The 54,709-nt window shown below is 69.3% G+C and carries 52 protein-coding genes and 1 pseudogene (2 of these 53 running past the window's edge); 21 read left to right on the forward strand and 32 right to left on the reverse strand.

Features of this window, described 5'->3' with window-relative positions; all coding sequences use genetic code 11:
- Positions 1-482, reverse strand: the 5' portion of a protein-coding gene (locus Q0V34_RS02585; RefSeq protein WP_297507244.1) for a polysaccharide biosynthesis/export family protein. It extends 118 nt beyond the left edge of the window; 482 of the gene's 600 nt are visible here — the first part of the coding sequence; the start codon lies at positions 480-482; its stop codon lies off the left edge, out of view.
- 85 nt (positions 483-567) lie between these two features.
- Positions 568-1,356 carry a metallophosphoesterase family protein gene (locus Q0V34_RS02590; protein WP_297507247.1) on the reverse strand — a complete coding sequence of 263 codons (789 nt, stop codon included), beginning with the start codon at positions 1,354-1,356 and terminating at the stop codon, positions 568-570.
- A 312-nt stretch (positions 1,357-1,668) separates the two neighbouring features.
- Here Q0V34_RS02590 and Q0V34_RS02595 point away from each other — a divergent pair, with 312 nt between their 5' ends.
- Positions 1,669-2,442: a transglutaminase-like cysteine peptidase gene (locus Q0V34_RS02595; RefSeq protein WP_297507250.1), complete on the forward strand. Its 774-nt coding sequence runs from the start codon at positions 1,669-1,671 to the stop codon at positions 2,440-2,442.
- Between the two features lie 238 nt (positions 2,443-2,680).
- Here Q0V34_RS02595 and Q0V34_RS02600 read toward each other — a convergent pair whose 3' ends face one another.
- From Q0V34_RS02600 to acs, 4 genes are all read right to left on the reverse strand, one after another.
- Positions 2,681-2,833 (reverse strand): hypothetical protein, encoded by a 153-nt coding sequence (locus Q0V34_RS02600; protein ID WP_297507252.1) that lies wholly within the window; start codon positions 2,831-2,833, stop codon positions 2,681-2,683.
- A gap of 105 nt (positions 2,834-2,938) precedes the next feature.
- Positions 2,939-3,361, reverse strand: a complete 423-nt coding sequence (locus Q0V34_RS02605) for a thiol-disulfide oxidoreductase DCC family protein (RefSeq protein ID WP_297507255.1) — start codon at positions 3,359-3,361, stop codon at positions 2,939-2,941.
- The gene (locus Q0V34_RS02610) at positions 3,358-3,915 is read right to left on the reverse strand and encodes an SRPBCC family protein (RefSeq protein WP_297507258.1); all 558 of its coding nucleotides are present in this window, start codon (positions 3,913-3,915) and stop codon (positions 3,358-3,360) included. Before Q0V34_RS02610 ends, Q0V34_RS02605 begins: the two co-directional genes overlap by 4 nt.
- 34 nt (positions 3,916-3,949) lie before the next feature.
- Positions 3,950-5,890 carry an acetate--CoA ligase gene (acs, locus tag Q0V34_RS02615; protein WP_297507261.1) on the reverse strand — a complete coding sequence of 647 codons (1,941 nt, stop codon included), beginning with the start codon at positions 5,888-5,890 and terminating at the stop codon, positions 3,950-3,952.
- A gap of 130 nt (positions 5,891-6,020) precedes the next feature.
- Here acs and Q0V34_RS02620 point away from each other — a divergent pair, with 130 nt between their 5' ends.
- The gene (locus tag Q0V34_RS02620) at positions 6,021-6,776 is read left to right on the forward strand and encodes a creatininase family protein (protein ID WP_297507263.1); all 756 of its coding nucleotides are present in this window, start codon (positions 6,021-6,023) and stop codon (positions 6,774-6,776) included.
- 113 nt (positions 6,777-6,889) lie between these two features.
- Here the strand turns inward: Q0V34_RS02620 and Q0V34_RS02625 are convergent.
- A pseudogene (locus Q0V34_RS02625) lies at positions 6,890-7,976 on the reverse strand (XdhC family protein).
- Between Q0V34_RS02625 and Q0V34_RS02630 the strand changes: the two are divergent.
- Together Q0V34_RS02630 and Q0V34_RS02635 are read left to right on the forward strand one after the other, a co-directional pair.
- Positions 7,969-8,847, forward strand: coding sequence for a bifunctional regulator KidO (locus Q0V34_RS02630; protein ID WP_297507266.1), 879 nt, complete (start codon positions 7,969-7,971; stop codon positions 8,845-8,847). The pseudogene Q0V34_RS02625 and the gene Q0V34_RS02630 overlap by 8 nt on opposite strands.
- 165 nt (positions 8,848-9,012) lie before the next feature.
- Positions 9,013-9,717 carry an NTP transferase domain-containing protein gene (locus tag Q0V34_RS02635; protein ID WP_297507268.1) on the forward strand — a complete coding sequence of 235 codons (705 nt, stop codon included), beginning with the start codon at positions 9,013-9,015 and terminating at the stop codon, positions 9,715-9,717.
- A gap of 158 nt (positions 9,718-9,875) precedes the next feature.
- Here the strand turns inward: Q0V34_RS02635 and ald are convergent, their stop codons facing one another.
- The gene (gene ald, locus Q0V34_RS02640) at positions 9,876-10,988 is read right to left on the reverse strand and encodes an alanine dehydrogenase (protein WP_297507271.1); all 1,113 of its coding nucleotides are present in this window, start codon (positions 10,986-10,988) and stop codon (positions 9,876-9,878) included.
- Between the two features lie 119 nt (positions 10,989-11,107).
- Here ald and Q0V34_RS02645 point away from each other — a divergent pair, with 119 nt between their 5' ends.
- From Q0V34_RS02645 to pbpC, 4 genes are all read left to right on the forward strand, one after another.
- Positions 11,108-11,581 carry an Lrp/AsnC family transcriptional regulator gene (locus Q0V34_RS02645; protein ID WP_297507273.1) on the forward strand — a complete coding sequence of 158 codons (474 nt, stop codon included), beginning with the start codon at positions 11,108-11,110 and terminating at the stop codon, positions 11,579-11,581.
- Positions 11,582-11,651: 70 nt separating this feature from the next.
- Positions 11,652-12,479, forward strand: a complete 828-nt coding sequence (locus Q0V34_RS02650) for a carbonic anhydrase (protein WP_297507275.1) — start codon at positions 11,652-11,654, stop codon at positions 12,477-12,479.
- A 124-nt stretch (positions 12,480-12,603) separates the two neighbouring features.
- A complete protein-coding gene (locus Q0V34_RS02655; RefSeq protein WP_297507278.1) occupies positions 12,604-17,658 on the forward strand; it encodes an alpha-2-macroglobulin in 5,055 nt (1,684 codons plus the stop codon).
- Positions 17,659-17,833: 175 nt separating this feature from the next.
- Positions 17,834-19,858, forward strand: a complete 2,025-nt coding sequence (gene pbpC, locus Q0V34_RS02660; RefSeq protein WP_297507281.1) for a penicillin-binding protein 1C — start codon at positions 17,834-17,836, stop codon at positions 19,856-19,858.
- A 4-nt stretch (positions 19,859-19,862) separates the two neighbouring features.
- Here the strand turns inward: pbpC and glmM are convergent, their stop codons facing one another.
- Positions 19,863-21,209 carry a phosphoglucosamine mutase gene (gene glmM, locus Q0V34_RS02665; protein WP_297507284.1) on the reverse strand — a complete coding sequence of 449 codons (1,347 nt, stop codon included), beginning with the start codon at positions 21,207-21,209 and terminating at the stop codon, positions 19,863-19,865.
- A gap of 161 nt (positions 21,210-21,370) precedes the next feature.
- On the opposite strand from glmM, the gene glmS reads away from it, so the two are divergent.
- Positions 21,371-23,191: a glutamine--fructose-6-phosphate transaminase (isomerizing) gene (gene glmS, locus Q0V34_RS02670; protein WP_297507287.1), complete on the forward strand. Its 1,821-nt coding sequence runs from the start codon at positions 21,371-21,373 to the stop codon at positions 23,189-23,191.
- 35 nt (positions 23,192-23,226) lie between these two features.
- Here the strand turns inward: glmS and Q0V34_RS02675 are convergent, their stop codons facing one another.
- Together Q0V34_RS02675 and Q0V34_RS02680 are read right to left on the reverse strand one after the other, a co-directional pair.
- Positions 23,227-24,627 (reverse strand): amino acid permease, encoded by a 1,401-nt coding sequence (locus tag Q0V34_RS02675; RefSeq protein ID WP_297507290.1) that lies wholly within the window; start codon positions 24,625-24,627, stop codon positions 23,227-23,229.
- Between the two features lie 94 nt (positions 24,628-24,721).
- Positions 24,722-25,903 carry a cyclopropane-fatty-acyl-phospholipid synthase family protein gene (locus Q0V34_RS02680; protein WP_297507293.1) on the reverse strand — a complete coding sequence of 394 codons (1,182 nt, stop codon included), beginning with the start codon at positions 25,901-25,903 and terminating at the stop codon, positions 24,722-24,724.
- An 81-nt stretch (positions 25,904-25,984) separates the two neighbouring features.
- On the opposite strand from Q0V34_RS02680, the gene Q0V34_RS02685 reads away from it, so the two are divergent.
- Positions 25,985-26,503: a GNAT family N-acetyltransferase gene (locus Q0V34_RS02685; RefSeq protein ID WP_297507296.1), complete on the forward strand. Its 519-nt coding sequence runs from the start codon at positions 25,985-25,987 to the stop codon at positions 26,501-26,503.
- A 65-nt stretch (positions 26,504-26,568) separates the two neighbouring features.
- On the opposite strand, the gene Q0V34_RS02690 is transcribed toward Q0V34_RS02685, so the two are convergent.
- From Q0V34_RS02690 to Q0V34_RS02700, 3 genes are read right to left on the reverse strand one after another with little or no spacing between them, the layout of a single operon-like run.
- Positions 26,569-27,027: a hypothetical protein gene (locus tag Q0V34_RS02690; protein ID WP_297507299.1), complete on the reverse strand. Its 459-nt coding sequence runs from the start codon at positions 27,025-27,027 to the stop codon at positions 26,569-26,571.
- 21 nt (positions 27,028-27,048) lie between these two features.
- The gene (locus Q0V34_RS02695; protein ID WP_297507302.1) at positions 27,049-27,687 is read right to left on the reverse strand and encodes a lysoplasmalogenase; all 639 of its coding nucleotides are present in this window, start codon (positions 27,685-27,687) and stop codon (positions 27,049-27,051) included.
- On the reverse strand, positions 27,677-28,087 hold the full coding sequence (locus Q0V34_RS02700) for a YkvA family protein (protein WP_297507305.1): 411 nt from the start codon (positions 28,085-28,087) through the stop codon (positions 27,677-27,679). The genes Q0V34_RS02695 and Q0V34_RS02700 overlap by 11 nt, the downstream gene beginning before the upstream one ends.
- Positions 28,088-28,157: 70 nt before the next feature.
- Here Q0V34_RS02700 and Q0V34_RS02705 point away from each other — a divergent pair, with 70 nt between their 5' ends.
- Complete coding sequence (locus Q0V34_RS02705; RefSeq protein WP_297507308.1) at positions 28,158-28,940, forward strand: SDR family NAD(P)-dependent oxidoreductase; 783 nt, start codon at positions 28,158-28,160, stop codon at positions 28,938-28,940.
- 127 nt (positions 28,941-29,067) lie between these two features.
- Here Q0V34_RS02705 and Q0V34_RS02710 read toward each other — a convergent pair whose 3' ends face one another.
- From Q0V34_RS02710 to Q0V34_RS02720, 3 genes are all read right to left on the reverse strand, one after another.
- Complete coding sequence (locus Q0V34_RS02710) at positions 29,068-29,658, reverse strand: hypothetical protein (protein WP_297507312.1); 591 nt, start codon at positions 29,656-29,658, stop codon at positions 29,068-29,070.
- Between the two features lie 96 nt (positions 29,659-29,754).
- Entirely contained in the window at positions 29,755-30,387 is a 633-nt protein-coding gene (locus Q0V34_RS02715; protein WP_297507315.1) for a LysE family translocator, read from the reverse strand.
- Positions 30,388-30,423: 36 nt separating this feature from the next.
- Positions 30,424-30,831, reverse strand: coding sequence for an MAPEG family protein (locus Q0V34_RS02720; RefSeq protein WP_297507318.1), 408 nt, complete (start codon positions 30,829-30,831; stop codon positions 30,424-30,426).
- A gap of 172 nt (positions 30,832-31,003) precedes the next feature.
- Here Q0V34_RS02720 and Q0V34_RS02725 point away from each other — a divergent pair, with 172 nt between their 5' ends.
- Entirely contained in the window at positions 31,004-31,204 is a 201-nt protein-coding gene (locus Q0V34_RS02725) for a KTSC domain-containing protein (RefSeq protein ID WP_297507321.1), read from the forward strand.
- A gap of 454 nt (positions 31,205-31,658) precedes the next feature.
- Positions 31,659-32,159, forward strand: a complete 501-nt coding sequence (locus Q0V34_RS02730; protein WP_297507324.1) for a hypothetical protein — start codon at positions 31,659-31,661, stop codon at positions 32,157-32,159.
- A 43-nt stretch (positions 32,160-32,202) separates the two neighbouring features.
- Here the strand turns inward: Q0V34_RS02730 and Q0V34_RS02735 are convergent, their stop codons facing one another.
- The 3 genes from Q0V34_RS02735 to Q0V34_RS02745 all read right to left on the reverse strand — a co-directional run bounded on the left by Q0V34_RS02735 (position 32,203) and on the right by Q0V34_RS02745 (position 35,995).
- Complete coding sequence (locus Q0V34_RS02735; protein ID WP_297507327.1) at positions 32,203-33,429, reverse strand: argininosuccinate synthase; 1,227 nt, start codon at positions 33,427-33,429, stop codon at positions 32,203-32,205.
- 196 nt (positions 33,430-33,625) lie between these two features.
- On the reverse strand, positions 33,626-33,988 hold the full coding sequence (locus Q0V34_RS02740) for a hypothetical protein (protein ID WP_297507330.1): 363 nt from the start codon (positions 33,986-33,988) through the stop codon (positions 33,626-33,628).
- Between the two features lie 3 nt (positions 33,989-33,991).
- Positions 33,992-35,995 (reverse strand): potassium transporter Kup, encoded by a 2,004-nt coding sequence (locus Q0V34_RS02745; RefSeq protein ID WP_297507332.1) that lies wholly within the window; start codon positions 35,993-35,995, stop codon positions 33,992-33,994.
- Between the two features lie 197 nt (positions 35,996-36,192).
- Here Q0V34_RS02745 and Q0V34_RS02750 point away from each other — a divergent pair, with 197 nt between their 5' ends.
- The 4 genes from Q0V34_RS02750 (at position 36,193) to rlmN (ending at position 39,722) form a co-directional block, all read left to right on the forward strand.
- On the forward strand, positions 36,193-36,627 hold the full coding sequence (locus Q0V34_RS02750; protein ID WP_297507335.1) for an Rrf2 family transcriptional regulator: 435 nt from the start codon (positions 36,193-36,195) through the stop codon (positions 36,625-36,627).
- Positions 36,628-36,756: 129 nt separating this feature from the next.
- On the forward strand, positions 36,757-37,365 hold the full coding sequence (locus tag Q0V34_RS02755) for a flavodoxin family protein (protein ID WP_297507338.1): 609 nt from the start codon (positions 36,757-36,759) through the stop codon (positions 37,363-37,365).
- Positions 37,366-37,546: 181 nt separating this feature from the next.
- The gene (locus tag Q0V34_RS02760) at positions 37,547-38,347 is read left to right on the forward strand and encodes an SDR family oxidoreductase (protein ID WP_297507341.1); all 801 of its coding nucleotides are present in this window, start codon (positions 37,547-37,549) and stop codon (positions 38,345-38,347) included.
- A 160-nt stretch (positions 38,348-38,507) separates the two neighbouring features.
- Entirely contained in the window at positions 38,508-39,722 is a 1,215-nt protein-coding gene (rlmN, locus tag Q0V34_RS02765; protein WP_297507344.1) for a 23S rRNA (adenine(2503)-C(2))-methyltransferase RlmN, read from the forward strand.
- 75 nt (positions 39,723-39,797) lie between these two features.
- Here the strand turns inward: rlmN and Q0V34_RS02770 are convergent, their stop codons facing one another.
- A complete protein-coding gene (locus Q0V34_RS02770; RefSeq protein WP_297507348.1) occupies positions 39,798-40,175 on the reverse strand; it encodes a helix-turn-helix transcriptional regulator in 378 nt (125 codons plus the stop codon).
- Between the two features lie 50 nt (positions 40,176-40,225).
- Between Q0V34_RS02770 and Q0V34_RS02775 the strand changes: the two genes are divergently transcribed.
- From Q0V34_RS02775 to Q0V34_RS02785, 3 genes are all read left to right on the forward strand, one after another.
- Positions 40,226-40,675, forward strand: a complete 450-nt coding sequence (locus Q0V34_RS02775) for an SRPBCC domain-containing protein (protein ID WP_297507350.1) — start codon at positions 40,226-40,228, stop codon at positions 40,673-40,675.
- A gap of 94 nt (positions 40,676-40,769) precedes the next feature.
- Complete coding sequence (locus tag Q0V34_RS02780; protein WP_297507352.1) at positions 40,770-41,198, forward strand: DUF350 domain-containing protein; 429 nt, start codon at positions 40,770-40,772, stop codon at positions 41,196-41,198.
- Between the two features lie 24 nt (positions 41,199-41,222).
- Positions 41,223-42,056: a serine protease gene (locus Q0V34_RS02785; RefSeq protein WP_297507355.1), complete on the forward strand. Its 834-nt coding sequence runs from the start codon at positions 41,223-41,225 to the stop codon at positions 42,054-42,056.
- A gap of 145 nt (positions 42,057-42,201) precedes the next feature.
- On the opposite strand, the gene Q0V34_RS02790 is transcribed toward Q0V34_RS02785, so the two are convergent.
- The 11 genes from Q0V34_RS02790 to rdgB form a co-directional block, all read right to left on the reverse strand.
- Positions 42,202-43,512: an MFS transporter gene (locus tag Q0V34_RS02790; RefSeq protein WP_297507358.1), complete on the reverse strand. Its 1,311-nt coding sequence runs from the start codon at positions 43,510-43,512 to the stop codon at positions 42,202-42,204.
- A gap of 86 nt (positions 43,513-43,598) precedes the next feature.
- A complete protein-coding gene (locus tag Q0V34_RS02795) occupies positions 43,599-45,119 on the reverse strand; it encodes a response regulator (protein WP_297507361.1) in 1,521 nt (506 codons plus the stop codon).
- A gap of 36 nt (positions 45,120-45,155) precedes the next feature.
- Positions 45,156-46,688 (reverse strand): YifB family Mg chelatase-like AAA ATPase, encoded by a 1,533-nt coding sequence (locus tag Q0V34_RS02800; protein ID WP_297507364.1) that lies wholly within the window; start codon positions 46,686-46,688, stop codon positions 45,156-45,158.
- Between the two features lie 108 nt (positions 46,689-46,796).
- Positions 46,797-47,750 (reverse strand): glutathione synthase, encoded by a 954-nt coding sequence (gene gshB, locus Q0V34_RS02805; RefSeq protein ID WP_297507367.1) that lies wholly within the window; start codon positions 47,748-47,750, stop codon positions 46,797-46,799.
- Between the two features lie 93 nt (positions 47,751-47,843).
- Positions 47,844-48,299: a chemotaxis protein CheW gene (locus tag Q0V34_RS02810; RefSeq protein ID WP_297507370.1), complete on the reverse strand. Its 456-nt coding sequence runs from the start codon at positions 48,297-48,299 to the stop codon at positions 47,844-47,846.
- Positions 48,299-50,089, reverse strand: a complete 1,791-nt coding sequence (locus Q0V34_RS02815) for a methyl-accepting chemotaxis protein (RefSeq protein ID WP_297507373.1) — start codon at positions 50,087-50,089, stop codon at positions 48,299-48,301. Before Q0V34_RS02815 ends, Q0V34_RS02810 begins: the two co-directional genes overlap by 1 nt.
- Before the next feature lie 156 nt (positions 50,090-50,245).
- Entirely contained in the window at positions 50,246-51,061 is an 816-nt protein-coding gene (locus tag Q0V34_RS02820) for a transglutaminase family protein (protein WP_297507376.1), read from the reverse strand.
- Entirely contained in the window at positions 51,058-51,450 is a 393-nt protein-coding gene (locus Q0V34_RS02825; RefSeq protein ID WP_297507379.1) for a YraN family protein, read from the reverse strand. Before Q0V34_RS02825 ends, Q0V34_RS02820 begins: the two co-directional genes overlap by 4 nt.
- On the reverse strand, positions 51,450-52,322 hold the full coding sequence (gene rsmI, locus Q0V34_RS02830) for a 16S rRNA (cytidine(1402)-2'-O)-methyltransferase (RefSeq protein ID WP_297507382.1): 873 nt from the start codon (positions 52,320-52,322) through the stop codon (positions 51,450-51,452). The genes Q0V34_RS02825 and rsmI overlap by 1 nt, the downstream gene beginning before the upstream one ends.
- A 46-nt stretch (positions 52,323-52,368) precedes the next feature.
- Positions 52,369-53,523 (reverse strand): radical SAM family heme chaperone HemW, encoded by a 1,155-nt coding sequence (gene hemW / locus Q0V34_RS02835; RefSeq protein ID WP_297507385.1) that lies wholly within the window; start codon positions 53,521-53,523, stop codon positions 52,369-52,371.
- A complete protein-coding gene (rdgB, locus tag Q0V34_RS02840; protein ID WP_297507389.1) occupies positions 53,516-54,118 on the reverse strand; it encodes an RdgB/HAM1 family non-canonical purine NTP pyrophosphatase in 603 nt (200 codons plus the stop codon). The genes hemW and rdgB overlap by 8 nt, the downstream gene beginning before the upstream one ends.
- A gap of 42 nt (positions 54,119-54,160) precedes the next feature.
- Here rdgB and Q0V34_RS02845 point away from each other — a divergent pair, with 42 nt between their 5' ends.
- On the forward strand, positions 54,161-54,709 hold the 5' portion of the coding sequence (locus tag Q0V34_RS02845; protein ID WP_297507392.1) for a glutathione S-transferase N-terminal domain-containing protein. It continues 57 nt past the right edge of the window; the window shows 549 of its 606 coding nt (coding positions 1-549); the start codon lies at positions 54,161-54,163; its stop codon lies beyond the right edge, outside the window.

Below are 54,709 nucleotides of genomic sequence, written 5' to 3' on the forward strand. Positions count from 1 at the left end.
TCGGCCCGATAGGTGAAGCCGCCGGCGGTGGCCACCGCGTTCAGCACCGTCAGGCCGGAGGTGTAGGGATAGGTCCCCGGCTTCTCGACCTCGCCCAGAATGTAGAAGGGCCGGAAGGTCAGGACCTCGGCGCTGACGCGCGGGTCCTTCAGGTAACCGTCCTTGAGGGCCTTCTGCACCGCGACCTGGAACTGGCCGACGGTCATGCCGCCAGCCTTGATCTCGCCGATCAGCGGCAGCGACATCAGTCCGCTGCCGGTGACGTAGAACTCACCCGACAGCGACTGTTCGCCGAAGACGGTGACCCGGACCTTGTCGCCCGGTCCGAGCAGATAATCCATCGACTGAGCGGCCGCGGAGACCGGCGTATCGCCGATGGCCGCTTGCCGCGCGTGCGCCACGCCGCCCAGGGCGCCGATCATGACGCCGGCGACGAGAGCCAGCATCGCCAGAGCGCGCGAGAGTTTCGAGACACCGATCATGACGGAGCTTCTCACCTTGAACTTTTCAGAGCTGGAGATTGCAATGCCACATGGCACGTGACCGCGAGATGAACAAGGCGAACTCTCAGGCCGCCCGCGCTTTACTGAACTGAATGATCTTCGGCTCGCCGCCATCAAGTCTTACGGCGGTGAGGACGCCGGTCGCATAGGCTCCGGTGTCGACATTAATCCGTTGGCGACCGACGAACACGGTCTCGACCGGCGTATGGCCATGCACCACCGTGGCCTGAAGGCCGTGCGGATTGTCGAGAAAGTCGTTGCGGATCCAAAGGAGATCCTTGGCGGTCTGCTGCTCGAGCGGCAGCCCGGGGCGGACCCCGGCGTGGACAAAGACATAATCGCCATAGGCGACCGCCAGCTCGAGCTTGCGGAGAAAGGCTTCGTGCGCCGGCGGAAACGCCGCCCGGAACGCCAGGCGCGCCTCTTCCCAGGCCTCGGGCTCGGCCCGCCCGACGGGCCGTTGCACGCCATAGGAGGCCAAGGTCTCGCCGCCCCCATACTCCACCCAGGACGGACCCGCCATCGGGTCGTCGAGGAAGTGCAGCAGCGTCTCCTCGTGATTGCCCATCAGGGCGCGAAACTCGAACCGGCCCTCGTCGGCCTGGCCTTTCAAGGCGATCAGCCGGTCGATCACCGCCGCCGACTGCGCGCCGCGATCGACATAGTCGCCCAGCATGACGAGGACAGGAGGGTCCTGCCGGCCCAGGGACTGGAAGTCTTCGGTCATGCGCGCGATCAGACCGTCCAGCAGGTCGAGCCTGCCATGAACATCCCCCACGGCGTAGACCACGCGGCCGTCCGTGGAGAGCGGACGACGCGCCTTCGGCTTGGGACGGAAAAGGGACTTGAACATCGCGCTCGCCTGAACGGCGCTCGCGGCGCCGGGACTACGGTTGTGGATTTTGCCTCAGCGCGCGCCTCGGTTCAACGGCGGTCGCGCGCGTTAACCTTCAATTTAGCAGAATTCTTCGCTCGCAATTTACTAAGTATTTTCGCGGTCTGTTGTAGTTAATCCATGAATTACCATGGACGAACACTTTGATTATACCATCTAAATTCAGCTCAAATTTGCCGCCATCATGAATATTGGCCCCGAGAACAGATCGGGGTCGGCATGTTCAAAGCACGTAACATTGTTGTCGGATTGATCAGCCTCGGCGCGCTGATGACGGCCGCGAGCGCCCAGGCGGGCGCGACGCCGTTCATGCCCCGAGGCGAGGGCGTGGGCGCGCCGATCGGTTTCGTCGATCTTTGCCGGCGCGACCTCGCCACCTGCGGCGTGCCCGCCAGCCAATTGGCCTTGCTGGGCGTGGAAGCGCCGACCGGCCTGGCGCCGACGGCGTCGCTGGGCGGCGTCGCCGGGCAGCGTCACTTCCTCGGCGCGGCGCCGTCGGCTTCGGTCGAGGACGAGGCGGAAGCCAAGCTGATCTCGGTCGAAACCGTGGAAGCCTTCGTGATGGCGCCGGTCGAGGACTTCGTTCCGGCGGGTCAAGCCCGCCCCGAGGCCCCGCGGGCGGCGACGCCGGACGCGCGGTTCGCCTGGGCCAACCGGGCCGAGCGCGACCAGCTGAAGCTGCTCAACCAGGTCAATCAATCCGTCAATCGCGAGGTCCGGAAGGCCTCCGACCTCGAGCTCTATGGCGTGGACGAATACTGGTCGCTGCCGCGCGTCATCAACGGCAAGAAGTACGGCGATTGCGAGGACTACGCGCTGGAGAAGCGTCGCCAGCTGATCGAAGCGGGCGTTCCCGAAAGCGCCCTGTCGTTGGCGGTGGCGGTCACCGCCCGGGGCGAAAGCCACGCCGTTCTGATGATCTCGCTGAAAAGCGGCGACTGGGTGTTGGACAACCTGACGCCCTGGGCCACGCCCTGGCAGGACCTGAACTATCACTGGGTGGAGCGCCAGGTGCCCGGCACGGCGCTGTGGACGACCGCCTAAGGTCTCGCGGCGCGCGACGACCTCGGCCCCGAGCCCCCTGGGTTCGGGGCCTTTTCGTTTTCGGCGAAGACAGGAGACGCCCGCGGGCGACCCCTCCGCGTCATCGGCGCGGGTCGCGTCCGAACGCGCGAAAGCCCTTTAGCCGTGGATCGCGCATCCAGGGCGAAAGGGCTCTAAAGGTCTTTGAAGCCGTGGAGCGCCACGCGGTCCGGATGGATCCATCCGAACCGGAGAGAGGCTAGAGAAGGTGGGAGATCGTCAGGCCCAGGGCGCACCACAGGCCCAGGGAGATCACCGCGCCCAGCCCCAAGCCCAGAAGCGGCGGCAGACGCCGGGCGCGGGCGGTGTCGAGGGCTTCGACACGAGCGAACGAGATTTCGGCGTCGAACATCGATCACCCTCCTGATGGGACCACCCTAGCGGCCGGCGGCTGAAGGTCCGATGAATCAACAGAGTCTACGGGCGTTAATCTCCGCGAGGGCGGCGACGGGCGGCGCTAATCGAGAATGAACCGCGCGCGCCGCGCCGGGGTCGGGACCACGCACTGGTCGCGCTTGCCAAACAGCCGGTAGCGGTTCCTGGCGACCGCGTCATAGGCCGCGTCCGCCAGCGGGCGGGGCAGCCGGCCGATCACGGCGAGCCAGCGCCAGGGCGCGGGCAGGCGACGCAGCAGGGCCGCGAAGCCGGCCGCGCGCGCCAGAGGCCGGCCCCGGTCGAAGAACAGGAAGCTGTCGGGCGCGTCGGGATCGAGGCCATGCGCGCGCGCCAGCGCCCGCCCATACGCCGACTGGATCGGGGTGAAACGGATGGCCGCCTTCCGATCCCAGGCCAGGATCGTCCGCACCGTTCCGTCGCAGAGATGGCAGACGCCGTCGAACAGCATCAGGCCGTCCGGCGCCAGGCGGTCCACGTCGCTCATCCGCCCTCGCACTCGCGGCGCAGCGCCTTCAGCGCGCTGGGAACGTCGCGGCGCATCATGCCGCTGATCATCCGCGACGGGACCGCGAACGGCGCCGTGGCCCAGAGATCATAGGTCACCCGGGTGCGCTGGCCGCCATCGAGGGGCTCCAGCTTCCAGGAGCCGTCGCAGGCGCGGATGTCGCCGCCGATGCAGGTGAAATGAATCTCGCGGTCGGGCGTCAGGGTGACGCGGGAGGTGGAGCGCAGGGTCGGCAGGAAGAAGGCCCACCGCACGGTGTGCTCGCGGATCTCGCTTCCGTCCGGGGCGCGCGACACCACCCGGCAGCTCTTGACCCCGGGGCTCATGCGCGCGGCGCGGTCGCAGTCCAGGATGACGCGGAAGACCACGGCCGGCGGCGCGGCGATGTCGATACTGGCGCGCACGACGCCGCGTCCGCGATCGTCGGCGTGCGCCGAGACATCCAGATCGCCGTCGCGCATCGCCCATTCCGACGCCGCGTGGGCGGGACCGGACAGGGCGAGAACGGCGAAGAGGGCGGTGAGCCGGCGCATGACGCCGACCCTAACGCGGCTGTTGTGGCTTAGATCAGGCGCCCGCGCGATTTTTGACGAGATCATCCACCACCGACGGATCGGCCAGGGTGGAGGTGTCCCCCAAGGCCCCCAGCTCGTTCTCGGCGATCTTGCGCAGAATGCGGCGCATGATCTTGCCCGAGCGGGTCTTGGGCAGGCCCGGCGCCCATTGCAGCACGTCCGGAGCCGCGAACGGGCCGATCTCGTGGCGGACCCACAGGATCAGGTCCTTGCGCAGTTGGTCCGTCGCCTCGACCCCGGCCTTCAGCGTGACATAGGCATAGACGCCCTGACCCTTGATGTCGTGCGGATAGCCGACGACGGCCGCTTCGGCCACGGCCTCGTGGGCGACGAGGGCGCTTTCGATCTCGGCCGTGCCCAGACGGTGGCCCGAGACGTTGATCACGTCGTCGACCCGCCCGGTGATCCAGTAGTAGCCATCCGCGTCGCGGCGGCAGCCGTCGCCGGTGAAGTACTTGCCGGGATAGGTCGAGAAATAGGTGTCGAAGAAGCGCTGGTGGTCGCCATAGACCGTGCGCATCTGGCCCGGCCAGCTGTCGGTCAGCACGAGATTGCCCTCGGTCGCGCCGTCCAGGACCTTGCCCTCGGCGTCGACCAGCTGCGGCTTGACGCCCGGCAGCGGCTTGCTGGCCGAGCCCGGCTTGAGAGCGGTGGCGCCCGGCAGCGGCGTGATCAGCATGCCGCCGGTCTCGGTCTGCCACCAGGTGTCGACGATCGGCAGGCGGCCCTTGCCGACCACGCGGTGGTACCAGAGCCAGGCCTCGGGATTGATCGGCTCGCCGACGCTGCCGAGGATGCGCAGGGACGACAGGTCGTTCTTGGTCACGTGGTCGTCGCCCTCCCGCATCAGGGCGCGCAGGGCGGTCGGGGCGGTGTAGAAGATCTCGACCTTGTGCTTGTCGATGACCTCCCAGAACCGGCTGGGGGTCGGATAGTTCGGCACGCCCTCGAAGATCAGGCTGGTCCCGCCATTGGCCAGCGGCCCGTAGACGACATAGGAGTGGCCGGTGACCCAGCCCACGTCGGCGGTGCACCAGAAGACCTCGCCGGGCCGATAGTCGAACACGGCCCAGAACGTCCAGGACGCCCAGGCCAGATAGCCGCCGGTGGTGTGCAGCACGCCCTTGGGCTTCCCGGTCGATCCGGAGGTGTAGAGGATGAACAGCGGGTCCTCGGCGTTCATCGGCTCGGGCGGGCAGTCTGCCGAAACGGTGTCGCGCACGTCCTGCCAGACGATGTCGCGGCCGGACTTCAGCGGCACGTCCGCGCCGGTCCAGCGGATCATCAGCACCTTGCCGACCCAGGGGCAGTGGCTCAGGGCCTCGTCCATATTGGCCTTCAGCGGCACGCGCCGACCGCCGCGACGGCCCTCGTCGGCGGTGATCACGAAGTGCGAGGCGCAGTCCTGGATGCGGCCGGCGATGCTCTCGGGCGAAAAGCCGCCGAACACCACCGAGTGCACCGCGCCGATGCGGGCGCAGGCCAGCATGGCCACCGCCGCCAGCGGCACCATCGGCAGATAGATCGTGACCCGATCGCCCTTCTGGACGCCCTGCGCCTTGAGCACATTGGCCATCCGGCAGACTTCTTCATGCAGCTGGCCGTAGGTCAGGCTGCTGGAGGTTCCCGGCTCGTCGCCCTCGAAGATCAGGGCGACGTCGTCCTGCTTGGCGGGCAGGTGACGATCGAGGCAGTTGGCCGAGACGTTGAGGACGCCATCCTCGTACCAGCGGATATGGAAGTCGTCCTTGGCGTAGGAGACGTCCTTGATCCTGGTCGGGGCCTTGATCCAGTCGAGGCGGGCGGCGACGTCGCGCCAGTAGCCTTCCGGATCGGCCTCGACCCGCGCCACGGCGGCGTCATAGGCGGCGGCGTCGATATGGGCGCCCCGCGCCAGATCCTCGGAAACCGGGAAAACCTGTCCTTCGCTCACGCCGCCGCTCCCTTTGTGTTGCTTGGCCGGAGTTACGCGCGCCGACGACAGCCGCGCAAGCGGACCATTACGCTTTCTTGCGTCCGCCCCACGCGCGGGCCAGATGAAGGGACTTGCGTAGGAGACTTCCATGCTGCTGGCCCTGTCCACCTGGCCCGAAATCAAAACCCGTCTGGAGACCAGCACGAGCGTGGTCGTGCCGATCGGCTCGAACGAGCAGCATGGGCCCACCGGCCTCCTGGGCACCGACTGGCTGTGCCCCGAGATCATCGCCCACGAGGCCAGCAAGCGGGCGGGCGACAGGATCCTGGTGGCGCCGACCTTCAATATCGGCATGGCCCAGCATCACCTGGCCTTTCCGGGCACCATCTTCCTGCGGCCCTCGACCTTCATCGCCGCGATCGGCGACTGGGTCCGTTCGCTGTCGGCGCACGGCTTCACGCGGATCTATTTCCTGAACGGCCATGGCGGCAATGTCGCCTCGATCGAGGCGGCGTTCTCGGAGATCTACGCCGACTACAGCTTCCGCCAGCAGCGGGCGCCGTTCGCTCTGAAGCTGAAGAACTGGTGGGACCTGGCCGGCGTCAACGCCCTGGCCAATCGGCAATTTCCGACCGGCCACGGCAGCCACGCCACCCCGTCCGAGATCGCGGTGACCCAGTGGGCCTATCCGGACGCGATCAAGACGGCGGCCTATTCGCCTCGGATCGCGCCCACCGGCCCGATCCGCGAGGCGCTCGACTTCCGCGCCCGCTACGCTGACGGCCGCATGGGCTCGGACCCAGCCCAGGCCACGCCCGAGAAGGGCGGTGAGCTGGTCGACCTGGCGGCGAACGCCCTGCTGGAAGACATCGCGGCGTTCGGGGCGGAGCGCGCGCCGGACTAGCCGACGGACAGAAACCTCGTCCTTCGACAAGCTCAGCATGAGGTTTCCACCGACCGGCCGTTGCAATAGCCCTCACCCCGAGCCTGTCGAAGGGCGAGGGCGGTCCCTCAAGCCTAGACCGCTGTCCGCGCGATGACCGGTTGGCCGTGCCGGGCGGCCATGATCTCGCCGATCACCGCCACGGCCACCTCGAACGGGGCCTTGCCGCCGAGATCGAGGCCGATCGGCGCGCGCAGCTTGGCCAGATCGCGGTCGGACAGCCCCGCCGCCTTCAGCCGCGCCAGACGCTCCGGCAGTCGGCGGCGCGCGCCGAGCAGGCCGACATAGGGCGCGGGCGACGGCAGGGCGGCCATCAGGGCCTGGTGATCGAGCTCCAGATCGTGACCGCAGACCGCTACGGCGGTCCAGGCGTCGAGGCCGATCGCGGCCAGAGCGGTCCGCGCGTCGTCACGGCGATAGGCCACGCCCGCCAGGGGCGGAGGCGTCGCCGGGCCCTTGGCGCGGATCAGCACCGCCTCGAAGCCCGCCTGCGCCCCCAGACTGGCGATCGCCAGCGCCGTCGGATCGCCGCCCAGCACGATCAGCCGAGGCAGGGGCTCATAGGCGCGCTCGAACGCGCCGGGCCAGACGGCTTCCGGCGTCTCGGCGCAGCGGCGGCGCAGGCCGTCCGTCACCCAGAAGGCCGGCTCGCGTCGGACGGTCAGGTCCAGCAGGGTCCGGACGGCCGGATCGTCCGGCGTTACCCGCTCGACCAGGATCTCGATCCGCGCGCCGCACAACAGGCGAATGTCCGGCCAGGGGCTGCCCTCGCCATAGACCAGCCGACGAGCCTCGCCCTCGGCCCTGCAAGCGCGAGCGTGCGCCACGACCTCCCCCTCGATGCAGCCGCCGGACAGAAAGCCCGAAACCAGTCCCTCGCCGAACACCATCTGCGCGCCGACCGAGCGCGGGCCGCCGCCGCCCAGGCCGATGATCGTCGCCAAGACGGCCGGGCCTCGGTCGAGCGCGAAGGCCAGGGCGGGGCGGGCGTCGTCGGCCAGGCCGTAAAGCGGCCAGGCGGCGGCGGTGTCGTCGTCGAAGCGGTCGAACGTCATCGCGACGACGTTAACGCCTCCGCAAGTTTCCAGAAACCGGATGTTCAAACCTTGGCGCGTACCGTCGCGGTCTGTTGGTGTCTTCGCAACGGATGGCGATGTCCATTTCGGTCTCGAAATTGGGTCTGGCGGCCGCTCAGTTCGGCCTGGACGGCGGAAGTTCTTCCGCGCCGCGCGGTCGCACGCCCGAGGCCGAGACGCGCGACATTCTCAATATCGCCGCGCGCGCCCGCCTGTCGGTGCTGGACGCCTCGGGCCTGTTCGGCCGCGCCGAGACGCTGCTGGGCGACCTCATCCCGCGCCCCGTGCCGTTCCGCCTCTGCCTGTCGACGGCCCGCGCCGATCGCGGTCCCGATTTCGTCGAGGCCGAGGCTCGCGCCGCCCTGCGCCGCATCGGCGTCGAGCGCGCCGATTCGATCATCGTCCACTCGCCTTCGGAACTGTTCGGCCCGCACGGCGCGGCCGTCTGGGACCGGTTGCATCGGCTGAAGGACCAGGGGCTGTTCGGCAAGGTCGGCGTCGCCGCCCACGCCACCGACGATCCGGTCGGGGTCGCTCGCCGCTTCAAGCCCGACGTCCTTCAGGCCCCCGCCAGCCTGCTCGACCAGCGCCTGCTGGCCGACGGCTCGCTGCAGCGCATCGCCGGCATGGGCGTCGAGGTGCATCTGCGCTCGATCTTCCTGAACGGTCTTCTGTTCCTGCCGCCCGACCGCGTTCCGGCGCAGCTGAAGGGCGCCTCGGGTCGCCTGTCGCGCGTGCGCCGGATGATCGCCGAGGGCCGCTCGGATCCGCTGCAGGCCGCCCTGGGCTTTGCCCTGTCGCGTCCGGAAGGCTCGGCCGTGTTGGTCGGCGTCAATTCGGCCGCCGAGCTGTCGGCCGTGGTCGCCGCGGCGTCCAGCCCGCCGCCGGACCTCGACTGGGACGAGATGGCGATCGACGATCCGGTCGCCCTCGACCCGCGACGTTGGGTCGCCTGATCCACGCTTAGAATCGACTGGCAAGTTGCGGACGGCTCGGTTGACCGACGCCGCGCCCCGTCGCGTCCGCGTCTTAAGCCTGCCTGTTAAGGCCTCGTAAGCTTCTGATTCACCGAGGTTTTATGACTTTGGTCTAGCTTGGTCCCAACGAAAAGGGAGCGCGTCATGATCCTCGCCGTCCTGCAGGCCCGCATGGGCTCGTCCCGCTTGCCGGGCAAGTCGATGGCCACGCTCCGCGGCGAGCCGATGATCGTGCGCCAGCTGGAGCGCGTGCGCGGCGCGCGCTGCCTGTCGAAGATCATCGTGGCGACTAGCAACGAGACCGTCGACGACGCCCTCGCCGGCTTTCTGGTCTCGCGCGGCCATACGGTGCATCGCGGGGCGGGCGCGGACCTCCTGGCCCGCATCGCCCGCTGCGCCGAGGCGATCAGCTCGGTCAGCCACGTGGTGCGGCTGAAGGGCGACGCCCCGTTCGTCGACGCCGGCGTCATAGACGACGCGATCCGCCTGGCCCTGGCCAGCGGCGCCGACTACACGTCCAACCGCGTCCGGCGCACCTTTCCGGCCGGTCTCGAGGTCGAGGTGATCAAGGCCCCGGCGCTGCGCGAGGCCGCCGCCGAGGAGCGCGATCCGCTGGCCCGCGTCTCGCCCACCGCCGCCATCCGCGATCAGCCGGAGCGCTGGAGCCAGGCCCACCTGACCGCGCCGCGCGACTGGTCGCGGCTGGACTGGCGGGTCAAGACCGCCGCCGACCTGGCCTTCGCCCGCTCGGTCTACGACGCCCTGCACCCGGTCGATCCGGACTTCCGGATGACCGACGTGCTCGACATGCTCGAGAACCGCGTGGACATCGCCCGCTTCGCGGCGTGATCCGGAAATAACCCGTTCTCCCCGGCGAATGCCGGGGCCCGGATGCAAGAACGCCCGCGTTCCGGAGAGGAGCGCGGGCGTCTTTTGCATAAACCTCAAGGCCTTACGATCCGGGTCCCGGCATTCGCCGGGAGGATCGGGTGTGGGGTTGGTCTAAGCTACTTCCAAGCCCCGTACGGGTCGACGGACGTCTTGCCCAGCGCCTGCGCCACGGCCGGGTGGGTCAGTTCGCCCTTCAGGACATTGAGGCCGCGCGCCAGGTGGACATTGTCCTTCAGGGCGTCGAGACCCTTGTCGGCCAGGGCCAGGCCGAACGGCAGGGTGGCGTTGCCGAGGGCTTCCGACGAGGTGCGCGGCGCCGCGCCGGGCATGTTGGCGACGCAGTAGTGGACGACGCCGTCGACCGTATAGGTCGGCTCGGCGTGGGTGGTCGGCCGGCTCGTTTCGAAGCAGCCGCCCTGGTCGATCGAGACGTCGACCAGCACCGAGCCGGGCTTCATCTGCTTCAGGTGCTCGCGGCGCACCAGCTTCGGCGCGGCGGCGCCGGCGGTCAGAACCGCGCCGATGATCACGTCGGCCTTCAGGATCTCTTCCTCGACGGCGGCGAAGGTCGAGTAGCGGGTCAGGATGCGGCCCTGATAGAGATCGTCGAGCTCGCGCATGCGCGGGATCGAACGCTCCAGCACCACGACCTCGGCGCCGAGGCCGGCGGCCATGCGGGCGGCGTTGCTGCCCACGACGCCGCCGCCCAGCACCGCCACGCGCGCCGGCGGCACGCCCGGCACGCCGCAGAGCAGGAGGCCCATGCCGCCATTGTGCTTGAGCAGGGTCTCGGCGGCCGAGAACACGGCGATCCGGCCTGCCACTTCCGACATCGGGGCCAGCAGCGGCAGGCCGCCGCGCGCGTCGGTCACGGTCTCATAGGCGATGGCCGCGCAGCCGCTGTTCAGCAGGCCCTCGGTCTGGGCGGGGTCAGGCGCCAGGTGCAGATAGGTGAAGAGGATGTGGCGCGGTTCGAGCTTCTCCCATTCGACCTTCTGCGGCTCCTTGACCTTCACGATCATGTCCGCGCCGGCGAAGACCGCCTCGGCGTCGGGAACGATGGTCGCGCCCGCCTTGACATAGACCTCGTCGGCATAGCCGGCGCCGAGGCCCGCGCCCGACTGGACGAGGACGGTGTGGCCGTGGCCGACATATTCCCGAACGGCCGTGGGGGTTAGACCGACCCGGTGTTCGCCCGGTTTGATCTCGGAAGGGACGCCGACGCGCATGATGCTTTCCTCCAAAGCGCTTTGAGACCGGTTTACGCCTCCGACCTCGCAGGTTCCCTGGCCATTTCGTGCGGCGCGAACTGTGATATGCAGGAATCCTGCGTGATAGGGGCAATCTGGTGAAGAAACCTCCCGTCAACCTTGACAGCTTCGACCGGAAGCTTCTCCACCTGCTGCAACGGCGGGGCCGCGCCAGCTATGTGGAAATGGGCGAGGCGGTGAATCTTTCCGAGTCCGCGTGCCTGCGCCGCGTGCGGGCGCTGGAGGAGGCGGGCGTCATCGGCCGCTACGCCGCCGTGATCGACGAACGGGCCGTGGGCCTGCCGCTCAGCGTCTTCGTCACCGTGACCCTGTCGTCCCAGGCCGAGAGCGCGCTCAGCGCCTTCGAGAAGGCCATCGCCAACGTCCGCGAGGTCGCCGAATGCTACCTGATGACCGGCGGCTCGGACTATCTCCTGCGGTTGGTGGTGCGCGACGTCGACGATCTGGAGCGCGTCCACGCCCAGGAGTTGACGCGGATCCCCGGCGTTGTGCGGGTCAGCTCCAGCATCGCCATGCGCACCGTGGTCAAGCGGGTGGAGCTGCCGCTCTGATCGTCGTTAACCTCGGTTAACTCAAATCAGCTACCGCTTTGTCCGACACGCAATCGCGTCGGGGGACGAGATGGTTTCGAGACGGATGCTCCTGGGAGCGCTCGCGGGCCTGGCCGCGCCGGCCTTGGCGTTCGCCGAGGGCGAGGGCCCGGCCAAGCCCAGCATCCTGACCAAGAAGGGCCGCCGCACGCGCGCGGCGTTGAAGCACCAGGCCGGCGACAAGGCCGCGCTCGACAAGGCCCTGGCCAGCGTCAAGCCGATGGAGGCCGAGGCGCCGCCTCCGCCGCCCGAAGGCCCGCCGCAGGCGGTCACCCCGGACGAGGCCCTGGGGCGGCTGAAGCAGGGCAACGCCATCTTCGCGCGCGGCGGCGCCAGCATCGCCCTGCCAAGCCTCGCGCGGATCGCCGATCTGTCGAAGGGACAGGCGCCGTTCGCCGTGATCGTCGGCTGCAGCGACAGCCGGGTGGGGCCCGAGCTGATCTTCGACTGCAATCTGGGCGAACTGTTCGTGGTCCGGGTGGCCGGCTCGACCGTCAGCCGCGAGGGCCTGGGCTCGATCGTCTACGCCGTGGAACATCTGGGCGCGCCGCTGATCGTCGTCCTGGGCCACGCCCAGTGCGGCGCGGTCGGCGCGGCGGTCGATGTCGCCACCAAGCACGCCGAGCTGCACGGCCCCCTGCACGAGATGATCCTGCCGATCCTACCGGCGGTGATCGAGGCCGAGGACCAGCATCCGTCCGATCTGCTCGACGCCGCCGTTCGTCAGAACGTGCGCGACGTGGCGCGACGCCTGAAGACCGCCGACGGCGTTCTGGCCGAGAAGCTGAGCCAACGCCGGCTGAAGATCGTCTCGGCCTATTACGACCTGACGACCGGGGTGGTGGCGTTCGAAGCCTAGTCCCGCGAGGCGGGCTTCGTTCGCCGGATCAAGGCCGTAACGCTGTCATCTCACCGTCGTTGACCCCTGCCTCGGGTTGAGCTCAAGTTCGATCGAACGGCGCGAGATCGGGGAGAGGCAACGGATGTCGACGGACGAGACGCCGCCGGAAGGCGGGCGCGATCTCCGGGCCGCCTTGAAGGCGCGCTGGGATACGGCCCGGACCTGGGTCTCGGCGCGTTGGCCCGAAGCCCTGAAGGGTCCGGCGGCCGTGGCGCTCGGCGCGGCTCTGGTCGTCGGCTTCGGCGGCGGCTTCGCGGTGGGCAAGGGCGGCCTGTTCTCGGGCGGGGCCAAGCCCGCCGGCGTCGAGTCCGTCAAGGGCGAGGCCTGGTCGCTGTTCGGCAAGCCCCGCTCGGCCAACGCCCCGCGTCGCGGGATTCCCAAGCCCGAGGGTTTCGCGGTCTGGCAGACCCGCGTCGACTCCAGCGGTCCCGATCCGCTGGCCTGCGTGCGCATGAGCCGCGAGCTCGACCCATCCAAGTCCTATGCCGATTTCGTGCTGATCTCGCCCGATCTCGGCCGCCAGCCCTCGGTCCGCGTCAAGGGCGACGAGCTTTGCCTCGGCGGAATCGGCTTCACCGACCACCGCGTCACCCTTTTGAAGGGCCTTCCCGCCAAGGGCGGCGAGACCCTGTCGGCCAATGCCGATGTCGACTTCACCTTCGGCGAGAAGCCGCCCTATGTCGGCTTCGCCGGCGACGGCGTGATCCTGCCGCGCGACGAGTCCGACGGGGTCGGCATCGAGACGATCAACGTCCAGACCCTGGCGATCGAGGTCTGGCGCGTGCCGGATCGCAATCTTGTCCGCAAGTCGATCAGCGCCCCCGAACCCACGGGCGAAGGCGACTGGTCCGGCGAATATGGCGACGACGCGGTCGGCGACGACGGCCGCCAGGTCTGGAAGGGCCAGATCCAGGTCGCCGGCGGGGCGACGGGCCAGAAGGCGACCACCGTCTTCCCCCTGGGCGCTGTGCTGAAGGAGATGAAGCCCGGCGCCTATGTGCTGAAGGCCCGCGACGCCTCGGGCGGCCGCGACCCCAAGAACGGCGACGACAATCCGGCCCAGGCGCGCCGCTGGATCGTGTTCACCGACATGGCCATGCTGGCCTATGACGGCTCCGAAAGCCTCGATGTGGTCGTCCGCTCGCTGAAGAGCGCCAAGACCATGTCGGGCGTGCGCGTGGCCCTGGTCGCCGCCGACGGCGAGTCCCTGGCCGAGGCCCAGAGCGACGCCGACGGCCGGGTGCGGTTCCTGCGCCCGCTGCTGAAGGGCGAGGGCGCCTCGCGCGCCAAGATGGTGATGGCCTATGGCGCCCAGGGCGACCTGGCGGTGCTGGATCTGGACCGTTCGCCGGTCGACCTGTCCAAGCAGGGCGTCGGCGGCCGCACCGAGGGCGGCGTCGACGGCCGTACGGTGTCGGCCGACATCGACGGCTATCTCTACGCCGATCGCGGCATCTATCGGCCGGGCGAGACCGTCCACCTGACCGCCATGGTCCGCGACCGCATGGCCAAGGCCGTGTCCGACCGCAAGGGCGAGATCATCGTCAAGCGGCCGTCGGGCGTCGAGTTCAAGCGATACCCGTTCGGCCAGGCCAATGCCGGCGCGGTGCTGGCCGACATCGCCTTGCCGCGGTCGGCCCCGCGCGGCCGCTGGACGGCCGAGCTGCATATCGAGGGCATCGAGGCCGCGACCGGCGAACTGTCGTTCTCGGTCGAGGACTTCGCGCCGCAGCGCCTGGCGGTCACCGCCACGGGCCAGGAAACGGTCGCCGTCGGCGCGGGCGAGACCCGCAAGGTCGACGTCTCGGCCCGCTTCCTCTACGGCGCGCCGGGCGCGGGCCTGCAGACCCAGGGCGAGGCGCGCCTGCGCGCCGACACCGACCCGTTCCCGGCCTATCAGGGCTACGAATGGGGCGACCAGTCCAAGCCCTTCGACGAGAAGTTCCTGGATCTGGGCTCCACCGTCACCGACGGCGAGGGCCATGCGATCCTGTCGGTCGGGACCGGCGACGCGGGCGACACCGCCCAACCCTTGGTGGCGGCCGTCACCGCCTCGGTGTTCGAGCCGGGCGGCCGCCCGGTCCGCGAGGGCCTGTCGCTGAAGGTGCGTCCGAAGGCGCTCTATTTCGGCGTCAAGGTCGATCAGGGCGAGGCCGCCAAGGGCGATCCGCCCGTCACGCTCAACCTCGTCGCCGTCAACGCCGCCGGCAAGCGGGTCGGCGCGACCGCCACCTACACCCTGGTCGCCGAGCGGTGGGACTATGACTGGTTCCAGCAGAACGGCCGCTGGCAGTGGCGGCGCAGCAGCCGCGACGCGATCGTCGCCAAGGCGCAGGTCAATATCGGCGCCGGCGACCCGGCGCGGATCACCCGCCGGCTCGGCTGGGGCGACTATCGCCTCGAGGTCGAGGGTCCGGACGGCGCGCGGACCGTGACCCGCTTCTCGGCGGGCTGGGGCGCCCCGGCGCGCGAGGGCGAGGCGCCCGACGTGGTGCGCGTCACCGCCGGGACCAAGAGCTACGCCCAGGGCGACACGGTCGAGATCACCTTGAAGCCGCCCTATGCCGGCGAGGCCCAGGTGGCGGTGGCCACCGATCGCCTGATCGACCTGAAGACCGTCAGCGTCGGCGAGAACGGGACCACGGTCCGCCTGAAGACCTCGGCCGCCTGGGGCGGCGGGGCCTATGTGATGGTCAGCGTCATCCAGCCGCGCGACCCGGTCGCCTCGCCGAAACCTCGGCGGGCGCTGGGCCTCGTCTATGTCCCCCTCGACCCGAAAGGCCGCAAGCTGACGGTCGATCTCGGGACCCCGGCCAAGATCGACAGCAAGGCGCCGGTCGAGATCCCCGTGAAGGTCTCGGGCCTCGGCTTTGGCCAGAAGGCCAAGGTGACCATCGCGGCGGTCGACGAGGGCATCCTGCGCCTGACCCACCAGGAGAGCCCCGACCCGGTGAAGTGGTACTTCGGCAAGCGGGCCCTGACCCTGAACTATCGCGACGACTACGGCCGTCTGCTCGACCCGAACCTCGGCGCGCCCGCTAACGTCAATTTCGGCGGCGACGAGGTCGGCGGCGAAGGCCTGACCGTCACGCCGATCAAGACCGTGGCCCTGTGGTCCGGCGTGGTCGAAACCGGGCTCGACGGCAAGGCGGTGGTCAAGCTGCCGGCCGCCGACTTCAACGGCGAGCTGCGCATCCAGGCCGTGGCCTGGACCGACAACGCCGTGGGCTCGGCCTCCAAGCCGCTGACCGTGCGCCAGCCGGTGGTCGCCGACCTCAACCTGCCGCGCTTCCTGGCGCCGGGGGACCAGGCCTACGCCACGCTGGAGCTGCACAATGTCGAGGGCAAGCCCGGCGCCTATACGGCCGAGGCCTTCTCGACGAATGGGCTGAAGGTCGCGTTCAAGAAGGTGTTCCAGCTGATCCTGGGCCAGCGCATCGCCGAGAAGATTCCCTTCCTGGCGCCGGACGTCACCGGGATCGGCAAGATCGGCTTCAAGGTCGCGGGGCCGGGCTTCCAGACCGCCAAGGACTATCCGATCCAGACGCGGCTGGGCTGGGGCGACGTGGTGCGGACCACCACGGAGATCCAGAAGCCGGGCGAGACCTACACCCCGCCTTACAGCCTGCTTTCGGGCTTGGCGGCCGGCGACGTGACCCTGCAGGTCAGTTACTCGCCGATCCGGGGCTTCGACCCCTCGGCGATCGCGGTGGCCTTGCAGCGCTATCCCTATGGCTGCACCGAGCAGCTGGTCTCGACGGCCTATCCGCTGCTCTACGCCCAGACCTTCTCGACCGATCCAAAGCTGAAGCGGACGCCGGCCGCCTTGGCCGGGGCCGTCGGCAAGCTGCTGGACCGCCAGACGCTGGACGGCGCCTTCGGCCTCTGGCGGGTCGGCGACGGCGAGGCCGATCCGTGGCTCGGCGCCTATGTCGTCGACTTCCTGCTGGAAGCCCGCGCCCAAGGGGTGGCGGTGCCCGACAGCGCGATCGACAAGGCGGTCTCGGCCATGCGCCAGGTCAGCCGACCCGAGGGCTTCGCCTCGGTCGCCTACCGCATGGAATATCCGGGCTGGTGGGCCAGCAACGAGGACGCCTCCAAGAAGGCCACCGAGCGGATGCGCCGCCGGGCCAGCGCCTATGCCCTCTATGTGATGGCCAAAGCGGGCAAGGGCGACCTGGCCCGCCTGCGCTGGTGGCACGACGTGCAGATGAAGGACGAGGCCCAGCCGGTGGCCAAGGCCTATGTCGCCGCCGGTCTCGCCCGGATGGGCGACAACGCCCGCGCCCGCTCGGCCATGCGCCAGGCGGTGGCCAGCCTCGGCTACAAGGACGAGCTGGACTGGTATCAGTCGACGCTGCGCGACACGGCCGTCCTGACCGCCCTGGCCGCCGAGTCGGGCATGATGGACGTAGCCCGCCAGCTGCAAGGCCGGCTCGAGAACGTCAGCAAGGACCCCGACGCCCTGAACACCCAGGAGCAGGCGGCGCTGCTGCACGCGGCCAACGCCCTGATCCAGGCCTCTGGCCCGATCGCGATCAACGCCGTTGGCGCCAGCCCGCTGCCGCCGGCCGGCGGCGCGCCGCGCTGGGCGGTGGGCAAGCTGGCCGACGCCCGCTTCGTGAACAATGGCAAGGGAACGATTTGGCGGACGGTCAGCGTGCGCGGCACGCCGACCTCGGCCCCGCCGGCCAGCGCCAGCGGTCTCACCGTCGGCAAGCGTCTGTTCTCGATGAGCGGCGCGGCGATCGACCCGGCCGCCATCCGCCAGGGCGACCGGGTGATCGTGCTGGTCTCCGGGCGCTCGCTGCAGGCCCGCTCGACCGCCCTGGTGGTCGACGACGCCCTGCCGGCCGGCTTCGAGATCGAGACGACGCTGAGCGCCGACGACGCCCAGAACGGACCGTTCAAGTTCCTGGGCCAGCTGACCGCGGCCAGCATCCAGGAAAGCCGCGACGACCGCTTCATCGCCGCCATGAGCCTGGAAGGCGGCAAGCCCTTCGCGCTGGCCTATGTGGCGCGGGCGGTGACCCCCGGCGGGTTCTTCCTGCCCGGCGCGGTGGCCAGGGACATGTACCGTCCGGCGGTGGTGGCGCGCTCGGCGGCGTCCCGCGCGACGATCGCGCCGGGACCGTGAGGCTCTGGGTTGCTCCCTTCCCCCTCGATGGGGGAAGGGCGGGGGCGGGCGTGGCGGCGCGTCAGGCCAGGGCGCGTCGTTGATGCCGTCCGACGCCCCGCCTTCCGCCGGCTGGGAAGCCGCTCCAAAGCCCGGCCCCTCTCCCACCAAAGAGGAGGGGAGGCGTGCTCGACGGGTGACGAAAGGGTTGGTGGTCGCCCTCGCGGTCGAGCTCGCCCTCGCGACCCTGAACGCGGCCTTTCCGCCGGACATGACCCGGGCCAAGCATTCCTCGCCCGTCACCCTGGATCGGCGCGGCGCCTGGCTGCGCGCCCTGCCGGTCGAGGACGGACGGTGGCGGATCCGCGCCGATCTGGACCGCACCGACCCGACCTTTCAAAAGCGCCTGATCCGCACCGAGGACGCCCGGTTCTACTGGCACCTGGGCGTCGATCCGCTCTCGCTGGTCCGCGCCATCGGCTCGGCCGTCGTCCACGGCCGGGCGACGTCCGGGGCCTCGACCCTGACGATGCAGACCGCCCGTCTGCTGGAGCCGCGCCCGCGCACCCTGGGTTCCAAGCTGATCGAGATGGTCCGCGCCGCGCAGCTGGAATCGCGGCTCTCCAAGCGCGAGATCCTGGCGCTCTACCTGACCCTGGCGCCCTATGGCGGCAATCTGGAGGGGGCGCGGGCGGCCAGTCTCGGCTATTTCGGCCACGAGCCGTCCAGCCTGACCGACGGCGAGCAGGCGCTGCTGATCGCCCTGCCCCAGGCGCCGGAGGCGCGCCGCCCCGACCGCCATCCACAGGCCGCCGAGGCCGCGCGGGGCGTCGTGCTGGGCAAGATGGTCCGCGCCGGAACGATCACCCAGGCGGCGGCCTACGAAGCGCGCAACGAGCCCCTGCCCAGGCGGACGCCATTTCCCACCCTGGCTTGGCATGTGGCGGGAGAACTGGCCCGCGCCGCCCCGACCGGCCAGGCCAGCGTGGTCTCGACCCTCGACGCCGACCTGCAGGCGCGGCTGGAGCCAATGGCCGCCGCTGTCGCGGCCGCCCAGGGACCGGACGCCACCGCCGCCATCCTGGTGGTCGAGATCAAGACCCGCGCCGTCCGCGCCGCCGTCGGCTCGGCGGGCCGCGACCGGCCCGGCGGCTGGGTCGACATGACCCGCGCCCTGCGCTCGCCCGGCTCGGCCCTGAAGCCCTTCATCTACGCCATGGCCATGGACGACGGCCTGGTCGCGCCGGACACCCAGCTGCAGGACAACGCCACGCGCTTCGCCGACTACCAGCCCGAGAACTTCGACCGCGTGTTCCACGACAAGGTCACGGTGCGGGAGGCCCTGGCCCATTCGCTGAACGTGCCCGCCGTGGCCACCCTCGAGAAGCTGGGCCCCGAGGCCTTCGCCGGCCGGATCGAGGCCGCCGGCGCGCATCTGGCCCGGCCCAAGGCGCAGCTGAAGCAAGCGGGCCTGGCCCTGGCCCTCGGCGGCGAGGGGATCACCTGGCGCGATCTCGTTATGCTGTACGCGGCGCTGGGCGACGACGGGATCGCCAAGCCGCTGGCCTGGACCGAAGACGAGGCAAGGACGCGCGAGCATTCCGGTGGGACCCGCCTGGTGCGGCCGGAGGCGGCGCGGCAGGTGCTGGACATCCTGCGCGAGGCCCCGGCCCCGCGCGGCCGCGCGCCGTCGGCCCTGACGCGGGGCGGTCCGTCGATGGCCTTCAAGACCGGCACTTCCTACGGCTTTCGCGACGCGGTGGCGGCCGGCGTGGTCGGTGGTTACGCGATCCTGGTCTGGACCGGCCGCGCCGACGGCGGCGCGCGGGGCGGGCTGACCGGGCGGGACGCGGCGCTGCCGCTGTTGTTCGACGTCGCCGACGCGATCGGCGCGCCGACCTCGGCCCCGCGCCCGATCGCGCCCAAGTCCGCGCCGCTGGCGCTGCAAAAGCTGCAAGCGGCCGACGCCGGCCCGCGCCTGATCTTCCCGCCGGACGGCGCCTCGGTGCAGGTCGATCGGCTCGGCCCCAAGGCGCGCGGCCTTGTCTTGGCCGCCGAGGGCGAGGGCCTGACCTGGTACGTGGAGGGGAGGCCGTTGGACCCCGATCCGGTCAGCGGCCGCGCGATCTGGAGGCCCGCCGCGCCGGGCTTCTACAAGCTCGCCGTGGTCGACGCCCAGGGCCGGCGCGTGCAGGCCCGGGTGCGGATCAAGGCGGAGTAGTCGCCTACGCCGCCTTCACGGCGCTGGCGATCGACTTGACGACCTTCTTGACCAGCGCCGGATCGTCGCCCTCGGCCATGATGCGGATCAGCGGTTCGGTGCCCGAGGCGCGCACGACGATGCGGCCCGCGCCGTTCAGCGACTTCTCGCCGTCGGCGATGGCGTCCTTGACGCTCTTGGCCTCCAGCGGCTTGCCCCCGGCGAAGCGGACGTTTTCCAAGAGCTGCGGCACCGGCTCGAACTGACGGCCGAGCCCGCTCATCGGCTTGCCGGTCTCGATCAGCACGGCCAGCACCTGCAAGGCGGCGATCAGGCCATCGCCCGTGGTCGACAGGTCCGACAGGATCAGGTGGCCCGACTGCTCGCCGCCGACATTGAAGCCGCCCTCGCGCATGCGCTGCATCACATAGCGATCGCCCACCGCGGTGCGTTCGAGCTTCAGGCCAAGGCCGTTCAGATATCGCTCGAGGCCGAGGTTCGACATCACGGTGGCGACGACCCCGCCGCCCTTCAGGGTCCCGGCCCGATGCGCCGCGCCGGCGATGATGGCCATGATCTGATCGCCGTCGACGACCACGCCCTTCTCGTCGCAGATCACCAGCCGGTCGGCGTCGCCGTCCAGGGCGATGCCGATGTCGGCCCGGTACTCGCGGACCATCTTGGCCATGGCCTCGGGATGGGTCGAGCCGCATTCCTCGTTGATGTTGGTCCCGTCGGGATTGTCGCCCAGGGCGATCACCTCGGCCCCCAGTTCGTAGAGGGCGGTGGGCGCGACCTTGTAGGCGGCGCCATTGGCGCAATCGATGACGACGCGCAGGCCCGACAGGTTCAGGTGACGCGGGAAGGTCGCCTTGACGATCTCGACATAGCGGGCCTGGGCGTCGTCGATCCGCTTGACTCGGCCGAGGTCGCGCGGCGCGGCGAGGCCTTCTTGCAGGCCCTCGTCCATGAAGGCCTCGATCTTCAGCTCCTGCTCGTCCGACAGCTTGTAGCCGTCGGGACCGAACAGCTTGATGCCGTTGTCGGCGAAACTGTTGTGCGAGGCCGAGATCATCACCCCGAGATCGGCGCGCATCGAGCGGGTCATCATCGCCACCGCCGGCGTCGGGAGGGGGCCAAAGAGGCGCACGTCCATGCCGACGCTGGTGAAGCCGGCCACCAGGGCGGGCTCGATCATGTAGCCCGACAGTCGCGTGTCCTTGCCGATCACCACCAGGTGACGGCGGTCGTCCTGCGAGCGGAACAGCTTGCCGGCCGCCAGGCCGACGCGCAGGGCCACCTCGGCCGTCATCGGATGCTTGTTGGCCTGGCCGCGAATGCCGTCGGTGCCGAAATAGGCGCGCTTGCTCATGGTCGTCTTCTTGTCTTGCTCAGGCCTTGGCGGGACCGCGAAACGATCCGAAATGCAGATTTATGCGAAGCGGACTTTAGCCAGTGCTAAAGGCGCCTCACACAAAGTCGCGCGCCGATAGGCATAATCCCGTCGCCGCGTTCTACAAGGGATCATGGCCCATGTGCGGCATTATCGGCATCGTCGGCAACCAGCCCGTCGCTGAGCGTCTGATCGAGAGCCTCAAGCGCCTGGAGTACCGGGGCTACGATTCCGCCGGCGTCGCGGGCTTCGTCGGCGGCCGGGTCGAGCGACGCCGGGCCCAGGGCAAGATCAAGGCGCTGGAGGCGGTGCTGGAGGCGGAGCCCCTGGCGGCGACCACCGGCATCGGCCACACCCGCTGGGCCACGCACGGCGCGCCGAACGTCAAGAACGCCCACCCGCACACCGGCGGCCGCGTCACCCTGGTGCACAACGGCATCATCGAGAACTTCGCCGAGCTCAAGGCCGAGCTGATCGCCGCCGGCCGCGTCTTCCAGAGCGACACGGACACCGAGGTGATCGCGCACCTGATCGACGCCGAGCTGGCCACGGGCCTGGCCCCGCTGGACGCGTTCAAGGCGACGCTCGATCGCCTGACCGGGGCCTACGCCCTGGCGGTGCTGATCGAGGGCGAGGAAGACCTGATCCTCGGCGCCCGGCGCGGCAGTCCGCTGGTGGTCGGCGAGGGCCAGGGCGAGATGTTCCTGGGCTCGGACGCCCTGGCCGTCGGTCCGTTCACCAATCGCGTCGTCTATCTGGACGAGGGCGATTACGTGGCGCTCGGTCACGACGGCTATCGGATTTTCGACACCTCGGGCGCGCGGGTCGAGCGGGCCGTGCGGGTCGTGCCGACCTCGTCGGTGATGCTGGAGAAGGGCAACTACCGGCACTTCATGGAAAAGGAGATCCATGATCAGCCGGAAGGCTGCCAGCGGACGATCGCGGCCTATGTCGATACGCTGAACGCCACGGCGGCCGTGCCGGGCGACGTCGATTTCGCGGCGCTGGAGCGGATTCAGATCGTCGCCTGCGGCACCTCGTACATCGCCGGCGTCGTCGGCAAGTACTTGATCGAGCAGCTGGCCGACTTGCCGGTCGATGTCGAGATCGCCTCGGAGTTCCGCTATCGCACGCCGGCCCTGCGGCCCGGTTCGCTGGTGATCGCCATGTCGCAGTCGGGCGAGACCGCCGACACCCTGGCCGCCCTGCGCTACTGCAAGGCCAAGGGCATGAAGAGCGCGGTGGTGGTCAACGCCCAGGAATCGACCATGGCCCGCGAGGTCGACGTGGTCTGGCCGATTCATTGCGGCGCCGAGATCGGCGTGGCCTCGACCAAGGCCTTCACCGCCCAGGTCAGCGTGATGATCGCGCTGGCCATCGCCGCCGCCAAGGCGCGGGGCAGGATCGACGACGCCGAGGAGCAGCGCCTGGTCAAGGTGCTCTTGGAGGCGCCGCGCCTGATCGCCGAGGCGATCGGTCTGGAAGACGCCATCAAGGACATCGCCGCCGACGTCGCCAAGGCCCGCGACGTGCTCTATCTGGGCCGCGGCCCGATGTCGGCCCTGGCCCTGGAAGGCGCGCTGAAGCTGAAGGAGATCAGCTACATCCACGCCGAGGGCTACGCCGCCGGCGAGCTGAAGCATGGTCCGATCGCCCTGGTGGACGACCAGACGCCGATCGTGATCCTGGCGCCCTACGACGCCTGGTTCGAGAAGTCGGCCTCGAATATGAGCGAGGTGATGGCGCGCGGCGGTCAGGTGATCTTTGTCACCGACACCGAGGGCGTGAAGCACGCGCCGGAAGGGGCCAAGGTGGTGGTCACGGCGCCGGCCAGCGACCCGCTGGTCTCTACCCTGGTGATGTCGGCTCCGATCCAGCTCCTGGCCTATCACGTGGCCGTGGTGAAGGGCGCCGACGTCGACCAGCCGCGCAACCTGGCCAAGTCGGTGACCGTGGAGTAGGGGACGGAAGATCCTCCCCCTGAAGGGGGAGGATTTTATGCGTTCAGCGCCGAATTCCGCACCGAATACCCGAAATAGATCGCGCAAGCCCCCGCGACCCAGATCGCGAACAGGGCCCAGGTGTCGGCGGGAAGCTTCCAGATCAGATAGCCGCAGAACGCCACGCTCAACGCCGGCAGCACCGGAAAGAGCGGAACCTTGTAGCCGCGCGGCAGGTCCGGCTGGGTCCGCCGCAGGATGATCACGCCCAACGAGACGATGGCGAAGGCGATCAGGGTGCCCATGCTGGTCAGGTTCATAAGCACATCCAGCGGCGCGAAAGCCGCCAACGCGGCGATGAAGGCCGCGACGATATAGGTGTTGAGGTCCGGGCTCCGGGTCTTCGGATGCAGGCGCTGGAACAGCTTGGGCAGCAACCCATCGCGGCTCATGGCGTAGAGAATCCGCGTCTGGCCGTACATGACCACCAGGGTGATCGAGGAGATCGAGACAATCGCCCCGACGCAAAGCACCAGCGACGTCCAGGCCTGTCCGGTCAGGTTGCGGAGGATCACCGCCAGCCCCGCCTCCTGGCCCGCGAAGGCGGTCCAGGGCTGGGCCCCGACGGCGGCCAGGGCCACCAGGATATAGACGGCGGTGACGATCAGCAGGGACAGGACGATGCCTAGCGGCAGGGTCTTGCGCGGGTCCTTCACCTCTTCCCCGGCCGTCGAGACCGCGTCGATGCCGATGTACGAGAAGAAGATCGACCCGGCCGCCGTACCGACGCCCGCCAAGCCCATGGGCATGAACGGCGTGAGGTTGCCGGCATGGAAGCCGCTGAACGCCACGACGACGAAGAAGGCCAGGATCAGCAGCTTCAGCACCACCAGGACGGCGTTGACCGTGGTCGATTCCTTCACCCCCCGCAGCAGCAGCACCATGCAGGCCCCGACCAGCGCCACGGCCGGCAGGTTGAACACCCCGCCCGCGCCCGGCGGCTTGGCGATGGCGTCCGGCAGCTTCCAGCCGACCAGGTCGACCAGCATCTCGTTCAGGTACTGGCCCCAGCCCACGGCGATGGCCGAGGCCGAGACGGCGTATTCCAGGAGCAGGCAGGCTCCGACGATGAAGGCGACGAACTCGCCCAGGGTGGCGTAGGCGTACGAATAGGACGAGCCCGAGACGGGGATGGTCGAGGCCAGCTCGGCGTAGCACAGCGCGGTCAGGGCGGCCGTGATCCCGGCCAGCACGAACGCGAGGATGACCGCCGGACCGGCGGCGGGTACGGCCGTGGTCAGGGCCACGAAGATGCCGGTGCCGATCGTCGCGCCCACCCCCAGCATGGTCAGCTGGAACAGGCCGATGGTGCGCGGCAGGCTTTCGGGCGTGTGTTCGCCCTCGACTTGCCCGACGGGCTTGCGGCGCAGAAGGTCGGCGGCGCGGAACGGGGCCATGGCGGCTCCTTGCAGATCAAGGCGGCGCTATAGCCTCATCGGCTCGAGCTTGTCATCCCGGCCGCGGCGAAGCGGAGCGCCGGCGCGGTCTGGTTCAGCCCGCCGACTTCAGCAGATAGTCGCGCGTCAGCGGAACCCCATCGCGTTTCTTGGCCAGCTGAATCTGGAAGACCATGTGGCCGCCGTGCCGGAAGCCCAGCTCCGCGCCCGCCAGATAGAACTCCCACATGCGCCGGAACCTGGCGTCGAACAGGGTCGGGATGTCGGGGTCGGCCAGAAACCGCTCGCGCCAGATCCGGCAGGTCTCGGCATAGTGCAGACGCAGGATCTCGATGTCGGTGATCCACAGGCCCGCCTGCTCGATCGCCGCGACGATCTCCGAGAGGCCGGGAATGTAGCCGCCCGGGAAGATGTACTTCTGGGTGAAGGCGTTGGTGGCGCCGGGTCCGTGCATCTTGCCGATCGCATGGACAAGGGCGACGCCGTCGTCGGTCAGCAGGCGGTTGAGGGTCTCGAAATAGGTCCGGAAGTTCGGCGCGCCGACATGCTCCAGCATGCCGACCGAGACGATGCGGTCGAAGGGCTCGTTCAGGTCGCGATAGTCGGTCAGGCGAAAATCAATCTTGTCGGCGAGTCCGGCCCTCTCGGCCCGTTCCTTGGCCAGGCTCAGCTGCTCGGTCGACAGGGTCACGCCGGTCATCCGCGCCCCGAAGTCCCTGGCCAGGGTCATGGAGAGGCCGCCCCAGCCCGAGCCTATGTCCAGGGTCTTCATGCCGGGCCGGATCAGCAGCTTGCGGCCGATCAGCGCCTTCTTGGCGGCCTGGGCTTCCTCCAGCGTCATGTCCGGACGCTCGAAATAGGCGCAGCTGTACTGCATGTCGGCGTCGAGGAACCGCCGGTAGAGGTCGTTCGACAGGTCGTAGTGGTGGGCCACGTTGCGGCGCGCGGCGACGCGGCCGTTGACCTGCTGGATGCGCCGCTTCAGCGTCTTGCGGAACCGGGACAGGGCCGAACCGCGCGTGGGCTTGCGGCCGCCGCTCTCGCCGACGATGTTCAGGAGGTCGGCGACCGTCCCGCGTTCGAAGACGATGTCGCCCTCCATATAGCCTTCGCCGAGGCCAAGGCTGGGATTGGCCAGCCGACGAAGGCCGCGGCCGTTGATCCGGATCACCACCCGCGGCCCGGAGCCGTCGCCCGCCTTGATCACGCGACCGCCGGGCAGATGCGCCGTCAGATCGCCGGTCTTGATCATTTTGCTCAGCAGGGCTTCGATCATGCCTGGAACTTAAGGCCGAAGCCGCCGGGAACAACCGGCCGAGGGGAGAAGGATGCCGATCGTCTGGATATGGAGCGGCCGATGATCTCGAAATTGACGGTCGCGCGCGCGAAGACGGACGAGGCGCCGATCATCGCCAATCTGATGCAGTTCTATCTCCACGACTTCTCGGCCTTCTGGTTCGATCGCGCCGTCGAGGGCGAGCTGGGGGCGGACGGGCGCTTTTCGGACTATCCGGGTCTTGAAACGTACTGGACCGATCCCACCCGCGAGCCCTGGCTGTTCCGGATCGGCGACCGGCCCGTCGGCTTCGCCCTGGTCAACGACATCGCCCATTCGCGCACGCCGGTCGACCGCGCGGTGGCCGAGTTCTTCGTGGCGCGAAAGCACCGTCGGCGCGGCGTGGGCCTGGCCGCGGCCCATGCCTTGTTCGGCTCGGCCTGGGGCGTGTGGGAGGCGGCGGTCGTGCGCCGAAACACCGCCGCCCTGGCCTTCTGGCGCGCGGCGGCGGCGAGCTATCCGGGCGTGCGCGACATCGTCGAGACGGACCACGCCGACGCGCTGTGGGACGGGCCGGTGCTGACGTTTCGGTTGGGCTAGCACGCTCTAAACGCTTGAATTCGCGCCTGTCTGTTTCGAATAATTCCATTCGAAAAAGGCAGGTTCTAGCGTTTGCGCAGCTCGGGACAGGCGTCGGGCTCGGCCGTCCAGCTGAGACCGGCCACCTTCCAGGCGCCATCGGCCTTGGCCAGGGTGAAGATGTCGACGCCGCAGTGCAGCGTCTTGCCGTCGCGGGTGATCTCGTACGGCGCCGTCACGGTGGCCAGCGGGCCGCGACGCACGACCGTCGGCGACCACATCCACTCCCGCAGACCCGGCTTGATCCCCTTGCCGAAGCTGTCCTCGAAGGCGAAGCGCCGGACCTCGACCGATCCGTCAGGCTTGGGCGACAGCGCCATCATCGCGATATTGGGCAGGGAGGCGGCGCGCAGGGCGGCCGGATCGGCGGCTTGCAGCCCGTCGAAAAAGGCCTGGGCGGCGGCGAGGACGGCTTTCTCCTCGGGATCGGCGGGAGCCTGGACGGCGACCAGGGCGGCGGCGAACAACAGCGGTGACAACGGCATGAACGGCTCCTCCGGCGGGGCTTACAGCGCCAGCATGCCCCAGCAGATCCCCGCCTGTCCGCCCCAATAGAGGCCCCAGACGGCCAGGGAGGTCAGGCGCGGCGAGCCTAGCAGCTTGGCGCCCTTGAAGAGCTCGAAGGACAGGATGGCGTCGGAGGCCATGAAGCCCAGGGCGCCGGCGGTGGTCGGCCAGGCGCGGGCCGGCAGCAGCAGGCTGGCGAGGACCATGCCGACGATGGCCAGGACATAGACGGCCACCGGGATCTTCAGCTTGCCCAGCGCGCCCCAGAGCGCTCGCAGCATCAGGGCGGCGGTCGCGCCGACCCCGGCCGCGGCGGGCCAGAACCAGGTCGGCGGCGCGCCGGACCGCTCCAGAAACAGCGGGATGTAGACCAGATGGCCGACCAGGAAGGCGCCCAGGCCAAACGGCAGCCAGCGCTTGGGATCGCCGGCCAGAAAGGCGTCGCCCAGGGCGCAGAAGGCCAGGGCCACGGCCAGCAACTCCGACCCCCCATCCAGATAGGCCAGCGCCGACAGCGCCGCGACCGACCCGGTCTTGACCAGGGTCCGCGCGAAGCCGACCGGCCGCGCGACGAAGATCAGGCCATAGGCGAGCGCGCTTCCCGCCGCGACCGCCCATAGCGCCGTCTCAGGCGTCATCGGACAGTCTGGTCAGGAAGGCCTGGGCCGCCTCCCTGTGGCGGGGCTTGACCGTCTTGCCCAGGATGGCGACCACCGCCGCGATCACCGCCGCGTCGTCGGTGAAGCCGATCACCGGCAGGATGTCGGGAATGGCGTCGGTGGGCAGCACGAAATAGGCGAGCGCCGCCAGGATCATGCCCTTGGCCGCCGTCGGGGTTTCGGGATCGCGGGCCGCCCACCAGACCGACAGGGCGTCGGCGGCGAACGGAACCTTGGCGGCGACCTGGCGGATCTTTGGCAGGAAGCCGCGTCGCACCCGCTCCTCGTTGACTCGCACGGTCCGCGGAACCAGGGCCTTGGCGGGATCCAGCACGTCGTTGACGTTTACGTCGGGGGACGGTTTGGCGTCGGCGCTCATCGGGATAAACCTCGCTTCCAACCGATCCTAAACGCGAACCCATCTAACGCGAAACCCAGGGGAAACGCTCATGAAACTCGACAATACCGTCGCCGCCGTCGTCACCGGGGGCGCTTCGGGCCTCGGCGAGGCCACCGCCCGCGCCCTGGCCGCCCAGGGCGTCAAGGTCGCCATCTTCGACATGAACGAAGCGCGCGGCGAACAGGTCGCGGCCGAGATCGGCGGCGTCTTCTGCAAGGTCAATGTGACCAGCGACGCCGACGTCGACGCCGGCTTCGAGAAGGCCCGCGCCGCCCACGGCCAGGAGCGGATCCTGGTCAACTGCGCCGGCACCGGCAACGCCGCCAAGACCGCCAGCCGCGACAAGCAGACCGGCGAGACCAAGCACTTCCCGCTCGACGCCTTCGACCGCATCATCCAGATCAACCTGGTCGGCACCTTCCGCTGCATCGCCAAGTCGGCCAAGGGCATGCTGGACCTCGAGCCGCTGGAGGACGGCGAGCGCGGCGCGATCGTCAACACCGCCAGCGTCGCGGCCGAGGATGGTCAGATGGGCCAGGCGGCCTATTCGGCGTCGAAGGGCGGCGTGGTCGGCATGACCCTGCCGATCGCCCGCGACCTGATGGGCGAGGGCATCCGCGTCAACACCATTCTGCCGGGCATCTTCAACACCCCGCTGATGAACGGCGCGCCCGAGGCGGTGAAGGCGGGCCTGGCGGCCTCGGTGCCGTTCCCCAAGCGCCTGGGCAACCCCGAGGAATACGCCCAGCTGGCCCTGACGATGATCACCTGCGGCTACTTCAACGGCGAGGACGTGCGCCTGGACGGCGGCATCCGCATGGCGCCGCGGTAGTAAAAAGCCCTCCCCCTTGATGGGGGAGGGTTGGGTGGGGGTGGCAGGACCTCGCAAACGGAACCGCCGCGACACCCCCATCCCCGACCCTTCCCCCATCAAGGGGGAAGGGGGCCATGGCGACGACCTACTTCTGTTCCGGCCGCACGATCGAGCTGGCGAGGTTGGCCATGATCTCGCGGGCGTCGTAGGCGCGCGGATCGCCCTCGGGCTTGCGGCCCTTGTGCATTACGATTTCCGCGCCGGCCTCGAACTTCTCGACGGTGCGGATCTGGGCGCGGTCGGCGAAGAAGGGGTCGCCCCAGAACGGGTCCCAGGTGCGCCAGCCATAGCCGCCGCCGTAGTAGCGCCACGACGGACGCCAGTAACCGTAGGGATAGCCCCAGCCGAAGGCGGGGCGAGCGAACGGATCGGGTTCGACATAGGTGCGCTGGGTCTTGTCGGTGCGGTGGTCCGCGGTCTCGAACCAGTCATAGCCCTGCTGGGTCGTCAGCTCGGCCGACCGATAGAGCAGGTAGCGCTCGACGGTCTCGCGCGAGGTCAGGGTGTTGCCCGCGAAGCTGACGCGGAAACGATTTTCTTCCAGCCTCTGTTCGGAGAAGCCGCCGGTGACGCCGCCGGACGTGACGCGCGGCTGGTAAGGCGTCGGGGTGGCGCAGGCGGAAAGACCGGCGGCGATCACCAGGGCGGCGGCCACGGCGGCCTTCTTCATGGACATGACGTGCTCCCTCAAGCGGAGTCCTTGGCGTTTAGACCACAACTCTGGCCGGGCTTTGTGGTTTCGCCAAGGCGCCGTTTGATACAGGCTCGTAACCTAGCCGCGCGAGACGATCAGCCCGGCCGCGGCGATCAGCAGCACGCCGACCAGCAGCGCGAACGCCCGGCGAAAGCCCGGCTCGTTCATCCGGGCCGAGAGGGCCGCCCCGCTGAGGCCGTAGCTGGACATGCTGATCAGGTCCATGCCGATGGTGGCGCAGGCGAACATGACCAGCTGTGGGGCCAGCGGTCGCTCGACGTCCAGGAACGGCGGCAGGACGGCCGAGAAGAACAGTAGGATCTTCGGATTGGCGATCTGAACCGTGAAGCCGTCCAGAAACGCCGACCGGCTCGTCCGCACCGCCGCCGAGGCTTGGCTTTCGGCGTTTCGGATCGCGCTCCACAGCGACTTCAGGCCCAGCCAGACGAGATAGGCGGCGCCGGCCAGGGCCAGGACATGAAAGGCCTTGGGAAAGGCGACGATCAGCGCGCCCAGGCCCAGGGCCGAGCACGCGAACCAGACGAGCGTGGCGCTGTTCATGCCCAGAACGCCCAGCAGCGCCGCGCCCTTCCCGCGCGCCATGCCGGTGGCGATGGCGAACAGGTTGGCCGGTCCCGGCGTGAGGGCCATGACGAACATGGCGACCAGGAAGGCGCCGTAGCGGGCGGGATCGACGGGCAGGTGGTCCATGACGCGGGTATAGGCCCCGCGTCGTGAGCGTCCAAGCTAGGCGCCGATGACCACGAGCACCCAGATCGCCCGACCCAGCGCGCCGAACAGCAGCACCGCCGTGGCCAGGGCCTGGATGATGAAGCCGACCTCGCGCTTCTTCGGGTCGGCGGCGTAGCCCAGGGCGTAGACGATCCGGCCGAGCATCCAGACGACGCCGAGGCCGGCGGCCACCAGGTCGTTCCAATAGACGGCGAACAGCCACAGCGACGGCAGATAGATCACCAGCCACTCGACGGTGTTGGCCTGGATCCGCAGGTGGCGCTCGAGTTCCGGGTGCCCCGTCATCGCCGGCGCGTCGATCCCGGTCCGACGGCGCGCCCCGCCGATGCGGAAGATCATCCAGACATAGACCAGCAGGGACAGCAGGGTGACGATCGCCACCAGGGCGTGGGACTGATGCATTGGTGTTCTTTTCCTCCCGGCGGCTTTTCGGGCCGCTCCGCGATGATCCTAGCCGTATTCGTCCGGAGTTTGCACGCGCGCGCGTTCGGCCTAGACCTAGAGGCGCGGGAACCCGGCGGGCGCTTCGTTCGCTCCCTTAGCCGACGATCCTCATTCGCGGAGGCTTGAGGCCATGCGTGTGGACTCCACGGCGATCGCCGAAATCGACTACACCCCCGAACACGGCAAGCTGTTCGTGACGTTCCAGGACGGCGATGAGTACGTCTATGTCGGCGTCCCCGAGCGGGTGAGCCAGGCCTTCCTGCGCGCGCCGTCGAAGGGGCGGTTCTTCCAACGGATGATCCGGGATCGGTATCCGTATAATCGGGTGTGAATACGGGTAAGCTCTACCATTGCGCGCATTGTGGTTGGTGTTAAGCTGGTAGGGTGGACGCCGACCAACCGCTCACCGCTGACGCCTTTCTCCGGATGGTCGAGAGCAAGCGCGCTGTTGCGCTCTCCATGGTGGACAATCGGCTGGCTTGTCGCGAGGCGTGGATGGCGGCCGGTTTTGCTGTCGAGTTCGCTTTAAAGGCTCTTATCATCAGGCGGGAGCGCCTGAACTCCTGGCCTTCGAAAGAGAGTAGGCCGGAACTCTACACCCACAACCTACGGGGCCTGTTTGAAGCCGCCGGGATCGACTTGCATGCTGCGCCAAAGTCGCTCAGGGGCGCCATTCGTACGGTCTTGGACTGGAACCGAGCACACGAGTATAGTTCTGGCAGGATGAGCCGAGCGAACGCGCGGAGTATGGTTGCTGCAGCCCTTGATCCAGAAGGAGTGGTGGCTTGGCTAGGCACGCTTTGATCGAGATGGAGCGGAAGCTCAAGGCCGGCCGCGAATACGCGGCCGCTTTGAAGAAGCTTGGCTTTGTTCCAGATGCGCTCGTCTGGGCCAGTCCTGGCGGTGAGGCAAAGCCTGTTAACCCCGACCATCAGTTGGAACTTCTAATCGTGTCTAGCTGGGTTGATAACGTTGGACCGAAGGCGATCTACGATCTGCTCTTCGAGGCTTACGAGTTCAGTGCGACGCCCCAGGAGGTTGATCCCTTCATCGTGAGCCTATTCAGCCCCGAGACTCAGGTCGCAAAAGATTTGTGGGGTGCGATTCACACGTTACGCACCGAGCCGCTAGGCGACGATGCGCGGCCGATGTTCGTGCTGGGAATGCTGGACTACGCGACAATACCGGACTGGATCATCTCGTACCGCACTTCGAAGTCCAATCACTTCGCGGACTTGCGACGATTCCATGCGTTTCAAAACAACGTAGCTAAGCTTGCTGCCTAGTGGCGTGCGCCGCCGGAAAAACCGGCGGCGCAGCTAACCCGGCCTAGCCGCGCTTGTCGCGCTTGGCCAGAACCCGCAGGCGCAGGGCGTTCAGCTTGATGAAGCCGCCGGCGTCGCGGTGGTCGTAGGCGACCTTGCCTTCCTCGAAGGTGACCAGGTCCTGGTCGTACAGCGAGTTCGGGCTCTCTCGGCCGATGACGGTGACATTGCCCTTGTAGAGCTTGACCCGCACCCGGCCGGCGACCTTCTGCTGGCTGTAGTCGATGGCGGCCTGCAGCATCTCGCGCTCGGGCGAGAACCAGAAGCCGTTATAGACGAGCGAAGCGTACTTCGGCATCAGCTCGTCCTTCAGGTGCATGGCGCCGCGGTCCAGCGTGATGCTCTCGATACCGCGGTGGGCGGCCAAGAGGATCGTGCCGCCGGGGGTCTCGTAGACGCCGCGCGACTTCATGCCGACGAAGCGGTTCTCGACCAGGTCCAGACGGCCGACGCCGTTGTCGCGGCCCAGTTCGTTCAGCTTGGTCAGCAGGGTCGCCGGGCTCATCGCCACGCCGTCGATGGCGACCGGGTCGCCCTTTTCGAAGTCGATGGTGATGATGGTCGGCTTGTCCGGCGCGTCCTCCGGCGCGATCGTGCGCATGTGGACGAACTCGGGAGCCTCGACCGCCGGGTCCTCCAGGACCTTACCTTCCGACGAGCTGTGGAGCAGGTTGGCGTCGACGCTGAACGGCGCCTCGCCGCGCTTGTCCTTGGTGATCTGGATCTGGTGCTTCTCGGCGAAGTCCAGCAGGGCCTCGCGGGACTTGAAGTCCCACTCGCGCCAGGGGGCGATCACGGTGATGTCGGGCTCGAGGCCGTAATAGCCGAGCTCGAAGCGGACCTGGTCGTTGCCCTTGCCGGTCGCGCCGTGGCTGACGGCGTCGGCGCCGGTCTTGCGGGCGATCTCGATCTGCTTCTTGGCGATCAGCGGCCGGGCGATCGAGGTGCCCAGCAGGTACTGGCCCTCATAGACCGTGTTGGCGCGGAACATCGGGAAGACGTAGTCGCGCACGAACTCCTCGCGGACGTCCTCGATGAAGATGTTTTCGGGCTTCACGCCGGCCGCCAGGGCCTTGGCGCGGGCCGGCTCGATCTCCTCGCCCTGGCCGAGGTCCGCCGTGAAGGTCACGACCTCGGCGTTGTGCTCGGTCTGCAGCCACTTGAGGATGATCGAGGTGTCGAGGCCGCCCGAATAGGCGAGCACGACCTTCTTCACGGGCTTGTCGGCCATGAGCGGGTCCCTTCCGGAGAGAAACACAAAGTCGCGCGCCTTCAACGGGATCAGGACGCGCGGGTCAAGCTCTAATGAGCCCGGCTAGAGCGTGACGCCGAAAGTGGGAACCGGTTTCGGCGCGAGTCACGCTCTAAGTATTTGATTTAGAGCCTCGTTATCGCCTCAAAACGATTCCGTTTTGACGCGCGAGGCTCTAGAGTTGACCCTCGTCCTGCAGCGTCTTGATGACGAAACGCAGGTGGAACAGCTGGGAGAGACCAAGGCTGGCGGCGAGGGTCGTGCGGACCAGGAACACGATCAGGGCCCGGGTCGGGTCGGCGGTGAAGGTCGCCTGGGTCAGGGTGAAGGACAGCAGCAGCGCGATCGCGATCAGGGGAATGGCCAGCAGGCCCAGCGGCTTGGGCGCGCGCCAGGCGGGCTTGCCGTCGGCGCCCCAGAGCATCGGGATCGAAACGCCCCGGGGAATCCGCTTCCACGCGCCCTGGGCGGTGGCGGCGATGATGGCCAGGGCGGCGATCGACAGGCCGTCGCCCAGAACGCGCAGGGTGGTTTCCATCGCCTAGACCGTCACCTGAGCGCCGAGCTCCACCACGCGGCCGGGCGGGATCTTGAAGAAGTCGGTCGGATTGGCGGCGTTCTTCATCAGATAGATGAACAGCCGGTCCTGCCACAGCGGCATGCCGCTATTGGCCGACGGCACGATCGACCGCCTTCCAAGGAAGAAGCTGGTGGCCATGATGTCGAACTTCAGGCCCTGCTTGCGGCACACGGCCAGGGCCTTGGGGATGTTGGGGCTTTCCATGAAGCCGTAGTTGACGATGACCTTCTTGAAGTCGTCGTTGACCTTCTCGATCTTGACCCGGTCCTCCTCGGCCACGCGCGGCGTCTCGGCGGTGCGGACGGTCAGGATCACGTTGCGCTCGTGCAGCACCTTGTTGTGCTTGAGATTGTGCATCAGCGCGACCGGGGTCATGTCCGGATCGGAGGTCAGGAAGATCGCCGTGCCGGGCGCGCGGTGCGGGGCGCGGGCGCGCAGGATCTCCATCAGGTCGACCAGGGGCACGCTGTCGCGGCGGGTCTTGGCGGTGAGGATGCCCGCCCCGCGCGTCCAGGTGGCCATGATCAGCACCAGCACCGCGCCGAACACCAGCGGCAGCCAGGCGCCGTCCGGGATCTTCAGCATGTTCGAGGCGATGAACACCGAATCCAACGCCACCAGCGGGATCAGCAGCAGGCCGGTCTGCCACAGCGGCCACTTCCAGATGCGGCGAAGGACGACATAGGCCAGCAGTGTGTCGACGAACATGGCGCCGGTCACGGCGATGCCGTAGGCGCTGGCCAGCTTGTGCGAGCTCCGGAACGCGAACAGCAGCACCAGCACGCCGATCAGCAGGAACTGGTTGACGGCCGGCACGAAGATCTGGCCGGCCTGGGTCTCGGAGGTGCGCTTGATCTCGATGCGCGGCAGCAGGCCCAGCTGAACCGCCTGCTGGGTCATCGAGAAGGCGCCGGTGATCACCGCCTGGCTGGCGATGACGGTGGCGATGGTGGCCATGATCAGCACGGGCCAATAGGCGAAGCCGGGCACCATCTCCCAGAACGGATTGTGCCGCGCGGCCGGGTGGTGCAGCACGAGGGCTCCCTGGCCCAGATAGTTCAAGGCCAGGCACGGGAAGACCAGGCACAGCCAAGAGACCTGGATCGGCCGCTTTCCGAAGTGTCCCATGTCGGCGTAGAGCGCCTCGGCTCCGGTGACGACGAGGAAGACGCTGCCCAGGATCACGAAGCCCAGGAAGCCGTTCTCGAGCAGAAAGCGCAGGCCATACCAGGGATTGATGGCTCGGAAGATCGACGGGTCGTCGGCCAGGTGGAACGCCCCCAGCGCGCCCAGGATCACGAACCAGATCGCGGTGATCGGCCCGAAGAAGGCGGCCATCCGGTGGGTGCCCTTGGCCTGGACCAGGAACAGGGCGATCAGGATGCCGGCCGAGATCGGCAGCACATAGGGCGAGAGGGCGTGGCCGACGCCGGGCGCGTCCTTCAGGCCCTCGACCGCCGACAGCACCGAGATGGCCGGCGTGATGATGCCGTCGCCATAGAAGAGAGCCGCCCCGACCACGCCCAGGAAGAACACCACCGCCGAGCGCTTGCGGCCGACGCCGCCCAGCGCCTTCTGGGCCAGGGCCATCAGCGCCAACGTGCCGCCTTCGCCCTTGTTGTCGGCGCGCATGAAGAAGATGACGTACTTGATCGTCACGAACAGGGTCATGGTCCACAGGACCAGAGACACGACGCCCAGCACCGCGTGCTCGGTCGCCGTCGTGCTGCGCGAATGGGCCAGGGCCTCGCGCAGGGCGTAGAGCGGGCTGGTGCCGATGTCGCCGAACACCACGCCGATCGAGCCCAGCGCCAGGGCCAGGAAGCCATGGCCCTTGACCTCGTCACGGCCCTGGTGACCGTGCGGCGCGCCGCCGTCCTGCGCGGGAATATCGGAGACCCCCGTGACGTGATCGCGGTCGGCGGCGCCTGCGGGGTTGGAAGCGCTCGGGGCTTCGGAAGCCATTCAATCCCTCCGGGAGGCCTCGATGAACGCTGGCGGCCGACCCTTATCGCGATCAGGCGGGGCGCGATACACCCAAACCGTCGCGCCGACAACACCACCCCACGCGCCCTGGATGTCGCATGACGACGATATTTGCTTCGGGTGGGAAACGATTTTCAGTTGAACGCGCGGCGGGCCACCTTACGTTCCCGGATAAGATGTCTGACAGCCAGAAATTTCCCGTCGCGGCCCACGCCCTGGCCTATCTGGCGCACAAGGCGGCGTTTTCCGCCGACCGCGCCGTGGCCAGCGCGGAACTGGCGGCGTCCGTGCCGACCAACCCGGTGGTGGTGCGTCGCGTGACGGCGATGCTCGGCAAGGCGGGGCTGATCGGCGCCCGCGCCGGCGCCAATGGCGGCGCCTGGCTTTTGAAGCCCCCCGAGACCATCACGCTCGACGTCGTGCTCAAGGCCGTCAATGGCTGCGCGCATCTCGGCGTGGCGCCCAAGGGGGTCAAGGGCTGCCCGGTCGGCGAAAAGATCCCCGAGGCGGTCAGCGCCGCCATCGTCGCCGCCGACCGCGCCGCCCACGAGCGCCTGGCCCGGATCACCGTCGCCGACCTGCTGAACGGCGCCCACGGGGCGGCCGCCTGAGGCCTTGAAGGTCGGCTAAAGCCATCCCGTAGAAAAATTGCACCAAAATCTGTTGCGGATCCCCTGGCGAAGCTCTGTCGCGTCATTAGGTAATCGCTACCGTTTCAGTTTCGAAAACGAGGGATCACCATGACCACCGTCGCCATCGCCTATCACTCGGGCTACGGCCACACCGAGGTTCTCGCCCAGAAGGTCGCCGAGGGCGTCCGGGACGCCGGCCAGACGCCGGTCCTGCTGAAGATCGAGAACGCGACCCAGGACTTCGGCCCGTTCATCGAGGAAATCACCAAGGCCGACGCCGTGATCTTCGGCGCGCCGACCTATATGGGCGACGTCTCGGGCGTGTTCAAAGTGTTCGCGGACGCCACCTCGGCGGCGTTCTTCACCGGCGCCTGGAAGGACAAGCTGGCCGCCGGCTTCACCAACTCGCACAGCTTCGCCGGCGACAAGGCCCATGCCCTGGCCAGCTTGACCATCCTGGCCGCCCAGCACGGCATGAACTGGATCAATCTCGGCATCGCGCCGCCGCACGTGACGGCGGCCGAGCGCGGCCCCGATACGCTGAACCGCGTCGGCTCGTTCGTCGGCCTCGCCGCGCAGTCCGACAACGCCTCGCCCGAGATCACGCCGCCGGCCGGCGACCGGGAGACCGCCCGCCTGCTGGGCGAGCGCGTGGCCAAGGCCGCCGTCCGCTGGACCGCCGGCGCCAGCGCCGCCGCGCTCGACCAGGCGGCCTGACGACCTTCCCAAGGCCGCGGCCCGTCTCCCTCCCCGCCGCGGCCCGGAAGGGGCGCGCTCCCACGCTCCGGGCGCGCCCCTTCCGCCCTTTCCCGACAAGGACGCCGGAGGGCTGCTTGAACCCGGTCGCGGGCCGTGCTGGTCTTCGGGGACGTTTCGTCTTCGACTGGATCACCTCGACATGGCCCGCCGCCTCGCCCTCATCACCGGCGCCTCCGCCGGCATCGGGGCCGCTTTCGCCCGCATTCACGCCAGCCACGGCTATGACGTGGCCTTGACCGCGCGTCGGGCCGACCGGCTCGAGGGGCTGGCCGCCGAGATCCGCCTGCGCTCCGGCGTCGAAGCCTACGCCATCCCCGCCGACCTCGCCGAGCCCGGCGGGGTCGACGCGGTGCTATCCGCGCTCGCCGAGCAGGGGCGGGTGGTCGACGCCCTGGTCAACAACGCCGGCTATGGCCTGCCCGGGACCTATGCGACGACCAGCTGGACCGATCAGGCGAGCTTCCTGCAGGTGATGCTGACCAGCGTCTGCGAGATGACCCACAAGGCGCTGCCGGGCATGGTCGAGCGGCGGTTCGGGCGGATCGTCAACGTGGCTTCGCTGGCGGGACTGGTTCCGGGCGCGGCCGGCCACACGCTCTACGCGGCCACCAAGGGCTTCCTGGTCAAGTTCTCCCAGAGCCTGCACCTGGAGAACCTGCAGACCGGCGTCCACGTCAGCGCCCTCTGCCCCGGCTTCACCTATTCGGAATTCCACGACGTCAACGGCACCCGCGCCCAGGTCAGCCAGGGCGTGCCGGAGTGGATGTGGCTGGGCGCCGACGAGGTCGCGGCCGCCGGCTATGAGGCCGCCGAGGCCAACCGCCCGATCTGCGTGCCGGGCGCGCCGAACAAGGCGCTAGCCGCGATCGCCAAGGTCGTGCCCGACGACTGGGCCCTGGCCCTGATGGCCAGCCAGGGGAGCCGGTTCCGGAAGGTTTAGCCTCTTCTCGTGTCATCCCGGATCGGCCTTCGGCCGTCCGGGATGACGCCGGTTTTGCAGGTCGACGGCTAGGGGCTGGGCCCGCGACCGGGCGTCCCTTTGGAAAACCGGCCCCGGCCTGCTATATGTCCGCCTCGACCCCGAACATCCGGACATCCCCTTGAGCGTCACCCTCGACCTGTCGCGCGTCTCGTCCGAGACGGCGCCTTCCGCCCCCGTCGCCAAGCCCCTGATCAACCTGTCGGGCCTGACGCGCCCGCAGCTGGTCGCGGCCCTGGTCGAGAGCGGGGTGGTCGAGCACGGCAAGGCCAAGATGCGCGCCACCCAGATCTTCCGCTGGATGCACCATCGCGGCGTGACGGACTTCGCCGCGATGAGCGACGTGGCCAAGGAGACCCGCGCGCGCCTGGCCGAGACCTTCACCCTCGCCCGCCCCGAGATCGTCGAGCGCCAGGTCAGCCAGGACGGCACCCGCAAGTGGCTGATCCGCATGGCCCCGGGGATCGAGGTCGAAAGCGTCTTCATCCCCGGCGTCGGCCGGGCCGGGGCGCTGTGCGTCTCCAGTCAGGTGGGCTGCACCCTGAACTGCAGCTTCTGCCACACCGGCACCCAGCCGCTGGTCCGCAACCTGACCACGGCCGAGATCGTCGCCCAGGTGCAGGTGGCCAAGGACGATCTGGCCGAATGGCCCTCGGACAAGGAGGACCGCCAGCTCTCGAACATCGTGTTCATGGGCATGGGCGAGCCGCTCTACAATCTGGGCCAGGTGGCCGACGCCATCGAGATCATCAGCGACAACGAGGGCATCGGCATCTCGCGGCGGCGGATCACGGTCTCGACCTCGGGCGTCGTGCCGATGCTGGAAAAGCTGGGCTCGACCACCCAGGCCATGCTGGCGATCAGCCTGCACGCCACCAACGACGCCCTGCGCGACGTCCTGGTGCCGCTGAACAAGAAATACCCGATCGCCGAGCTGATGACCGGCATCCGCGCCTATCCGGGCCTGTCCAACGCCCGCCGCGTGACCTTCGAATACGTGATGCTGAAGGGCGTCAACGACAGCCCCGACGAGGCCCGCGCGCTGGTCAAGCTGATCAAGGGCATTCCCGCCAAGATCAACCTGATCCCGTTCAACCCCTGGCCGGGCAGCGACTACCAGTGCTCGGACTGGGCGACGATCGAGGCCTTCGCCGCGATCCTCAACAAGGCCGGCTACTCCTCGCCGATCCGCACCCCGCGCGGGCGGGACATCCTGGCCGCCTGCGGCCAGCTGAAGAGCGAGAGCGAGAAGGTCCGCGCCTCGGCGCTGCGCAAGCTGTCGCTGGCGGCGATGGCGGGCGTGCTGTCCGAGGATGACGAGGACGAGGCGGATTAGGGTCCGCTCCTTTCCCGATTTTCCCCGCGAAAGCGGGGACCCAAGCGGCGTTTCCGGGTGCGGCCAAGCCTGGGTTCAATCTCCAGACTCGGCTTGGGTCCCCGCTTTCGCGGGGATGGGTGGCGTTTGGGGCGTCTCCACCGCCTTCTTCAACCGGCTCAGCATTCCCGCCGCATAGGCCGCGTACGGCCCGATCCAGCGTTCGTGGATCGCGTGCACCGGCAGGGCGTCGAGGTGGTTCCATCGTTCGCGCCCGCGTCGCTCGGCGACCACGAGGCCGGCCTCTTCCAGGACGCCTAGGTGCTGCATCACCGTGCAGCGATCGAGCGCCGGGATCAGGCCGCACAGCATCCCCGTCGTGCGCGGCTCGGCCTTCAGCAGATCCAAAATTTGGCGGCGGACCCGGTGTCCCAGCGCCTTGAAGATCAGGTCGGCTTCGTCTTCGCTTGACATGTTATAAGATTATAACACATGGTCGCGCCGATCAAGGATGGAGGTGATCCATGTCGCACGAATTCACCGTCAGCGGGCGCATCGCCAAGCCCGTGGCCGAGGTCTTCGAGGCCGTCGCCGACCCAAAGAAGCTGTCCGGCTACTTCACCACCGGCGGCGCGCAAGGGCGGCTGGAGACCGGCGCTGTCGTCACCTGGGACTTCCATGACTTCCCCGGCGCCTTCCCCGTCGAGGTGGTCGAGGTCGTGAAGGACGAGAAGATCGTCCTGCGCTGGGGCGCGTCAGAGAAGGGCGCGACCTACAAGACCACCGTCACCATGACCTTCACCGACACGGGCGACGGCCGCACCCTGGTCAAGATCCATGAGGCCGGCTGGAGCGACACCCCCGCGGGCGAGAAGGCTGCCTTCGGCAATTGCGAGGGCTGGACCGGCATGCTGTGCGCCCTGAAGGTCTTCGTCGAGCACGGCCTCAATCTGCGCGAGGGCTTCTACAAATAGGCGAAAGTCGCCGGAGACGGGCGCCCCCTACGCAAGGCTCGCCCAGCCGTGCTAGTCAGGACTCCGCAGAACTTGCTCGGGGTCGTCCGCGTCCATGCCGTCTCAGCTCCAGTCGCCCGAGGTCCAGGCCTTCGCCACCGGCTTCCCGGTCACCCTGCTGCACGCGGGCGTGACCCTGGTCATGCTGATCCTGGGCACGACGCTGTACGCGCTGCTGACGCCGCACAAGGAGATCGCCCTGATCCGCGAGGGCAATTCGGCGGCCGCCCTGTCGCTGGGCGGGGTGATGGTGGGCCTGGCCATTCCGCTGGCCATCTCCCTGACGGCCTCGACCTCGGTGATCGAGATCATGATCTGGGGCGCGGCGACGATCGCCGTGCAGCTGCTGGTCTTCCGGATCACCGACATGATCCTCACCGGCCTGCCCGAGCGGATCCAGGACGGCGAGATCTCGGCCGCCACCCTGCTGGTCGGCGCCAAGCTGGCCACCGCCCTGATCCTCGCCGCCGCCGTGGCCGGCTGACGGGAAGGGGTCGGGAGCTCCCCAGTGCATTTCCCCAAGCTTCCCGACTGGCTGGTCTACGCCGCGGCGGTCAGCGCCCTGCTGATCGTCGCGGTCGGACGGCAGGAGCGCTCGGACGCGCCGCCGCCGCCGCCGCCGGTGCCGGGCGAGGAGGGCTTGCCGCTCGGGCCGTCCTCGCCGTTCGATCCCGCGATCGTGGTGCAGGTGCCCGACAAGCCCGAGCCGGGTTCGGGCACGGCCTTCTCGGTCGGCGACGACGGAACCTGGCTGACGGCCCGCCACGTCGTCGACGGCTGCAAGAAGGCGGCCATCGTCGTGGCCGACGGGCGCGGCGTCGCCGCCAGGATCCATGTCGATCCCAAGGCCGACGCCGCCATCCTGACCACCGAGGGCGGCGCTCCGGCCGTGCCGCTGGGCCTGGACGCGCCCCTGCGCCGGGGCGCGCGCGCCTATCATCCCGGCTTCCCGCAGGGCCATCCGGGCGAGGCCGCCTCGCGCCTGCTGGGCCGCGAGAACCTGGTCGTTCACGGCCGGGGCGCGCGCACCGAGCCGGTGCTGGTCTGGGCCGAGGTGGGCCGCACCGACACGCTGAAGGGCACCCTGGCCGGGCTCTCGGGCTCGCCGGCCCTCGACAGCGCCGGCCGCGTGATCGGGGTCACGGTCGCCGAGGCCCCGCGCCGGGGCCGCATCTACACGACCGCGCCCGAGACGCTGAAGACCCTGCTGGGACCGCATCGCCGGCCCAGCGCTTCGGAGTTCGCGCCCAGCGAGCCCATCACCACCGAGAACTACGGCCGCGTCGCCGACGGCCTGCGCCGCGACCTTCGCGTGGCGCAGGTGGTTTGCCTGGCGGTCTGAGGGCCGCGAAATCTCGTCCCCACGGGACCGGCTTCCCCGGCCCGAGGGCATGCCTCGACAAGCTCGGGATGAGGGTTTCGAATGCGAAGCCGTCAGCCTTGATCCTCACCCTGAGCCTGTCGAAGGGCGAGGATCACGCGCCGCGCTAAACGGCCTCGGCTTGCTTCGGCGCCGGCTTGACCAGGAAGAAGCACAGGATCACGGCCGGAACGCCGATCGCCGCCGCGCCCAGATAGAACAGGGCGTAGGCGTGCATCAGGTCGCGGCCGCTCTGCAGCGCCTCGACCGCCGCGCCCGAGAAGCCCTTCAGGAACTTGCCGGTCCAGGCCAGCGCCGAGGTCATCACCGCGTACTGGGTCGCGGTATAGCCCAGGCTCGTCAGGCTGGACATGTAGGTGACCAGCGCCACGCCCGAGAAGCCGATCGCGAAATTGTCGAGGATCATCACGGTGATGAAGCCGGGGATCGTGACGCCCCACAGGGCGAGTCCCGCGAACAGGGCGATGCCGATCGGCTGCAGCACCGCCCCGGCGATCAGGGTCTTGAAATAGCCGAAGCGCAGCGCGCAGAAGCCGCCGACCGCGATCCCCGAGAAGGTGCCGGTCAGGGCGATCGTGCGCACCCAGCCGACCGTGCTCTTGGTCAGGCCCAGGTCGTGGTAGAACGGGTTCGAGATCGGCCCGCGCACATAGTCCGACAGGTGATAGAGCGTGATCGTCACCAGGATCAGCAGGGCGAAGACGCCGTGCGCGGTGAAGAACTCGATGAACGGACCGGCGATGGCGTCCCACAGGCCGCGCGGGCTCCACAGCGGCTTCTGGGCGGCGTTGGCGGCCATCACGGCGTCCGCGCGGCTGGGCTCGCCGGCCATCATCGCGCCGGCGACCCCGACCGCCATCAGCACGCCATAGCTCAGATAGGCGCCCGGCCAGCCGATCTTGTCGGCCAGCACCAGGATCAGGGCGTCGGCGGCCAGCAGCGCGATGCGATAGCCGATCTGCACCGCCGAGGTCAGCAGGCCCAGCTCGTCGCCGTCGTCGGCGATCTCGATGCGCCAGGCGTCGACCACGATGTCCTGAGTGGCCGAGGCGAAGGCCACCAGCACCGCGAAGCCGGCGACGGTGGAGAGACCCGCGTGGGGGCCGGTCAGGGCCATGCCGATCAGGCCGGCGGCCACGACGATCTGCGACAGCACCATCCAGCCGCGCCGACGGCCCAGCCACTTGCCCAGCAGCGGCGCGTCCAGCCGGTCGATCAGCGGGGCCCACAGGAACTTCATGCCGTAGGCCAGGCTGACCCACGACAGGAAGCCGATCGCCTTCAGCGACGTGCCCTCCTCGCGCAGCCAGTAGCCGAAGGTGTTGGCGGTCAGCAGGAACGGCAGGCCCGAGGCGAAGCCCAGGGCCAGCATGGCGGCGACCTTGGGCTGTTTCAGGGCCCGCAGCACGTCCATCATGCCGCGTTTCCTGGACGCTCCCGTGGCCGTCTTCGGCGCTCCGGCCATTGTCGTCTCACCGCGCCAGAGCGCGGCCCCCTCCGAAATCAGGAGGCGACCTTGGCCCGCGTCGGGGATTTCGTCCAGCCGCCGCCCGTCGTCCAGCGCTGGAGGGCGGCGCGCAGGGCTTCCTGGGTCAACGGCTTGACCAGGAAGTCGTCCATGCCGGCGGCGAGGCAGGCGCGGCGATCCTCGTCGAAGGCGTCGGCGGTCAGGGCCGCGATCGGCGAGACCACGCCCTTGGCGCGCAGCGCCTTGGCGGCCTCGACACCGGAGAGGCCCGGCATGCGCAGGTCCATCAGAACGAGGTCGTAGGTCCCGCTCGAGGCCGCGGCCACCGCCTGCTCGCCGTCCGCGACGCGATCGACCTTGCAGCCCTCGCGCTCCAGCAGGGTGCGGGCCAGCAGCGCGTTGATCGGATTGTCCTCGGCGAGCAGAACGCGGACGCCGCTGGCCACGGCGCCGGCGATACGATCGTCGGGCGCGTGGTCCTCGGCCAGGGCGGCTTCGGCGGCGCCCGCTCGCAGCGCCTGGGCGACCAGAGACGCGGCGCGCAGCGGCTTGATCAGATAGCCCGCGAAGCCGGCGGCCTTGAGCCCGGCGATGCGGTCGCGCTGCTCGGGCGTCAGCAGCACCACGGCCCGGCGGCCGGCGGGGGCCTTCAGGGGCGCGCGGGGACCGGAGAGCGCCGCGTCGATCAGCAAGACGGCGTCGGCCGGCGCGCCGGACAGCGCCGAGGCGATGTCGACGGCGGCGAAGGCGCGACCGCCGGCGGCTTCGATCTGTCGAACGGTGGCGGCGCGGACGATCGCGTTGGGCGAGGCGACCGCGACGGCGCGGCCGTCCAGCGGCGCGGCGAAGGCGGCGGGCTCGACGCTCTCGAACGGCGCCTCGAACCAGAACTCGGCGCCTTGGCCCAAGGCGCCGCCGACGCCGACCTCGCCGCCCATGGCGGCGGCCAGGCGCGCCACGATCGCGAGGCCCAGGCCCGCGCCGCCCAGCTGGGTGTTGTGCGTGACGTCGGTCTGGACGAAGGCCTCGAAGATCCGCTGGCGGGCCTCCGGCGCGACGCCGGGCCCCGTGTCGGCGACCGAGAAGCGAAAGCGGCCGTCGTCGGCGACCGTGGCGGTCAGCAGCACGCCGCCGGTATCGGTGAACTTCACGGCGTTGCCGGCGAAGTTCAGCAGGATCTGCCGCAGCCGGCCCTCGTCGGCCAGGATCGTCGGGAGCGACGCGGGCGCGGCCCAGGCGATCTCGATGCCCTTTTCGTGGGCGCGCGGGCTCATCAGCTCGGCGACCTGGCGCAGGAGGCCCTCGATGTCGACCGGCGCCAGCGACAGCTCGATGGCGGCGGCGCCGAGCCGGGCGAAATGCAGCACGTGATTGACCAGCGACAGCAGGTGGTCGCCGCTCTCGCGGAGCGCGGTCACGTAGGACCGTTGCTCGGCCGTCAGGCGGGTCTTCTCCAGCAGCCGCGCCATGCCCAGCACGCCGTTCAGGGGCGTGCGGAACTCATGGCTGAGAGTAGCCAACTGCTCGGGCGTGACGCCGGATCCTTGATCGCTCATGGTCGGGGAGGCTAGCCGACGCGGCTTAACGGGCGGTCAAGCCGAGGTGACTTCCTCGCCCGGCGTCGTGGCGCGGCGATAGGCCAGGGCCTCGGCGATGTGCACCCGCTTGACGCTGGCCGCGCCCTCGAGGTCGGCGATGGTGCGGGCCAGACGCAGGGTCCGGGTCCAGCCTCGGGCGCTGATCCGGCCGGCCTCGGCGGCGCGGGCCAGAAGGGCGCGGCCGGCCTCGTCCAGGGCGGTGATCTTCTCCAGCAAGGCCCCCTCCGCCCGACCGTTCAGACCGTCCGCGACGTCGAGCTCGAGCGCGCGGTCGGTCTGGCGCGCCCGAGCCTTGGCCACTCGCGCGGCGGCCTCGGCCGAGCCCTCGGCGGGCGGCGGCAGGGCCAAGTCGGCGGCGGTGACCGCCGGCATCTCGACCGCCAGATCGATGCGGTCCATTAACGGACCCGAGACGCGGCCCTGATAATCCCGTTGGCAGCGCGGGGCCTTGCCGCAGGCGCCTCGGCCCGCGCCGCCATGGCCGCAGCGGCAGGGATTCATCGCCGCCACCAGCTGCACCTTGGCCGGGTAGCGGATGTGGGCGTTGGCCCGGGCCACCATCACCTCGCCGGTCTCCAGCGGCGCGCGCAGGCTGTCGAGGGCTTGCACGCCGAACTCGGGCAGCTCGTCCAGGAACAGCACGCCGTTGTGCGCCAGCGACACCTCGCCCGGCTTGGCGCGATGACCGCCGCCGGTCAGGGCGGCCATGCTGGCGCTGTGGTGCGGACTGCGGAACGGTCGGGCGCGGCTCAGGGCGCCGCGCGCGATCAGACCGGCCACGGAATGGACCATCGAGGTCTCCAGCAGCTCGGCCGAGGTCAGCGGCGGCAGCAGGCCCGGCAGGCGTTGGGCCAGCATCGACTTGCCCGAGCCCGGCGGGCCGACGAACAGCAGGTTGTGACCGCCGGCCGCGGCGATCTCCAGGGCGCGCTTGGCGTGCTCCTGACCCTTGACGTCGCGCAGGTCCTTGGGCCGATCGCCCTCGAGGATCGGGCCGGGCGCCGGGGCCGACAGGATCTGGGCGCCTCTGAAGTGATTGATCAGCGAGACCAGCGATCGGGGCGCCAGGATCCGGGTTCCGCCGGCCCAGGCCGCCTCGGGACCCGAGGCCTCGGGGCAGATCAGCCCAAGCCCCATGGCGCCGGCCGCCATCGCCGCGGGCAGGGCGCCGGCGGCGGGGACGATGCGGCCGTCCAGCGACAGCTCGCCCATGGCCGCCCAGCCGTCCAGGGCGTCGAGCGGGATCACGCCGATGGCGGACATCACCGCCAGCGCGATCGGCAGGTCGAAGTGGGCGCCCTCCTTGGGCAGGTCGGCGGGGGCGAGGTTGGCGACGATTCGCTTGCCGGGGAGGGCTAGGCCCAACCCGGCGAAGGCGCCGCGCACCCGCTCGCGGCTCTCGGCCACGGCCTTGTCCGCCAGGCCGACGATGACGAAAACCTGCTGCCCCGTCGTCAGCTGCACCTCCACATCGACGCGGCGCGCCTCGACGCCCTCGAACGCGACGGTGACCACCTTGGCGGCCATCGCGAACCCCCGTGACCGTGAAAACTATCCACAAGTCACAGCATAGCTGGCGAAATGGAGCAAGAACGAAAAACGAACGTTTTAGGAAGTTTTGATCTTTATCGAGAGTTACCCACCGGCTTGGCGTATTTCCTCGATGCGGGTCCAAAGTACTTCAGTCGCGTCGATCCCGGTAAATCGCTTCAGCTGTTGCGCGCCCGTGGGCGAGGTGACGTTGATTTCGGTCAGGTATTCGCCGATCACGTCGATGCCTACAAAGATCAGTCCACGGCGCTTTAGCTCGGGTCCGATGGTCCGGCAGAGCTCCAGGTCGCGGGCGGTCAGCTCGACCGCCTCGGCGCGCCCGCCGACCCGCAGATTCGAGCGGACCTGACCGTCGGCCGGCACCCGGTTGATGGCTCCCACCGGCTCGCCGTCGACGAGGAGAACGCGCTTGTCGCCCTTGCTGACGGCGGGCACGAACTTCTGGGCGATGACCTGCTCGCGCCCGATCATGGCGTGGAGCTCCAGGAGGGCGTCGAGATTGGGGTCGTCGGCCAGCAGCCGCGCCACCCCCGAGCCGCCCCCTCCGTAGAGGGGCTTCAAGACGATGTCGCCGTGGCGGGCGCGGAAGTCGTAGATCGCCTCATGGTCCGAGGTGATCAGGGTCGGCGGCTGCACGCCGGGGAAGTCGGTGACGAACAGCTTCTCGGGCGCGTTGCGCACCTCGGCCGGGTTGTTCACCACCAGGGTGTGGGGGTGGATCTTCTCCAGGAAGTGGGTGGCGGTGATGTAGGCCATGTCGAACGGCGGGTCCTGGCGCATCAGCACCACGTCGACATCGTCCTTCATGTCCAGGATCACCGTCTCGCCCAGCCGGGCGTGCGCGCCCTGTTCGGCGAAGACCTCCAGCGGCTGGGCGCGGGCGAAGACGCGGCCGTCCTCCAGCGAGAGCTTGTCGGGCGTGTAGACCCACAGCCTGTGGCCCCGCGCCTGGGCCCGCAGCATCATCAGGAAGGTCGTGTCGGTGTCGATATTGATCCCCAGGACGGGATCCATCTGAACGGCGACTCTCAGCGACATGACGGCTCCTGGCGTGGCGTGCGCTCACACCTAGGGCGCCGCGCTCGACTAGTTAAGCGCGAATGGCCAAAATGCGAGCGTCGGGCCCCGTCCTTAAGCGGCCAGAGCGCTTCCTCCCGGCATCAGGGCGCCGACGACCAGACGGCTGAGCATCCGGCCTTCCAGGGGGATGATCGCGTCGACGAACAGCTCTCCGGCGGTGTCCATCGGCGGCGGCGGCTGGAGAAGCGCCGCGTCGACCATGAAGGTCTCCTGCACCGCGTCCACCAGCAGCCCCACCATCCGGCTATCCAGCTGGACGACGACGATGACGTGCCGCGAGGAAGGCTCCGTCCGGCCAAGACCCAGGCGGTTGCGGAGGTCGAGAACCGGCATCACCGCGCCGCGCAGATTGATCACGCCTCGGATATAGCCCGGCGTCTGCGGCATGGCCGTCGCCGGGGTCCAGCCGCGGATCTCCCGCACGACGCTGATGTCGATGCAGAATTCCTGACCGCCGATCTCGAACGAGATCATTTCGATCTGGCCGTTGTCCAACGCCTCGGCCATCAGAATTCCTCCCAGCTCTCGACCTTCAGCGCCGTGGCGCCGAGCGTGGCGGGCCTGTCGCTCGCGAACGCCTTGGGGCGATGCGAGGCGGCCGGGGGCGGCGGGGTGGCGGCGCGCCGCGACGGCGCGGCGCGACCCATGTCGCCGAACTGGAACTTGCCGACCAGCTCGGCGAGATTCTGGGCCTCCTGGCGCAGGGTGTGCGCGGCCGCGGTCGCTTCCTCGACCATGGCGGCGTTCTGCTGGGTGACCTGGTCCATCTGGTTGACGGCGGCGTTGACCTCGTTCAGCCCCGTGGCCTGCTCCTGCGACGACGTGGCGATATCCGAGATCAGGCTGTCGATCTCCGCGACCCGCTCAACGATCGAGATCAGGGCCTGACCGGTGTCGCCCACCAGCTTGACGCCGCGGCCGACCTGCGCCGTGCTGCTGGCGATGAGCGCCTTGATCTCCTTGGCGGCGTCGGCGCTCCGCTGGGCCAGGGCGCGCACCTCTTGCGCCACGACGGCGAAGCCGCGTCCCGCCTCGCCGGCTCGGGCCGCCTCGACCCCGGCGTTCAGCGCCAGAAGGTTGGTCTGGAAGGCGATCTCGTCGATCACGCCGATGATCTGCGTGATCTGGCTGGAGCTGTGCTCGATCTCGCCCATGGCGGCGACGGCCTCGCTCATGACCGTCCCGGACCGCTCGACCTCGGCGCGGGTCGTGGAGGCGGCGGACGAGGCCTGGCGGGCGTTCTGGGCGGCGCGCTTGACCGTGGCGGTGATCTCGTCGAGGGCCGCGGCGGTCTCTTCCAGGCTGGCGGCCTGCTGCTCGGTGCGCTTGGACAGGTCGTCCGAGGAGGCCCCGATTTCATCCGTGCCCGACCGAATCGTCGAGGTCGTGGCGCCGACCAGCTTCATGGCCGCCTGCAGCGTTTCCAAGGCGCTGTTGAAATCCAGCCGCAGATTGTCGAGCTCGGGGATGAACGGGTTTTCGATTCGCTGTTCAAGGTCGCCGGCGGCCAAGGCCGTCAAGGCCGCGCCGATGTCCCGCACCGCCTCGACCCTTTTCGTCACGTCCGTCGCGAACTTGACGATCTTCACGACCTTGCCCGACCCGTCCAGGATCGGGTTGTACGAGCCCTGGATCGTGACCACGCGACCACCCTTGCCCAGGCGCGTGAACTCGGCGGCTTGGTACTCGCCTCGGACCAGCTTGGCCCAGAAGTCGACATAGGCCTGGCTGTCGCGATAGGCCGGCTCGGTGAACATCGCGTGCTTGCGCCCGACCACCTCGTCCAGACGATAGCCCATCGTGGTCAGGAAGTTGTCGTTGGCGGTGAGGATCGTGCCGTCGGTCGTGAACTCGATCACCGCCTGGGAGCGGCCGATGGCGGCGATCTGGGCCGCGTAGTCCACGTTCTGCAGCCGCGCCCGGGCGTCGGCCCATTCGACGACGAAGCCGACGACCTTGTCGCCGTGCCGCCGCGGCGTCACCAGCAGGTCGAACGCCAACTCGCCGATCCGGATCGTGGCGGCGTGACGGTCGGTCAGGCGCGCCAGCATGGCGCGCTGGTGGGCCGGATTCTTGTGAAAGACGTCGATATTGCTGCCGATCAGCTTGGCGACGCTGAAGTTCGGCAGCTCCTTGCGCAACTCCGCCTCGTTCTCGCGAAGCAAGTCGTGAACCGCCGGATTCATGTAGGTGATATTTAGATTGGAGTCGGCCACCATGATGTTGGCCCGTAAGACTTCGAGTATTTTCCCGTTGTCCTGATTCTTATTGCCGCTACCCGCGAGTTTCTTCAGCATCTCGTCCGCCATTACTCGAAGTTGGAGTGTGGAAAGGCAGAACTGAACGCACCTTCTTATATGATAACGTTTGCAGGCGGGGGATTAATGAAATCTTGTTTGGGAAGGTTTGGACGAGCGGCGGTTTGACGCACCCGCGCGAAGGCTCGGTTTTTCCTAGTTCAGCCGCAGGCGCATCCGCTCCCGCGCGGCCCGAGCGGCGATCGCCGCGCCGCCGTCCAGGATCTGGGCGCGGGACAGAGCCTGCAGCGCGCCGGCCAGCGCTCCCTGGCCCTCGCGCGCGGCGGCGACGTCCAGCCAGGGGCGGTGGTCCTTGGGATTGAGCAGCGCGCGGCGAAGCGCCGAGCGTTCCGCGCGGACCCAGTCCTTGGCCTGCTGGGCGCGGGCGAAGATGTTGTTCTGGAGCCGGATCAGGACCGCGCGGTCCGGGATCGGGGCCATCAGGAGTTCCAGACGCGCGGCGACGTCCGGCATCAGGCCGGTGCGCAGCGCGCGGCGCGACAGCTCCGACGGCAGCACGACCCGACCCTCGCTGAACGGGTCCAGGGCCAGCGGACCCTCGTCGGTCTCGATGCGCAGCAGGAAATGGCCCGGAAAGTCGACACCGTGAACCTCCAGGCCCACGGCGCGGGCCGCGTGCAGATAGAACACGCCCAGCGCGACCGGCAGGCCCTTGCGGCGATGGGCGATGGCGATCACGTCCGCGTTGTCGGGATGATCGTAGGTCAGGACGTCGCCGGTCAGGCGCAGGTCGCCGGCCAGGGCCTCGGCCACGGCCTCCTCGGGAGACTCGCTTTCGGCGCGCCGACGGAGGCGCTCGACCGCCTCGCGCGCCAGATCGACGGCCGGTTGGATGTCGCGGCTCGGATCGTCGTGCACGGCGCAGGCCAGGGCCGCCTCGAACAGCGGGAAACCGTCGTCGGGTCCTTCGCCCGCCCGAACCAGAATGGCCTCGGCCTCCTCCCGTGTCATGCGCCCTCCCAGGCGTTCGGCAGATGCCGCGGGACCCGGCCCGGCGCCAGGGCGATCAGGTCGAGGCGCACGGACAGCGCGCGCAAGGCGGGGCGATGCGCGACGACATGGGCGGCGGCGCGGCGCAGGCGGTCGCGCTGGGTGGGCGTCACGGCGTCCAGAGCATCCTCGATCGTCGCGCGTTGCTTGACCTCGACAACGGCCAGGACGCGTCCGCGTTGCGCCAGGAGATCGATCTCCCCAAGCGGCGTAGCGAGGCGAAAGCCCAGGACGCGATAGCCCTTCACCATCAGCCACAGCGCCGCCCACACCTCGGCGCGTCGGCCAAGCCGGCGCGCGGCGGCGCCGCGAAGCCTACGGATCTCGGCGTGGCGGATGCTCGGCGCCATCAAGCCTGCTCCTTCAGGGCCAACGCCTGGCGGTAGAGATCCTTGCGCGACAGGCCCAGCGCCTTGGCGACCTCCGAGGCGGCCTCGCCCAGAGGCAGGCGGGTCATGGCCTCGCGCAGGGCGGCCTCGGCGTCGTCGGCGGTGGCGGCCTTTTCCGCGCCGGGACCCACCAGGATGACGATCTCGCCCTTGGGGGCCTCGAACCGCGGGTCGGCGGCGAGGTCCGCCAGCGTTCCCCGCACGCAAGTCTCGTAGAGCTTGGTCAGTTCGCGGCAGACGGCGGCCTGGCGCGTGGGCCCGAAGACCGCGGCCATGTCGGCCAGGCAGTCGGCGACGCGCGAGGCGCCTTCATAGACGATGAGGGTGGCGCGGACGCTGGCGAATTCTTCCAGAAAGGTCCGCCGCGCGGCGCTCTTGGGCGGCGGGAATCCGGCGAACAGGAAGCGCTCGGTCGGCAGGCCCGCCAGGGTCAGGGCGGCCAGCGCGGCCGAGGCGCCCGGGATCGGGATCACCGGATGGCCGGCGGCGATCGCCTCGCGCGCCAGGCGCGCGCCAGGGTCCGAGACCATCGGCGTGCCCGCGTCCGAGACCAGCGCGACGCGCGCGCCGGCCTCCAGCCGTTCGAGCACGCCCGGGATGGCGCGCTCGGCCACGTGCTCGTCGTGGCGCTCCAGCTTGGTGCGAATGCCATAGGCGGAGAGAAGCTTGCCGGTCACCCGGGTGTCCTCGGCCAGCAGCAGGTCGCAGCCGGCCAGCACGTCCAGGGCGCGCAGGGTGATGTCGCGCAGATTGCCGATCGGCGTCGCCACCAGATAGAGGCCCGGCGCTAGGGGCGCGTCGGACAAGGCTGGCGGGGGAGGCTGTCGGCTCAAGGGGTGGTCCTTCGCGGAACCCGGATCGGGGTTCGTTCAACGCATATCAGGTCGCGAGCGCGCCTGTCAGCCGGTCGAGAACCAGTCGGCCCCGTCGCGTGGCGCGCAAACGATTTTGATCGGCGACCAGGAGGCCCGCGTCCGCCAGATCACGCACCTTGGCGGCATCGGGCGTCAGGTTCAGCGCCGCCACTTCGGCGAACGCGACGCCGTCGTCGATTCGGAGACCAAGCACCAGCCGCTCCTCGGCCGCTTCGACCGGGCTCAGGATCTCGCGCGTGAAGCCGACGCCCTGGCCACGAACGGCGGCGACGTAGTCGGCGATCGCCCGATGGGCGAGGGTCGCCGCGCGCCCCTCGGGCAGAGCCAGGCGGCCATGCGCGCCGGGGCCGACGCCGACATAGTCGACGCCCCGCCAATAGACGAGATTGTGCCGCGAGCGAGCGCCCTCGCCCCGCGCGTGGTTGGAAACCTCGTAGGCGTCGTAGCCCGCCGCCTCCAGGACGGTCTGGGTCGTCTCGAAGAGCGTGGCGGCGAGGTCCTCGTCCGGGACGACCAACGTCCCGCGCCCGACCGCACGATCGAAGGCGGTGCCCGGTTCGATGGTCAGCTGATAGGGCGAGACGTGCTCGGGGCCGAACGCGATGGCCTCGGCCAGTTCGGCGCGCCAGGCCGCGTCGGTCTGGCCCGGCCGGGCGTAGATCAGGTCGATCGACAGGCGCTGAAAGGTTCTGGCCGCCACGTTCATCGCCCGCCGCGCCGCGCCGGCGTCGTGGTTGCGGCCCAGCGCTCGCAGGGCGTCGTCGTCCAGCGCCTGGACGCCCAGCGACAGACGCTCGACGCCCGCCTCGGCCAGGGCCGCGAAACGGTCGGCCTCGGCGTCGGTGGGATTGGCCTCCAGGCTGATCTCCAGATCCTCGACGGGCGACCACAGACGCTTGGCGGTCTCGATGACGCGCGCGACCTCGGCGGGGTCCATCAAGGACGGCGTCCCGCCGCCGAAGAAGATCGACAGCAGGGCGCGCTCGCCGGTCAGGCGCCGCTGCGCCTCCAGGTCGGCGATGATGGCGTCGGCCAGGGCGCGCCGCTCCTCGGCCCGGCCTCGGTCGCGCACCACGTTGAAGTCGCAATACGGGCAGATGCGCCCGCAGTAGGGCCAGTGGACGTAGACGCCCAGCGGCCGCGGGGCGGCGTCAGTCAAACAGCGCCGCCTTGAGCTTGGCGAAGGCGCGGGCCCGGTGGCTCATGGCGTCCTTGGCGGCCGGCTCCATCTCGCCGAAGGTCGTGTCGTGACCCTCGGGCGCGAAGATCGGGTCGTAGCCGAAGCCGCGCGTCCCCCGCCCGGGAAAGACCAGGCTTCCGTCCACGCGGCCCTCGACGACCACGGCCGGGCCGTGCGGCCAGGCCACCGCCAGGGCCGAGGTGAACCAGGCCGCGCGGTCGTCGGAGCCGGTCTCCTCCAGGCGTTCCTCGACCTTCTTCATGGCGATGGCGAAGTCCTTGCCGGGACCCGCCCACCGAGCCGAGAAGATCCCCGGCGCGCCGTCCAGGGCGCGTACGGAAAGGCCCGAATCGTCGGCCAGGGCCGGCAGGCCCGAACGGTCGGCGGCGTGACGCGCTTTCAAAAGGGCGTTGCCCACGAACGTGCTTTCGGTTTCATCGGGTTCGGGCAAGCCCAGCTGGCCGGCGGTGACGATCTCGAAGCGGCCGTCCAGCAGGGCGGCGATCTCGGGGACCTTGCCCGGATTATGGGTGGCGGCCACGAGCTTCGATCCCAATTCAAGCTTAAGCGCCATCCGTAAGAACTCCTGGCCGACCCAACGAAGGGAAACAATCCGATGCGGCTTCTCTACTCCGATATCTCGCCGTTCGCGCGCAAGGTTCGCGTGCTGGCGATCGAAAAAGGCCTTTCGGACCGCTTGACCCTCGAGGTTGTCGCCCCGTTCCAGGACGAGAGCCTTCGCGCCCAGAATCCGCTGTGCAAGGTGCCGACCCTGATCCTGGAGGACGGCGAGGCGGTATTCGACTCCGCCGTCATCGTCGACTGCATCGACGGTCTGTCCGAGCCGCGTCTCGTCCCGGCGTCTCAGCCGGCGCGGCGGCGCGCCCTGACGATCGAGGCCGCCGCCGACGGCATGGGCGACGCCTCGATCCTGATCGTCCGCGAGCGGATGCGGCCGCAAGGCGAGCACCGCCAGGACCTGTTCGACCGGCAGATGCGGGCCGTGAACGCCGCCCTCGACCTGTTCGTCGCCGCCCTGGCCGACGGCCGCCTGTCGCCCGACCGCTTCGAGATCGCCGAGATCGCCGTGGCGGTGCAGCTGGCCTATCAGGACGTCCGCCGGGTCAGCGACTGGCGCGCCGGCCGCCCGACCCTCGCGGACTGG

It is taken from the genome of uncultured Caulobacter sp. (assembly GCF_947036865.1).
Lineage (GTDB): Bacteria > Pseudomonadota > Alphaproteobacteria > Caulobacterales > Caulobacteraceae > Caulobacter.

What these genes read in the sequence shown, in the direction of transcription:
- Q0V34_RS02650 (WP_297507275.1), top strand. Translation starts at nt 11,652, where the DNA reads ATGGTTTCGAGACGGATGCTCCTGGGAGCGCTCGCGGGCCTGGCCGCG.
- Q0V34_RS02755 (WP_297507338.1), top strand. Translation starts at nt 36,757, where the DNA reads ATGACCACCGTCGCCATCGCCTATCACTCGGGCTACGGCCACACCGAG.
- Q0V34_RS02680 (WP_297507293.1), bottom strand. Translation starts at nt 25,903, where the DNA reads ATGATCGAAGCCCTGCTGAGCAAAATGATCAAGACCGGCGATCTGACG.
- Q0V34_RS02800 (WP_297507364.1), bottom strand. Translation starts at nt 46,688, where the DNA reads ATGGCCGCCAAGGTGGTCACCGTCGCGTTCGAGGGCGTCGAGGCGCGC.
- Q0V34_RS02635 (WP_297507268.1), top strand. Translation starts at nt 9,013, where the DNA reads ATGATCCTCGCCGTCCTGCAGGCCCGCATGGGCTCGTCCCGCTTGCCG.
- Q0V34_RS02710 (WP_297507312.1), bottom strand. Translation starts at nt 29,658, where the DNA reads ATGTCCATGAAGAAGGCCGCCGTGGCCGCCGCCCTGGTGATCGCCGCC.
- Q0V34_RS02685 (WP_297507296.1), top strand. Translation starts at nt 25,985, where the DNA reads ATGATCTCGAAATTGACGGTCGCGCGCGCGAAGACGGACGAGGCGCCG.
- Q0V34_RS02750 (WP_297507335.1), top strand. Translation starts at nt 36,193, where the DNA reads ATGTCTGACAGCCAGAAATTTCCCGTCGCGGCCCACGCCCTGGCCTAT.
- Q0V34_RS02720 (WP_297507318.1), bottom strand. Translation starts at nt 30,831, where the DNA reads ATGCATCAGTCCCACGCCCTGGTGGCGATCGTCACCCTGCTGTCCCTG.
- Q0V34_RS02770 (WP_297507348.1), bottom strand. Translation starts at nt 40,175, where the DNA reads ATGTCAAGCGAAGACGAAGCCGACCTGATCTTCAAGGCGCTGGGACAC.
- Q0V34_RS02735 (WP_297507327.1), bottom strand. Translation starts at nt 33,429, where the DNA reads ATGGCCGACAAGCCCGTGAAGAAGGTCGTGCTCGCCTATTCGGGCGGC.
- ald (WP_297507271.1), bottom strand. Translation starts at nt 10,988, where the DNA reads ATGCGCGTCGGCGTCCCTTCCGAGATCAAACCGGGCGAACACCGGGTC.
- Q0V34_RS02740 (WP_297507330.1), bottom strand. Translation starts at nt 33,988, where the DNA reads ATGGAAACCACCCTGCGCGTTCTGGGCGACGGCCTGTCGATCGCCGCC.
- Q0V34_RS02780 (WP_297507352.1), top strand. Translation starts at nt 40,770, where the DNA reads ATGCCGTCTCAGCTCCAGTCGCCCGAGGTCCAGGCCTTCGCCACCGGC.
- gshB (WP_297507367.1), bottom strand. Translation starts at nt 47,750, where the DNA reads ATGTCGCTGAGAGTCGCCGTTCAGATGGATCCCGTCCTGGGGATCAAT.
- Q0V34_RS02825 (WP_297507379.1), bottom strand. Translation starts at nt 51,450, where the DNA reads ATGGCGCCGAGCATCCGCCACGCCGAGATCCGTAGGCTTCGCGGCGCC.
- Q0V34_RS02620 (WP_297507263.1), top strand. Translation starts at nt 6,021, where the DNA reads ATGCTGCTGGCCCTGTCCACCTGGCCCGAAATCAAAACCCGTCTGGAG.
- Q0V34_RS02695 (WP_297507302.1), bottom strand. Translation starts at nt 27,687, where the DNA reads ATGACGCCTGAGACGGCGCTATGGGCGGTCGCGGCGGGAAGCGCGCTC.
- rdgB (WP_297507389.1), bottom strand. Translation starts at nt 54,118, where the DNA reads ATGGCGCTTAAGCTTGAATTGGGATCGAAGCTCGTGGCCGCCACCCAT.
- Q0V34_RS02590 (WP_297507247.1), bottom strand. Translation starts at nt 1,356, where the DNA reads ATGTTCAAGTCCCTTTTCCGTCCCAAGCCGAAGGCGCGTCGTCCGCTC.
- Q0V34_RS02675 (WP_297507290.1), bottom strand. Translation starts at nt 24,627, where the DNA reads ATGGCCCCGTTCCGCGCCGCCGACCTTCTGCGCCGCAAGCCCGTCGGG.
- Q0V34_RS02820 (WP_297507376.1), bottom strand. Translation starts at nt 51,061, where the DNA reads ATGACACGGGAGGAGGCCGAGGCCATTCTGGTTCGGGCGGGCGAAGGA.
- Q0V34_RS02610 (WP_297507258.1), bottom strand. Translation starts at nt 3,915, where the DNA reads ATGCGCCGGCTCACCGCCCTCTTCGCCGTTCTCGCCCTGTCCGGTCCC.
- Q0V34_RS02810 (WP_297507370.1), bottom strand. Translation starts at nt 48,299, where the DNA reads ATGGCCGAGGCGTTGGACAACGGCCAGATCGAAATGATCTCGTTCGAG.
- glmS (WP_297507287.1), top strand. Translation starts at nt 21,371, where the DNA reads ATGTGCGGCATTATCGGCATCGTCGGCAACCAGCCCGTCGCTGAGCGT.
- Q0V34_RS02600 (WP_297507252.1), bottom strand. Translation starts at nt 2,833, where the DNA reads ATGTTCGACGCCGAAATCTCGTTCGCTCGTGTCGAAGCCCTCGACACC.
- Q0V34_RS02815 (WP_297507373.1), bottom strand. Translation starts at nt 50,089, where the DNA reads ATGCTGAAGAAACTCGCGGGTAGCGGCAATAAGAATCAGGACAACGGG.
- Q0V34_RS02715 (WP_297507315.1), bottom strand. Translation starts at nt 30,387, where the DNA reads ATGGACCACCTGCCCGTCGATCCCGCCCGCTACGGCGCCTTCCTGGTC.
- Q0V34_RS02790 (WP_297507358.1), bottom strand. Translation starts at nt 43,512, where the DNA reads ATGATGGACGTGCTGCGGGCCCTGAAACAGCCCAAGGTCGCCGCCATG.
- Q0V34_RS02760 (WP_297507341.1), top strand. Translation starts at nt 37,547, where the DNA reads ATGGCCCGCCGCCTCGCCCTCATCACCGGCGCCTCCGCCGGCATCGGG.
- Q0V34_RS02630 (WP_297507266.1), top strand. Translation starts at nt 7,969, where the DNA reads ATGTCCATTTCGGTCTCGAAATTGGGTCTGGCGGCCGCTCAGTTCGGC.
- Q0V34_RS02775 (WP_297507350.1), top strand. Translation starts at nt 40,226, where the DNA reads ATGTCGCACGAATTCACCGTCAGCGGGCGCATCGCCAAGCCCGTGGCC.
- Q0V34_RS02795 (WP_297507361.1), bottom strand. Translation starts at nt 45,119, where the DNA reads ATGAGCGATCAAGGATCCGGCGTCACGCCCGAGCAGTTGGCTACTCTC.
- Q0V34_RS02725 (WP_297507321.1), top strand. Translation starts at nt 31,004, where the DNA reads ATGCGTGTGGACTCCACGGCGATCGCCGAAATCGACTACACCCCCGAA.
- Q0V34_RS02690 (WP_297507299.1), bottom strand. Translation starts at nt 27,027, where the DNA reads ATGCCGTTGTCACCGCTGTTGTTCGCCGCCGCCCTGGTCGCCGTCCAG.
- Q0V34_RS02655 (WP_297507278.1), top strand. Translation starts at nt 12,604, where the DNA reads ATGTCGACGGACGAGACGCCGCCGGAAGGCGGGCGCGATCTCCGGGCC.
- Q0V34_RS02595 (WP_297507250.1), top strand. Translation starts at nt 1,669, where the DNA reads ATGACGGCCGCGAGCGCCCAGGCGGGCGCGACGCCGTTCATGCCCCGA.
- Q0V34_RS02700 (WP_297507305.1), bottom strand. Translation starts at nt 28,087, where the DNA reads ATGAGCGCCGACGCCAAACCGTCCCCCGACGTAAACGTCAACGACGTG.
- Q0V34_RS02705 (WP_297507308.1), top strand. Translation starts at nt 28,158, where the DNA reads ATGAAACTCGACAATACCGTCGCCGCCGTCGTCACCGGGGGCGCTTCG.
- Q0V34_RS02745 (WP_297507332.1), bottom strand. Translation starts at nt 35,995, where the DNA reads ATGGCTTCCGAAGCCCCGAGCGCTTCCAACCCCGCAGGCGCCGCCGAC.
- glmM (WP_297507284.1), bottom strand. Translation starts at nt 21,209, where the DNA reads ATGAGCAAGCGCGCCTATTTCGGCACCGACGGCATTCGCGGCCAGGCC.
- Q0V34_RS02605 (WP_297507255.1), bottom strand. Translation starts at nt 3,361, where the DNA reads ATGAGCGACGTGGACCGCCTGGCGCCGGACGGCCTGATGCTGTTCGAC.